54 protein-coding genes and 1 tRNA gene (1 of these 55 running past the window's edge) are annotated in these 57,206 nt (G+C 61.9%); 27 read left to right on the plus strand and 28 right to left on the minus strand.

Features of this window, described 5'->3' with window-relative positions; translation table 11 throughout:
- Positions 1-192 precede the first annotated feature (192 nt).
- Positions 193-1,680 carry a lipopolysaccharide biosynthesis protein gene (locus B7Y43_RS13910; protein ID WP_374132266.1) on the plus strand — a complete coding sequence of 496 codons (1,488 nt, stop codon included), beginning with the start codon at positions 193-195 and terminating at the stop codon, positions 1,678-1,680.
- Between the two features lie 11 nt (positions 1,681-1,691).
- Here B7Y43_RS13910 and B7Y43_RS13915 read toward each other — a convergent pair whose 3' ends face one another.
- Positions 1,692-2,120: a CBS domain-containing protein gene (locus B7Y43_RS13915; RefSeq protein ID WP_374132267.1), complete on the minus strand. Its 429-nt coding sequence runs from the start codon at positions 2,118-2,120 to the stop codon at positions 1,692-1,694.
- A gap of 83 nt (positions 2,121-2,203) precedes the next feature.
- Between B7Y43_RS13915 and B7Y43_RS13920 the strand changes: the two genes are divergently transcribed.
- Positions 2,204-2,482 (plus strand): hypothetical protein, encoded by a 279-nt coding sequence (locus B7Y43_RS13920; protein WP_374132268.1) that lies wholly within the window; start codon positions 2,204-2,206, stop codon positions 2,480-2,482.
- Between the two features lie 43 nt (positions 2,483-2,525).
- Here B7Y43_RS13920 and B7Y43_RS13925 read toward each other — a convergent pair whose 3' ends face one another.
- The 6 genes from B7Y43_RS13925 to hisS form a co-directional block, all read right to left on the minus strand.
- The gene (locus B7Y43_RS13925) at positions 2,526-4,046 is read right to left on the minus strand and encodes a DUF4139 domain-containing protein (RefSeq protein WP_374132269.1); all 1,521 of its coding nucleotides are present in this window, start codon (positions 4,044-4,046) and stop codon (positions 2,526-2,528) included.
- Positions 4,047-4,051: 5 nt separating this feature from the next.
- The gene (locus B7Y43_RS13930; RefSeq protein ID WP_374132270.1) at positions 4,052-5,518 is read right to left on the minus strand and encodes a DUF4139 domain-containing protein; all 1,467 of its coding nucleotides are present in this window, start codon (positions 5,516-5,518) and stop codon (positions 4,052-4,054) included.
- 109 nt (positions 5,519-5,627) lie between these two features.
- Positions 5,628-6,590: a DUF4167 domain-containing protein gene (locus B7Y43_RS13935; RefSeq protein WP_374132271.1), complete on the minus strand. Its 963-nt coding sequence runs from the start codon at positions 6,588-6,590 to the stop codon at positions 5,628-5,630.
- Positions 6,591-6,768: 178 nt separating this feature from the next.
- A complete protein-coding gene (prmC, locus tag B7Y43_RS13940) occupies positions 6,769-7,608 on the minus strand; it encodes a HemK/PrmC family methyltransferase (RefSeq protein WP_374132272.1) in 840 nt (279 codons plus the stop codon).
- A 228-nt stretch (positions 7,609-7,836) separates the two neighbouring features.
- A complete protein-coding gene (gene prfA / locus B7Y43_RS13945) occupies positions 7,837-8,916 on the minus strand; it encodes a peptide chain release factor 1 (RefSeq protein WP_374132273.1) in 1,080 nt (359 codons plus the stop codon).
- On the minus strand, positions 8,913-10,190 hold the full coding sequence (hisS, locus tag B7Y43_RS13950) for a histidine--tRNA ligase (protein WP_374132274.1): 1,278 nt from the start codon (positions 10,188-10,190) through the stop codon (positions 8,913-8,915). The genes prfA and hisS overlap by 4 nt, the downstream gene beginning before the upstream one ends.
- 217 nt (positions 10,191-10,407) lie before the next feature.
- Between hisS and B7Y43_RS13955 the strand changes: the two genes are divergently transcribed.
- The 3 genes from B7Y43_RS13955 (at position 10,408) to ppa (ending at position 13,591) form a co-directional block, all read left to right on the plus strand.
- Complete coding sequence (locus B7Y43_RS13955) at positions 10,408-11,052, plus strand: DUF1345 domain-containing protein (protein ID WP_374132275.1); 645 nt, start codon at positions 10,408-10,410, stop codon at positions 11,050-11,052.
- Positions 11,053-11,128: 76 nt separating this feature from the next.
- On the plus strand, positions 11,129-13,033 hold the full coding sequence (locus tag B7Y43_RS13960) for a M61 family metallopeptidase (protein ID WP_374132276.1): 1,905 nt from the start codon (positions 11,129-11,131) through the stop codon (positions 13,031-13,033).
- Between the two features lie 15 nt (positions 13,034-13,048).
- Positions 13,049-13,591: an inorganic diphosphatase gene (gene ppa / locus B7Y43_RS13965; RefSeq protein ID WP_374132277.1), complete on the plus strand. Its 543-nt coding sequence runs from the start codon at positions 13,049-13,051 to the stop codon at positions 13,589-13,591.
- On the opposite strand, the gene B7Y43_RS13970 is transcribed toward ppa, so the two are convergent.
- The 7 genes from B7Y43_RS13970 to B7Y43_RS14000 form a co-directional block, all read right to left on the minus strand.
- A complete protein-coding gene (locus tag B7Y43_RS13970; RefSeq protein WP_374132278.1) occupies positions 13,588-13,944 on the minus strand; it encodes a TfoX/Sxy family protein in 357 nt (118 codons plus the stop codon). The genes ppa and B7Y43_RS13970 overlap by 4 nt on opposite strands.
- Positions 13,944-14,423, minus strand: a complete 480-nt coding sequence (locus B7Y43_RS13975) for an N-acetyltransferase family protein (RefSeq protein ID WP_374132279.1) — start codon at positions 14,421-14,423, stop codon at positions 13,944-13,946. The genes B7Y43_RS13970 and B7Y43_RS13975 overlap by 1 nt, the downstream gene beginning before the upstream one ends.
- A 5-nt stretch (positions 14,424-14,428) precedes the next feature.
- Positions 14,429-14,911, minus strand: coding sequence for a GNAT family N-acetyltransferase (locus B7Y43_RS13980; RefSeq protein WP_374132280.1), 483 nt, complete (start codon positions 14,909-14,911; stop codon positions 14,429-14,431).
- Positions 14,908-15,798: a DMT family transporter gene (locus tag B7Y43_RS13985; RefSeq protein WP_374132281.1), complete on the minus strand. Its 891-nt coding sequence runs from the start codon at positions 15,796-15,798 to the stop codon at positions 14,908-14,910. The genes B7Y43_RS13980 and B7Y43_RS13985 overlap by 4 nt, the downstream gene beginning before the upstream one ends.
- A 208-nt stretch (positions 15,799-16,006) precedes the next feature.
- Complete coding sequence (typA, locus tag B7Y43_RS13990) at positions 16,007-17,842, minus strand: GTP-binding protein TypA (RefSeq protein ID WP_374132282.1); 1,836 nt, start codon at positions 17,840-17,842, stop codon at positions 16,007-16,009.
- Between the two features lie 88 nt (positions 17,843-17,930).
- Positions 17,931-19,949, minus strand: coding sequence for a putative bifunctional diguanylate cyclase/phosphodiesterase (locus B7Y43_RS13995; RefSeq protein ID WP_374132283.1), 2,019 nt, complete (start codon positions 19,947-19,949; stop codon positions 17,931-17,933).
- Positions 19,937-20,476, minus strand: a complete 540-nt coding sequence (locus B7Y43_RS14000; RefSeq protein WP_374132284.1) for a heme NO-binding domain-containing protein — start codon at positions 20,474-20,476, stop codon at positions 19,937-19,939. The genes B7Y43_RS13995 and B7Y43_RS14000 overlap by 13 nt, the downstream gene beginning before the upstream one ends.
- Before the next feature lie 155 nt (positions 20,477-20,631).
- Here B7Y43_RS14000 and B7Y43_RS14005 point away from each other — a divergent pair, with 155 nt between their 5' ends.
- From B7Y43_RS14005 to B7Y43_RS14020, 4 genes are all read left to right on the plus strand, one after another.
- Complete coding sequence (locus B7Y43_RS14005; protein WP_374132285.1) at positions 20,632-21,606, plus strand: bile acid:sodium symporter family protein; 975 nt, start codon at positions 20,632-20,634, stop codon at positions 21,604-21,606.
- Positions 21,607-21,672: 66 nt separating this feature from the next.
- Positions 21,673-22,878, plus strand: coding sequence for a toxic anion resistance protein (locus B7Y43_RS14010; RefSeq protein WP_374132286.1), 1,206 nt, complete (start codon positions 21,673-21,675; stop codon positions 22,876-22,878).
- Between the two features lies 1 nt (position 22,879).
- On the plus strand, positions 22,880-23,590 hold the full coding sequence (locus B7Y43_RS14015; protein WP_374132287.1) for a hypothetical protein: 711 nt from the start codon (positions 22,880-22,882) through the stop codon (positions 23,588-23,590).
- Positions 23,591-23,660: 70 nt separating this feature from the next.
- Entirely contained in the window at positions 23,661-24,074 is a 414-nt protein-coding gene (locus B7Y43_RS14020; protein WP_374132288.1) for a DUF1330 domain-containing protein, read from the plus strand.
- A 26-nt stretch (positions 24,075-24,100) separates the two neighbouring features.
- Here the strand turns inward: B7Y43_RS14020 and B7Y43_RS14025 are convergent, their stop codons facing one another.
- The 3 genes from B7Y43_RS14025 to B7Y43_RS14035 are packed head-to-tail and all read right to left on the minus strand — an operon-like array spanning position 24,101 to position 28,418.
- Entirely contained in the window at positions 24,101-24,343 is a 243-nt protein-coding gene (locus B7Y43_RS14025) for a hypothetical protein (RefSeq protein ID WP_374132289.1), read from the minus strand.
- A 59-nt stretch (positions 24,344-24,402) separates the two neighbouring features.
- Positions 24,403-26,823, minus strand: coding sequence for a YbcC family protein (locus tag B7Y43_RS14030; RefSeq protein WP_374132290.1), 2,421 nt, complete (start codon positions 26,821-26,823; stop codon positions 24,403-24,405).
- Between the two features lie 35 nt (positions 26,824-26,858).
- Positions 26,859-28,418 carry a proton-conducting transporter membrane subunit gene (locus B7Y43_RS14035; protein WP_374132291.1) on the minus strand — a complete coding sequence of 520 codons (1,560 nt, stop codon included), beginning with the start codon at positions 28,416-28,418 and terminating at the stop codon, positions 26,859-26,861.
- Positions 28,419-28,526: 108 nt separating this feature from the next.
- On the opposite strand from B7Y43_RS14035, the gene B7Y43_RS14040 reads away from it, so the two are divergent.
- Entirely contained in the window at positions 28,527-29,414 is an 888-nt protein-coding gene (locus B7Y43_RS14040) for a LysR family transcriptional regulator (protein WP_374132292.1), read from the plus strand.
- 93 nt (positions 29,415-29,507) lie between these two features.
- Complete coding sequence (locus B7Y43_RS14045) at positions 29,508-32,834, plus strand: amidohydrolase family protein (RefSeq protein WP_374132293.1); 3,327 nt, start codon at positions 29,508-29,510, stop codon at positions 32,832-32,834.
- A 44-nt stretch (positions 32,835-32,878) separates the two neighbouring features.
- On the opposite strand, the gene B7Y43_RS14050 is transcribed toward B7Y43_RS14045, so the two are convergent.
- From B7Y43_RS14050 to B7Y43_RS14085, 8 genes are all read right to left on the minus strand, one after another.
- A tRNA-Phe gene (locus B7Y43_RS14050) sits at positions 32,879-32,954 on the minus strand.
- Between the two features lie 11 nt (positions 32,955-32,965).
- Complete coding sequence (locus B7Y43_RS14055) at positions 32,966-33,127, minus strand: DNA gyrase inhibitor YacG (protein ID WP_374132294.1); 162 nt, start codon at positions 33,125-33,127, stop codon at positions 32,966-32,968.
- A 153-nt stretch (positions 33,128-33,280) separates the two neighbouring features.
- Positions 33,281-34,243, minus strand: coding sequence for a ribonuclease (locus tag B7Y43_RS14060; RefSeq protein ID WP_374132295.1), 963 nt, complete (start codon positions 34,241-34,243; stop codon positions 33,281-33,283).
- Positions 34,244-34,437: 194 nt separating this feature from the next.
- Positions 34,438-35,052 carry a nucleoside triphosphate pyrophosphatase gene (locus B7Y43_RS14065; RefSeq protein ID WP_374132296.1) on the minus strand — a complete coding sequence of 205 codons (615 nt, stop codon included), beginning with the start codon at positions 35,050-35,052 and terminating at the stop codon, positions 34,438-34,440.
- Position 35,053: 1 nt separating this feature from the next.
- On the minus strand, positions 35,054-35,272 hold the full coding sequence (gene infA, locus B7Y43_RS14070; protein WP_010162480.1) for a translation initiation factor IF-1: 219 nt from the start codon (positions 35,270-35,272) through the stop codon (positions 35,054-35,056).
- Between the two features lie 622 nt (positions 35,273-35,894).
- Positions 35,895-36,284, minus strand: a complete 390-nt coding sequence (locus B7Y43_RS14075) for a type II toxin-antitoxin system HicB family antitoxin (RefSeq protein WP_374132297.1) — start codon at positions 36,282-36,284, stop codon at positions 35,895-35,897.
- Positions 36,285-36,304: 20 nt separating this feature from the next.
- A complete protein-coding gene (locus tag B7Y43_RS14080) occupies positions 36,305-38,119 on the minus strand; it encodes a hypothetical protein (RefSeq protein WP_374132298.1) in 1,815 nt (604 codons plus the stop codon).
- Between the two features lie 161 nt (positions 38,120-38,280).
- Positions 38,281-39,240, minus strand: a complete 960-nt coding sequence (locus tag B7Y43_RS14085; protein WP_374132299.1) for a formylglycine-generating enzyme family protein — start codon at positions 39,238-39,240, stop codon at positions 38,281-38,283.
- 301 nt (positions 39,241-39,541) lie between these two features.
- Between B7Y43_RS14085 and B7Y43_RS14090 the strand changes: the two genes are divergently transcribed.
- Genes B7Y43_RS14090 through B7Y43_RS14120 form a run of 7 tightly spaced genes read left to right on the plus strand, consistent with a single transcriptional unit; the run spans position 39,542 to position 48,270 of the window.
- Positions 39,542-40,357: a DUF547 domain-containing protein gene (locus B7Y43_RS14090; protein ID WP_374132300.1), complete on the plus strand. Its 816-nt coding sequence runs from the start codon at positions 39,542-39,544 to the stop codon at positions 40,355-40,357.
- A gap of 29 nt (positions 40,358-40,386) precedes the next feature.
- Positions 40,387-41,085, plus strand: a complete 699-nt coding sequence (locus B7Y43_RS14095) for a TVP38/TMEM64 family protein (RefSeq protein WP_374132301.1) — start codon at positions 40,387-40,389, stop codon at positions 41,083-41,085.
- The gene (locus B7Y43_RS14100) at positions 41,082-42,491 is read left to right on the plus strand and encodes an NAD(P)/FAD-dependent oxidoreductase (RefSeq protein WP_374132302.1); all 1,410 of its coding nucleotides are present in this window, start codon (positions 41,082-41,084) and stop codon (positions 42,489-42,491) included. Before B7Y43_RS14095 ends, B7Y43_RS14100 begins: the two co-directional genes overlap by 4 nt.
- Before the next feature lie 38 nt (positions 42,492-42,529).
- Entirely contained in the window at positions 42,530-45,550 is a 3,021-nt protein-coding gene (locus B7Y43_RS14105; protein WP_374132303.1) for a TonB-dependent receptor, read from the plus strand.
- Between the two features lie 27 nt (positions 45,551-45,577).
- Positions 45,578-46,852, plus strand: a complete 1,275-nt coding sequence (locus tag B7Y43_RS14110) for a NupC/NupG family nucleoside CNT transporter (protein ID WP_374132304.1) — start codon at positions 45,578-45,580, stop codon at positions 46,850-46,852.
- 18 nt (positions 46,853-46,870) lie between these two features.
- On the plus strand, positions 46,871-47,482 hold the full coding sequence (locus B7Y43_RS14115; RefSeq protein WP_374132305.1) for a CDP-alcohol phosphatidyltransferase family protein: 612 nt from the start codon (positions 46,871-46,873) through the stop codon (positions 47,480-47,482).
- Positions 47,479-48,270: a sterol desaturase family protein gene (locus B7Y43_RS14120; RefSeq protein WP_374132306.1), complete on the plus strand. Its 792-nt coding sequence runs from the start codon at positions 47,479-47,481 to the stop codon at positions 48,268-48,270. The genes B7Y43_RS14115 and B7Y43_RS14120 overlap by 4 nt, the downstream gene beginning before the upstream one ends.
- A gap of 120 nt (positions 48,271-48,390) precedes the next feature.
- Here B7Y43_RS14120 and B7Y43_RS14125 read toward each other — a convergent pair whose 3' ends face one another.
- Positions 48,391-49,002, minus strand: a complete 612-nt coding sequence (locus B7Y43_RS14125; protein WP_374132307.1) for an aspartyl/asparaginyl beta-hydroxylase domain-containing protein — start codon at positions 49,000-49,002, stop codon at positions 48,391-48,393.
- Between the two features lie 62 nt (positions 49,003-49,064).
- Here B7Y43_RS14125 and B7Y43_RS14130 point away from each other — a divergent pair, with 62 nt between their 5' ends.
- From B7Y43_RS14130 to B7Y43_RS14150, 5 genes are read left to right on the plus strand one after another with little or no spacing between them, the layout of a single operon-like run.
- Positions 49,065-50,318, plus strand: coding sequence for a hypothetical protein (locus tag B7Y43_RS14130; RefSeq protein WP_374132308.1), 1,254 nt, complete (start codon positions 49,065-49,067; stop codon positions 50,316-50,318).
- Positions 50,308-51,267, plus strand: a complete 960-nt coding sequence (locus B7Y43_RS14135) for a hypothetical protein (protein WP_374132309.1) — start codon at positions 50,308-50,310, stop codon at positions 51,265-51,267. The genes B7Y43_RS14130 and B7Y43_RS14135 overlap by 11 nt, the downstream gene beginning before the upstream one ends.
- Complete coding sequence (locus tag B7Y43_RS14140; protein ID WP_374132310.1) at positions 51,264-52,178, plus strand: sulfotransferase domain-containing protein; 915 nt, start codon at positions 51,264-51,266, stop codon at positions 52,176-52,178. Before B7Y43_RS14135 ends, B7Y43_RS14140 begins: the two co-directional genes overlap by 4 nt.
- Positions 52,175-52,438 (plus strand): PqqD family peptide modification chaperone, encoded by a 264-nt coding sequence (locus B7Y43_RS14145; protein ID WP_374132311.1) that lies wholly within the window; start codon positions 52,175-52,177, stop codon positions 52,436-52,438. The genes B7Y43_RS14140 and B7Y43_RS14145 overlap by 4 nt, the downstream gene beginning before the upstream one ends.
- Positions 52,435-54,345: an asparagine synthase-related protein gene (locus B7Y43_RS14150; RefSeq protein WP_374132312.1), complete on the plus strand. Its 1,911-nt coding sequence runs from the start codon at positions 52,435-52,437 to the stop codon at positions 54,343-54,345. The genes B7Y43_RS14145 and B7Y43_RS14150 overlap by 4 nt, the downstream gene beginning before the upstream one ends.
- 20 nt (positions 54,346-54,365) lie before the next feature.
- On the opposite strand, the gene B7Y43_RS14155 is transcribed toward B7Y43_RS14150, so the two are convergent.
- The gene (locus B7Y43_RS14155) at positions 54,366-54,518 is read right to left on the minus strand and encodes a hypothetical protein (RefSeq protein ID WP_374132313.1); all 153 of its coding nucleotides are present in this window, start codon (positions 54,516-54,518) and stop codon (positions 54,366-54,368) included.
- Positions 54,519-54,905: 387 nt separating this feature from the next.
- Between B7Y43_RS14155 and B7Y43_RS14160 the strand changes: the two genes are divergently transcribed.
- The 4 genes from B7Y43_RS14160 to B7Y43_RS14175 are packed head-to-tail and all read left to right on the plus strand — an operon-like array spanning position 54,906 to position 57,126.
- Complete coding sequence (locus B7Y43_RS14160) at positions 54,906-55,412, plus strand: phage tail protein (RefSeq protein ID WP_374132314.1); 507 nt, start codon at positions 54,906-54,908, stop codon at positions 55,410-55,412.
- A 36-nt stretch (positions 55,413-55,448) separates the two neighbouring features.
- Positions 55,449-55,985, plus strand: a complete 537-nt coding sequence (locus tag B7Y43_RS14165) for a phage tail protein (RefSeq protein WP_374132315.1) — start codon at positions 55,449-55,451, stop codon at positions 55,983-55,985.
- Positions 55,986-56,002: 17 nt separating this feature from the next.
- On the plus strand, positions 56,003-56,536 hold the full coding sequence (locus B7Y43_RS14170; protein ID WP_374132316.1) for a phage tail protein: 534 nt from the start codon (positions 56,003-56,005) through the stop codon (positions 56,534-56,536).
- A gap of 5 nt (positions 56,537-56,541) precedes the next feature.
- Complete coding sequence (locus B7Y43_RS14175) at positions 56,542-57,126, plus strand: GNAT family N-acetyltransferase (protein WP_374132317.1); 585 nt, start codon at positions 56,542-56,544, stop codon at positions 57,124-57,126.
- On the opposite strand, the gene B7Y43_RS14180 is transcribed toward B7Y43_RS14175, so the two are convergent.
- Positions 57,119-57,206, minus strand: the end of a protein-coding gene (locus B7Y43_RS14180; RefSeq protein WP_374132318.1) for a hypothetical protein. The gene runs 215 nt beyond the window's last position; 88 of the gene's 303 nt are visible here — the last part of the coding sequence; its start codon lies beyond the right edge, outside the window; its stop codon occupies positions 57,119-57,121. The genes B7Y43_RS14175 and B7Y43_RS14180 overlap by 8 nt on opposite strands.

The raw sequence follows: 57,206 nt of genomic DNA on the forward strand, positions 1-57,206 counted from the left end.
GCGGGCTAGCGCCGAAGATTTGGTGACTGCAGAAGCGAACCGTGTGGTTCGTCGCTGCGGTGGAGTGGCTTATATGGGGGGCTCCAACAGCCGTCAACGGGTTTTTGCAATTTTCTTACAAACAGGGCTGTAGCCCGCAGAAATGCTGGAGTTTACCGGTCCGAAAGGTCCTTGGGTGCATAGCCTGCAACCATGGAATCGCTGCATTTGACCGAGAATCGCGAGTCGGACTCGCTCGCCGATCAGGTGCGAAACGCCATTATCTGGCGTTCGGGCAGCCAGATCATCGCGCAGCTGGTGCAATGGGGCGCGACTTTCCTGGTGATTCGCATCCTCGCCCCCGCTGATTACGGCTTGTTCGCCATGACGCAGGTGGTGATTCTGTTTCTCAACATGCTCAACGGCTATGGGCTGGCGAGCGGATTGATCCAGCAGAGCGACGTGACCGAACGCCAGATTCGCCAGCTGTTCGGCATGATGCTGATCGTCAACGCCGTGCTCGCCACGGTGCAGCTGCTGCTCGCCCCCGTAGCGGCGGACTATTATCGTCAGCCAATTGTCGGGCAGATGTTGCAGGTCCAGGCGCTGCTCTATCTGACCACGCCGTTCATGGCGCTCGCTTATGCGCTGCTCTCGCGCTCCATGGATTTCCGGGCGCAGGCCAAGGTCAACATCTATGCGTCGATCGCCAGTGCGAGTGCGGCGCTGGGCGGCGCGCTCGCGGGCATGGGGGTGTGGACCTTGGTGGTCGCCCCGCTGGTGATGTTCATGGTGCGCGCCATCGGGATGACGGTGGTGGCACGATCGTTTATCTGGCCAGTGTTCGATTTTCGCGGCGCAGGGCATCTTGCGCGCTATGGCGGGCTGATGGCGATCGGCCAGCTCTTCTGGTTCGTCGAAAGCCAGGCCGACGTGTTCATCGCTGGCCGCAGCCTCGACCCGCATTGGCTGGGCATCTACACCACCAGCCTGTTCCTCACCCAGATCTTCGTGTCGAAAGTGGTGCCCCCGCTGAATGAGGTCGCCTTTTCAGCCTATGCCCGGCTCCAGCATGACAGCGAAGCCGTCGCTAATGCGTTTGCGCGCAGTATCCGCGTTATCATGACGGCGGCGCTGCCCTTTTATGTCGGGCTCGCCGTGACGGCCGAACCGCTGGTGCTGACAATGCTTGGTGCCAAATGGGCAGAAGCAGTACCGATCGTTCGCCTGCTTGCCTGCGCGATGCCGCTGCTGACATTGCAAGTGCTGCTCCCCCCCGCCTGCGATGCCAAAGGAAGACCGGGGATCAGCGTGCAAAATGGCGCAACCGGCGCGGTGTTGCTCACCATCGCCTATCTGGTCGGCATCAACTGGGGCGTGATTGGCCTCGCCACGTCATGGCTGGTCGCCTATCCCGTCTATCTCAGCATCAGCCTATGGCGGTCGCTGCCAGTGATCGGCGTGTCGGCCCGCGCGCTGCTGGGTTCGATCATGCCGCCGATGATGGCCGCGCTCGGCATGGGGCTGGTTGTCGCGATGATCGCCGCTGCCCTGCCACCGCTACCGGTTGCCTTGCGGCTGATCATTTTGGTGGCAACCGGGTCGATCGTCTATGTCGGCTGGCTCGGCGTGTTTGCCAAAGGGCTGATCGGAGAGATCGTGACGATCGTCCGCCGACAGCCCCTCCCCGCCGCCGTCTAAACGCCAATTACTCAGGCAGTCTGAATGTAATCGCGCATGGCGGCCGCATCAGCCTCGATTCTGTCGATTCGGTATTTGACGAGATCACCGATCGAAACGACGCCGATGATTCGCCCGGCCTCGATCACCGGCAAATGCCGGATGCGCCGCCGCGTCATCAGCGACAGCGCGCCCATCACCGAATCGCCGGAGCTAACGGTGATGGCAGGTGCGGTCATCACATCGCCGACCTTGCGCGTCAGCGCGTCCGCGCCGTGGCTTTCGAGCGCGTGGATCACGTCGCGCTCCGAAAAGATGCCGACAACGCTGGGCCCGTCCATCACCGGCACGGCACCGACTCGGCGTTGCGCCAGCAGACTTGCTGCCTCCATCACGCTTTGATGCGCGGTGACCGAAATGACTTCACGGCCCTTGTTTCCCAGAATCGCTGCAATCGTCATGTCTGTGTCCTCTCTACCGAGCGCTCGCTTGGGCGAGTCTGTCTGGGGTTGAGACTCCCACGTTTTCAGGCCAATTGAAAGCGATGCAACATTTACCCCCCGGACTCGACGATCCCGATTATGCCGCCTTTGCTTGGGCGCGCTACCGAATGATCATGCGCTGGATGGCGCTCGCCACCGTCGTCATCGTGGGCGGCGCGGTTTTGCTGCTCGATTTCGTCTATGGGCCCTTGTCCTGGGTGGCGATTGCCGCCGCGATTGGGGGCTTTGGCGGCACGGTGATGCTGGCGGCCGCCCTGATGGGGCTGGTGTTCCTCAGCTCGGGCAGCGGGCATGACGAACGCGTCAAGGATATCGACTAAGTCTTTATCGGTTTGATCTGAGGCCAGCTTTCCGAACCGCGCTCTAGCGGTTCTGGCGGATGGTGTAATCGAGTGTCGCAGTGCCATTGGCCGGCACGCTGACCGCCCAGAGCGCCTTGCCATCCCGCCTGCCGAGTGTGGCCGATGCGGTCATCCGCCCGTCGGTGGGGGCGAACTTCGCCTCATAGGCGATCGGCCAGGGATTGGCGTTGGTGACGGTCAGCCGGTAACCCACTCTGCGTCCCTTGCGGATTACCTCGTCGGTATCGGCGGTTACACTCGGGCTTTGTCCCAGCTTGAACTCGATATCCTCGCCAATCGCCTTGTCATCGGTGGCGCTTTCGCCAACCAGGATGGGGCGCCCGCCCACCGCCTCGAACACCGCCGCGCGGCCGGCGGGAAGTGGCAGGCCGAGCCCAGCCTCGCGCCGATTCTTCGCGCGAATCGTCATGATGGGGTCATCGACATCATAGGCATCGACATCGCTTGCATAGACGATCGCGACTTGCACGGACTCCTTCGAGAGCAGGCCGACCTGCTTTTGCGCCCTCGATGCGACGGTGACGGGGTCAGCGATACGATAGAGCTTGAAGTCGCCCAGCTCCTCCTGCGCGACCTTGCGCGTGCCCGACACAATGATGTCTTCGCTAGCGCGCTCTGCCATCGCCATCATGGCGGGAGCGGGCGGCGGCGGTGGCGGCGGTGGGGCGAACGCATAACGCACCCGGCGCGCGCCCGCGGTCGGCCAGCATTTCAAGCTGAGCGACCCCGACCCGAAATCACCAAAGCTAGGCGTCGATTCGCGGTTCGGTTTGCCCGCGATCACTTGGGTGCCCGCCTGTGCAAAGCTCGTCACGTCGCTTGATGCCAGCGTCACCCAGGCGAAGATATCGGCGCGCGCGCCGCCCGGCGCCAGGCGGATGACATAATCGGCCTGCCAGTCAAATCCGCCAGCGAGATACGACAACGTGATCGTCGATGTGCTCGCCACAACGCTGTCGACTTCGATCGATAGCGTCGGCTTGGCCGACAGCCCTTCGGGCACGCCCTCGTAAAGGATCGTTTCTGGCAGCCCACTGCAGCGCAGCGCCTCCACCCCGCCACCCGTCTGTACAACCGCCGCGCCGCCCACACCCGAGCGAATCGTCGCCTGTTCTTCGCTAACCTTGCCGCTCACCTTGTTGGTGCGGCGGATGATGACGCGGCGACCAAGCGCACGATCGTACAGACTGCGCGCCGACAGCAGATCGGCATCGAGATTTTTCTCGCGCACACCCTGTGCCAGCCCGGCGATGATCGCGCTCTCGGGAAAGATATTGCCCGCGACGCCCTCGAACCGGATCGTCGTCCGCCCGGCCGGCAGCGTCACCGTGCGCGTTTCAGTGATCAGCGCATAGCCATCGGGACTGCTGCGATCGATCGCCTCATCCGCATCGCGATAAGGCGCGCGATACACGGTCACCGACACTTTCTCGGGCCCGGCCGACGTCACGAGCTGTTGCGCGGCGGCGGGCACCGTCCCCGCCGACACGATCAAGGCAGCGAGGGCCAACAGCCCGCGCATGCCAGTCAATACCGGGTGTCGATGGAAACGGTCAGCACCGTCTCGCCATTGGCGGGCACCGGCACATGCCACACCCGCTCATCAAGCGAGCGCTGTTCGCCGGGCAGGCTCTCCACAGGCACGCGCGTATCGTGCCAATAGCTATCGAGCCCCGCCTGCGTCACATCCACCGTCACCGCCTCAGGCCGGGCATTGGTGACGCGGTAGCTCATCGTCGTGCGGTAATAAGTCACGCTGCGCTCGATCTCGATCACGCGCGGCGTGCCGCCATCGCGGGTGATGCGGTATTTGCCGGTGCGCTCCCATTCGTCGCTCAGGATCTTCTCGCGCTTTTCGACCGTCGGCTTGACCTTGACGTCAAACGCCTCGCCGGTCTTGATCGCCAGCGTCGATCCCATCGGCGTGTGGCCGATGCTGTTCTCGCCGATGAACTGCGGCTGGCCCTTGGCATCGCGGACATAGACCCGCACCGTGCCCGCCGGCAGCGCATCGCCCAACCCGCCCGATTTTGCACTTGAGAAGCTCAGCACGGTATCGACGCTCTGCGGGTCGTTCTGCCCCTGCTGCCAATCATTGCGGTAAGCATAGATTTTGCGCGCCGGCACCGCGTTGACGCTCAGAAAGCTGACCTGCTTTTGCTGGTTCGCCGCAAGCGTGGTCCGCGCGCCAAGTGGATAGAGATAGAAATCCCCCAGCCGCGCGCGGTCCGCCGTTTCGGTGCCGGCGCGGGTGCCCGGCGCATAGCTGCTCCGCCCGCGATTATCGCTGCCGGGGTTGCCCGCCACCAGCACGGTATCGGCATTGGTAAAGCGCGTGCCGCCATTATTCTGCAGCGTCACCCAGCCCTGCACATCGATGACGCTCTTCGCCTCATCAAACAGCGCAACATAATCCGCGCTCCAGTTAAAGCCGCCGGTCAAATAGCTGATCGTTACCGGGCGCGTCCCCGCCGCCTGCGTATCGAGCGTCACCGACAGCGTTGGCCGCGCGCGCAGATTGGGCGGCAGCGAATCGAACACCACCCGCACCGGCAGGCCATCATCGCGCAATATCTCGATCCGGTTGCCGATCTGCAGCACGACGCCACCATTGGACGCAAGCACCCTGGCCTGCTCGCGCGTCTCCGCCCCCGTCGCCGGATTGGTGCGGACGATCGTTATCACCTGCCCGACCGCCTTTTCCATCAAGGCCGACGGGCTCAGCAGATCATAATCGTAATTTTGTTCGACGATCGTCGTGCCCGCCGCACTCAGCCGCACGGTCGCGGGGCGGATTTGCGTCGACACATCGGCAAAGTCCTGGCGCGATACGCCCGCGGGCAAGTTCAGCTGGCGCGTATCCTGCACCAGCGCCACGTCATTGCTGTAAATGGTGACCGCGACATCGCCCTGCGCCGATTTCTCGGGCGCGGTCTGGGCGCTACTCGCAACCGGAAGCAGCGTTAGCGTCGTCAAGACCAACCACCGCATCATCCGTCTCCCGTCCTTTTCAGACAAAAGACATGCTAGGCGCGTGAGTCCTGCGGTCAACCACCTATATCGCCCCGGCGGCGCGGTTTTGCGCCGCCGGAGATGTCGGTGATTATTCGGCGGCGCTGGTCTCGCTGGTTGCAACGCGGCGACGACGACGCGGCTTTTCCTCGGCGGCAGGCGCATCATCATCGGCGATCACCGCCGATACACTCAGCGACGGCGGCAGACGATCAGCATCGAAGCCGCCTTCATCGCTACCACGTGGGGCGGCATCAGCGGCAACCGGCGTGCGGCGCGGCCGACCCCGACGCGGACGATCGGCTTCAGCTTCAACCGGTGCGGCCGCCGCCTGATCAATCTGCGGTACAGGCTCGGCGACGATATCGGCCTGATAGCGGCGCGGCTGACGCTCGGCACCATTATCGCGGGGCGTGCTATCGCGGGGATTAGGATCGCGGGGGCTATTGTCGCGCCGGGCATAGCCCTCCCGCGGACCAGCATCCCGGTTCTGATCGCGATTCTGATCCCGGCCATTGGCGCGGTTGCCCGCATCACGGTTGCCGTTCTCGCGATTACCGCCCTCACGATTACCGCCCTCACGACCAACGGCGTCGCGATTGCCCGCTTCCCGATTGCCGTTACGATCGCCATCACGGTTGCCGTTGCGATCGCCGCGATCCCCACGATCATTACCGCGATCGGCCTGATAGGGATCGACCCGATCATCGGCCATGCTGTCGCTATTGCCGTCGAAATCCTCATCATCGCCATCATCGAACTGGTCGTTCGCGTTGCGGCGTGGCTGGCTTTCTTCAAAGCGGGAGCGGGTTTCGGCGAGTACGCGGAAATAATGATCAGCAAATTGCAGATAATATTCGGTGTTGACGCGGTCGCCCTGCATTTGGGCATCGCGCGCCAGCGTCTTGTATTTTTCAAGCAACTGCGCCGCATTACCGCGCGCGCGATTGTCGATGCGATTGCCACTTTCGGGCCCGCGCCCCGGATTGCCACCACCTTGTGAGCGTTGCCCACCGCGACCGCGACGGCGGCCGGCTTGACGATTGTTGATCAAGTCCTGTTGTCCTCGTGCCTTAAATTCAAAACCGGCGTCGCTCCGTAGATGCGGATGCATGGGAACCGGGCAACTGCCCGTTTTCAACAAGTTAGGTTGAAAACGCGTGCCCCTGCTCTGTCAATAGCGGGAGAAGTTGCTTTCTCCAAGCAGAATTATGTGACGTTTCCTTTGCTGATCAGGAAAGAATGATGGCGCGCGGCCGCCCGCCAAGGTCATACGCCACCCGCGCGGCCAGCCCTACCGCCCCGGCCAGCGCCGTCACGGCATCGGCTTGGGTGTGGCCAATCTCGATGACGGCGATTCCGCCTGGCTCTAGCAACCGCGGCAAGGCGGGGATGATCACCCGGTAAGCGTCCAGTCCATCGGCCCCAGCGAATAGCGCCCCGGCCGGTTCATGCGCCTGCACCTCGGGCGGCAGCAGCTCACCCGTGCCGATATAGGGCGGGTTGGCCAGCACCAGATCGAACCGCTGGTTGATCGCCGCCACCCAGTCACCAGACTGGAACCAGTCGCCCGGCTGCAAAACCGCGCGGTCCGCCAGGCCTAGGCGGCGCGCATTGTCGGCTGCCATTGTCAGCGCCTCCGCCGAACAATCCACACCCAGCCCTGTCGCGCCCGGCCATTGATCAAGCGCCGCCAGCAACAGCGTGCCCGGCCCCGTGCCAAGATCAAGGATCGTCGCCGGGCCAGTGGCCCCAAAATGCTCAAGTGCCGCCTCGATCAGCGTTTCGCTGTCCGCACGCGGCACCAGCGCGCCAGGCCCCACGACCAGATCGATCGTCCAGAAAGCGCGGGTGCCGGTGATATAGGCAACCGGCTCATGGGTAAGGCGCCGGGCGAGCAGGGCTTGGAATGCCGGCGGTGCGGGATCGTCGAGGCGGCGGAGCAGCAGGTCTTCGCGGGTGGTGCCCAGGGCGTGCGCCATCAAGAGTTCGGCGTCGAGCCGCGGCGTTTCACTGACGGTGGCGAAGTCGGCGGTAGCCGACGCAAGGGCTTGGCGCGTGGATTTCATCATTGATTCACGCAAAAGCGCATCGGCGCAGAGAAAGGGAAGTAGGTTGGTTTGCGCGGAGGCGCGGAGATGCAGCGAATGCGGTGACGTTCAGGAGACATAGCCAATGTATGATGAAGCGCTACCGCGCTTGTTCTTATCTTCTCCGCGTCTCCGCGTCTCCGCGCGAACAAATCTTTTTTCTTCGTCGCCTCGCACCTTCGCGTAAGCATCGCCTTTCCCTTGACCGCCCTACGCATCCAGCGTCGCTAGCCGCTCCGCTTCATCCTCGGCGATCAGCGCGCCGATCAAATCGTCCATGTCGCCCTGCAGGATTTCCGGCAGGCGGTGCAGCGTCAGGTTGATCCGGTGATCGGTCACCCGCCCTTGCGGGTAATTATAAGTGCGGATGCGTTCCGATCGATCGCCCGAACCAACCATGGATTTGCGCGCGCCCGCCCGCTCAGCATGCAGCCGCTCGCGCTCAGCCTCATACAGCCGGGTGCGCAGCACCTTCATCGCCTTGGCCTTGTTCTTGTGCTGCGATTTTTCGTCCTGCTGGATCACAGTCAGCCCGGTCGGGATATGGACGATCCGCACCGCGCTATCGGTGGTGTTGACGGATTGCCCGCCCGGCCCCGACGAGCGGTAGATGTCGATCCGCAGATCCTTGTCGTCGATCTTGACGTCGACCTCCTCCGCCTCGGGCAAAACCGCAACCGTCGCGGCAGAGGTGTGGATGCGCCCGCCCGCCTCAGTCGCTGGCACACGCTGGACCCGGTGGACGCCGCTTTCGAACTTCATCCGCGCAAACACGCCCTGTCCGTTCACGCTGGCGATCACTTCCTTATAGCCGCCAAGCTCAGCCGGGCTGGCTGAGATCAGCTCCACGCGCCAGCCATGCGTGTCGGCATAACGCTGATACATGCGAAACAGATCGCCCGCGAACAACGCTGCCTCATCGCCGCCCGTGCCCGCACGAATTTCCAGCATCGCCGCGCGCTCATCGGCCGCATCGCGCGGCAACAGCGCCAGCGCCAGATGCCGTTCGGCTTCGGGCAGGCGTGCTTTGATGTCGGCGATTTCGTCGCGTGCCATTTCGCGAATATCGCCGTCACTATCGGGCGCTTCGGCAAGCCCGGCCAGCACCTCCAGCTCAGCCCGCAACCGCCGCACCTCGCACGCCGCTTTCACGACAGGCTCAAGTTCGGCATATTCCTTCGACACCGCAACGAAGCGGTCGGACGGCAAATCACCCGTCGCCATCAACGCCTGGAGCTCATCCCGGCGCGCGGCAATCTGCGCAATGCGTTCGGGGGAGATGATGGTCATCGCGTCGTGCCGCGATAAAAGCCATCAACGCCAAGAGCCTGACTGACGGCGTAAGCTGTAGACCAAAGACCAGCGTCGTCCTGTCCGAAATAGGTCAGGTGGATATCGGCTCCGGTTAGGACTTTCGGCGATCGAACGTACAAAATACCAGAAGCGCCGCTCTTCCTAGCTAACTCGGAGCCTCGCTTAGCGTTGCCACGATAAGCCATTGTTGTGGCGATCCCGTGCCTCCGTAGGCGAGCCGCAATTGACCAAGCTTCGGCTACAAACTCAGGCTTGTCGGCCACGATTGCCAGCGGTGCTTCCACAGTCGGCTCATCCACCAACATCGCAAGCCGCTCAATCCCCGCCGCCCAGCCAACGCCTGCCGTCGGGTTTCCGCCCAAACTCTCGATCAGCCCGTCATAGCGGCCACCGCCAAGCACGGTCCCTTGAGCGCCCAACCGGTCAGTGACGAATTCGAACGCGGTGTGGCGGTAATAGTCCAGCCCGCGCACTAGCGTGTCGTTGCGCGTCCAAGCGACACCAGCCGCGTCGAGCCCCTTGGTCACGCTCTCAAAAAACGCGCCCGCCTCGCTCGTCAGATACGCATCGATCCCCGGCGCGCTGTCGGCGATCGGGCGGTCGCGCGGGTCCTTCGAATCCAAAATCCGCATCGGGTTTTTGTCGAGCCGCGCCAGGCTGTCCTCTGAAAGGTCGCCGCGATGTGCCTCGAAATGGGCGATCAGCGCCGCGCGCCACGCCTCGCGCGTTTCGGTATCGCCCAGCGTGTTGAGCTGCAGCGTCACCCCGTCCGATATCCCCAGCTCACGGATCAGCTGATCGGCGAACACCAGCAATTCGACATCGGCGGCAGGCTCATCCGCGCCGATGATCTCCGCATCAATCTGGTGGAATTGCCGATACCGCCCCTTTTGCGGGCGCTCGTACCGGAACAATGGCCCGTGGGTAACGATCTTCAGCGGCGTATATTGCTGCCAGCCCTCGGTCAGGAAAGCGCGCGCGATGCCGGCGGTGAATTCGGGGCGCAGCGTGATCGAATCACCACCGCGATCCTCAAAGGTGTACATCTCTTTTGAGACGACATCGGTCGTTTCGCCCAGCGAGCGCGCAAACACGCCGGTGGCCTCAAACACCGGCAGTTCGACCCGCTGAAAACAATAGAGTTTTCGAACGCGCTCAAAGGCTTCGACCACATGCGCAAAGCGCCGTTGGTCGTCGCCGAAGATGTCCTGAGTGCCGCGAATGCGGTTGGGCGTTGCTGTCTTGGCCATTAATCGGCGGTGTCTAAGCGAGCGGAACGCCAAATGCCAGCGGCTGCGCGACGAAATTGGTAATTCAACCAAACTGTGCGCGGCACCCAGCGCAACATATGATCAGCCCTGGGCCAAATACTGTAGGTAAGCACCAGACTGTCATCAATCCGGGCATCGATTTGGGCATCAATCTGGGGGGATGTATCCTGTGTCGCGCTTGGGCTAGCACCAAGCGATGAATGATCAGCCCGAAACCATCCACCGTCAGCGCATTGTGCCGCCCCGGTTTCTGCTGTTCTGCGCGGCGCTGGCGATCGGGTTGGCGGCCCTAATCCCAATACTGGGGCCGGCGCTGGGCATGATGACGGCGTTTGATATCGCCGCTGGATTGTTCCTGGTCGTGGTCGTGCCGCTGCTCGACAGCAAAGCGAGCGAGATGCGCATCCACGCCCGGAACAATGATGCCAATCGCGCCGTATTGTTGGCGATCAGCCTGGTCGTGATGCTTGTCATTCTGGCATCGGTTGCCAGCGAAATGCCGTCGATGAAGAGCACGATCACGGTCGCTTTGGTGGTGGCTACGCTGGTGCTGTCCTGGCTGTTCTCGAACACGATCTGGGCGCTGCATTATGCCAATCTTTTCTACACCCACGACGACAAGGGCAACGACAAGGGCGGGCTGCGCTTTCCCGGCTGTGCGGAGCCCAATTACTGGGACTTCGCCTATTTCAGCTTCACGCTCGGCATGACCTTCCAAACATCGGACGTGGAAATCACACGAACGTCGATGCGCGGCCATGTCACAGCGCATTGCCTGGCTGCCTTTATCTTCAACATCGGCGTGCTCGCCTTTTCGATCAACGTATTGGGCGGCGGTTGAGGGGGTGGACGCTGGCGACAGGCGCTGCTTTAACGTCGGCCCGCCTGTGATTTCCATCCGCACCAAGGTTTCACTGATGATCCGCTTGCTTTCCCTTACCGCGATGTTGCTTGCCTCCACCGCAGCGCTTGCCGAAAATTCCAAGCCGCAGCCGGTGCCGATCGTCGACACGATCCCGGCGGCGCGCGACATTCCCTATCCGGGGACGATTACGCTGGCGATCGACGCGACCGATACCAAGCAAGGGGTTTTTCGCGTCAAGCAGCACATTCCGGTCGACAAGGCCGGGCCGATGGTGCTGCTGTTTCCCCAGTGGCTGCCGGGCAATCACCGGCCATCTGGCCAGCTAGAAAAGCTCGCCGGGCTGAAGATCAATGCAGGCGGCCAGCCGGTCGCCTGGACGCGCGACCCGGTCGATATGTTTGCCTTTCATGTCGATGTGCCGGCCGGAGCGGACGCGCTCGACATTGATCTGCAATTTCTGTCGGCGACCGCTGGCAATCAGGGCCGTGTGGTGATGACGCCCAATCTGATCAGCCTGCAATGGAATTCGATGTCGCTTTATCCGGCGGGCTATTTCACCCGCCAGATCCCGGTTGAGGCAAATGTCACCTATCCAGCGGGCTGGACGGCTGCTTCAGCGCTGAAAGCGACCGTCGCGGGGTCGGTCTATCGCTATGAAAAGACCAATTATGAAGTGCTGGTCGATTCACCCGTTGTGGCCGGGCGCTATTACAAGAAATTCGATCTGTCACCGCGCGTCGTGATCGATGCCTTTGCCGATGCGCCAGCGCAACTCGTCGCCAGTGAAGCGCAGGTTCAGGCGCACCGGAACATGGTCGATCAGGCGGTGAAGGTCTTTGGGGCGCAACATTATGATAGCTATCATTTCCTGTTCACGATCTCCGACGAACTCGGCGGAATCGGGCTCGAACATCACCGTTCCTCCGAAGATGGCGTGAAGTTGGGCTATTTTACCGACTGGGAAAACAGCACGCCCTCCCGCGATCTGCTCCCCCATGAATTTGCCCATAGCTGGAACGGCAAATTCCGTCGCGGCGCGGATTTGTGGACGCCTGATTTTCGCATGCCGATGCGCGGCAGCCTGTTGTGGGTGTATGAAGGCCAGACGCAATTCTGGGGCCATGTGCTGCAAGCGCGGGCCGGTCTGGTCAGCAAGCAGGATACGCTTGATAGCTATGCGCTGATTCTGGCTGGGCTCGATACCGCGCCTGCGCGGCAATGGCGGCCCCTGGTCGATACCACCAACGATCCGACCATCGCGGCGCGACGCCCCAAGGGCTGGACCAGCTGGCAACGCGCCGAGGATTATTACAATGAAGGGCTGCTGATCTGGATGGAAGTCGATTCCATGCTCCGTCAGCAGACGCGGGGCAAAAAATCGATCGACGATTTCGCGCGCGCTTTTTTTGGCATTAATGACGGCGATTGGGGCGAAGTGACCTACACGCTCGACGATGTCGTCGCCACGCTGAACGCCATTTCCCCCTATGACTGGAAGGGGTTCCTCACCCGCCGGACCACCGAGACCGGCGCACCGGCACCGACCGCCGGATTTGCGGCCAATGGCTATAAGCTGATCTATACCGAATCCCCGACCGGCTATTTCAAGGCCAATGAAAAGGATCGCAAGAACACCGATCTCAGCTATTCGCTTGGTCTGGTGATTGGCAAGGATGGGCAGATCACCAGCGTTATCTGGGACAGTATGGCCTTCAAGGCGGGGCTAAGCGTCAGCGATTCGATCACCGCTGTAAACGGCCTGACCTATTCGCCTGAAAAACTGAAGGAAGCGATCACCGCCGCCAAAACGAGTGACGCGCCGATTATCCTGCTGACCAAAAATGGCGATCGCATCAGTGAAACGCCAATCGACTATCATGGTGGTTTGCGATACCCGCGGCTCGAGAAAATCGGCACCGGAGAGGGTGGCCTCGATCGGCTTTTGGCAGCCAAGTAGGAAGAGTTAGACGTTATGCGAATCGACATGATCCCGGTCGGCGATGATCCGCCCAACAGCCTCAACGTCATTATTGAGGTGCCGGTCGGCGGCGAACCGGTGAAATATGAATTCGACAAGAAATCAGGCGCACTCTTTGTCGATCGCATCCTGCACACGCCAATGCGCTATCCGGCCAATTATGGATTCATTCCGCACACGCTGTCCCCCGATGGCGATCCGCTCGACGCGCTGGTCGTGGCGCGCTCGCCCTTCATTCCGGGCTGCGTGGTCCGCGTGCGGCCAATCGCGGTGCTGTTCCTAGAAGACGAAGCCGGCGGCGACGAAAAGCTGCTGACGGTGCCCGTGGACGCGACCTTTCCTTATTATGCCAATGTCGATGAACATCATGATCTGCCCGAGATTGTGATGCAGCAAATCGAACATTTTTTCACCCATTACAAAGATTTGGAGCCCAAGAAATGGGTTCGGGTCGGCAAATGGGGCGGCGCCGACGAGGCGCGACAGATCGTAATTGAAGCGATTGAGCGCGCCGCGGCCGAAAAAGCGTCAGGCTAACCTTTGCGGCGGGGTTTGCGGGCCGGTGCCCGCTGCCCCGCAGCAATGCCGAGCGCGGCCCATTCCCGCATCGAATCGGGATCGTCATAGACATCGTCGGGCGCACGGCGATAATTCATCGACCCTTCGCGCCCCTCCCCCATGCTAAAGGTGAAGCGCGGGCAACCCGCCGCATCCCAAACCGCATCGCTTTCCGCATCTGCCTTGAACCAGAGCTGATCGTCGGCAACGATCGCAAAAATGATGCCATCCAGATAGAGCGTCGCGCCGCCCATCATCGCGCGCTTGCTGAGCTGGCCAATGGGGGCAAGCGCCTCGTCGATCCACTCAATCAGGCCAGCATCAACCGCCATCAGCCGCGCTCGGCCAATGCCCGCAGTTGATCACCTTCCATCCGCCACAAATCAAAGTCGGCATTGTGGGTGCCGCCATGTCGCGCATAAAAGCGCTTGGTGGCGTCGTTGTCGGTTTGCACGATCCAGTCCATCCACGCACAGCCGCGATCAAGCGCTTCTGCGGCAAGCGCGCGCAGCAATGCTTCGCCAGCGCCGCTGCCGCGCGCTGGTTCGTCGACGTAAAGATCCTCCAGGAACAGCACTGGCTCGGTCAGCCAGAAATTGAAGGTCAAAAACCAAAGCGCCATCCCGACAACCTCGCCGTCCAGCTCAGCGATATGAGCGAAGCCTCGATGATCCGGCCCGAACAACGCCGTGTCGAGCGCCGCCTGCGATCCAGAAACCCACTCCTCACGCTGCCAATGCCGCCCAAAGGCCAAGAGGAGGCGACGAATTTCGGGTACATCATCTCGCGTCGCGCGGCGGATCACGAGCATCTCGATCAATCCTTCGCGGCTAACCGAGTCAGCGCCTCGCCCGATACACGGCAGGTGCGCCATTCCTCCATCAATTCAGCACCCATTGCCTGGTAGAAATCAATCGCCGGGGTGTTCCAGGTCAGCACCTGCCATTCAAACCGCGTGCAGCCTCGCTCTACAGCGAGTGCAGCCAGGTGCTTGAGCAACGCTTTGCCGACCCCGTGGCCACGTGCGGCGGGTGTGACGTACAAATCTTCCAGATAAAGGCCGCGCCACCCCGTCCAGGTCGAAAAATTGTGGAAAAACAGTGCCAATCCCACAGGACTGCCGTCATTTTCGGCAATCAGCGCTTCCGCGGCTGGGGTCGCGGAAAACATCGCTTCGTGAAGCAAAGTCTCCGTCGCCACGACCTTTTCGATCGCGTTCTCATAGTCGGCCAGTTCCCGAACGAAGTGGAGGACGGTTGGCACATCCTTGGGCTCGGCTGGGCGGATCATTAGCGTCATGCGGCAGCTTCCGTTTGGGGGGCGGCTGCAGCTGGTCCACGAATAGCGACCAGGCAACCGGCAATGATCAACACTGTCCCGGCAACAGTAAACAGCGAGACCTGTTCGCCAAAACACACAAAACCAAGGATCGCCGCCCAGATAAAGGCGGTATATTCGACAGGCGCAAGCACCTGCGCCTCCGCTCGGCCATAGGCCCAGGCGAGCGCCATTGCCGAAACAGAGCCCAAAACCGCCGCCATACCAATTGCCGGCAGTTGCTCAATCGCAGGCATCGTGGCGAACCAAGGGGCACCGATCAGCAATAAGCCGCTCAGCACAACGCTGGTGAACAGCGCGACCTCAAGCGGATCGGCGACTTGCGCCTGCTGACGCAAGAGAATTAGGCTATAGGCATAAAAGATCGAGGCGGCGAAGATCGCGACAGAGCCCAGAACATGCTCAGTCGATGCCTGGGCCTGCACTTCTCCGGCGGCAATTGCGAGCACGCCAAAGCTGGCGACGATTGATCCCAAAATCGCAGTGCGCCGGATCGTCTCTCCGAGCAGTGCCGCTGCAAAATACAGCGCGATCAACGGCGCGAGGAATGTCAGCGCGACGCCTTGCGCCATCGGCACGCGCACCAACCCCCAAAAAAACAGCAAAACCGAAATACCGGCCGTGCCGCCGCGCATCGCGTGGAGTTTGAAGGCTGCTAGGCTAGGCCAGGGCCGCCGCCGCGCGACGAAGATCACCCCCAGTAACATCACCCCCACCAGTGATCGCCACAAGACCGCGCTATAGGCCCCGCTCGTGATGCTAAGTCCCTTCATCAACGCATCCATCACCGAATAGGTGAAGATTCCGCCCGAAGCGACAGCAAAGGCAAGGGCATCTTTGTTGATCATCGCCTGACGCGATAGCCCGGTCCGGGGCGCGCGTCACCCGTCCTTAGGTCGCGTGGCACGGCATCATTGTGCCAAGCCACCGAATGGCTGGAGCTGCCATCGACAATGTGAATTGCCCAGGGCGAACGGCGTTGGTCTTAAAAAATCATGCGCCAATGCCAAAGCCCCTCCCCCTTAGGGAGAGGGGCATGGCCAGGATTGCAGTTCGTTAAGCGGCCTTCGCCCGGCTCGCGCGCTTGCGCTCATTGGGGTCGAGATAGCGCTTGCGCAGGCGGATCGATTTTGGCGTGACTTCAACGAGTTCGTCGTCATCGATATAGGCGATCGCCTGTTCGAGCGTCAGCCGCCAGGGCGGCGTCAGGCGGATCGCGTCGTCCTTGCCGCCCGAAGCGCGGAAGTTGGTCAGCGCCTTGGCCTTCATCGGATTGACCTCAAGGTCGTCCGTCTTGGCATTCTCGCCGATGATCATGCCTTCATATAGCGCCTCGCCGGGCGCGACCATCATGACGCCGCGCTCTTCCAAGGGGCCGAGCGCATAGGCATTGGCCTCGCCCGAACCGTTGGAGATCAGCACGCCGTTCTTGCGGCCTTCAATCTTGCCCTTGTGAGGGCCGTATTTCTCAAACAGCCGGTTCATGATTCCGGTGCCGCGCGTATCGGACAGGAATTCGCCATGATAGCCGATCATCCCGCGCGACGGTGCACTGAAGGTGATGCGCGTCTTGCCACCGCCCGAGGGGCGCATGTCGGTCAGCTCGGCTTTGCGGATGTTCATCTTCTCGACGACCGTGCCCGAATATTCTTCGTCCACGTCGATGATGACCGTCTCGTACGGCTCAGTCTTCTGGCCGTTCTCGTCTTCCTGGAACAGCACGCGCGGGCGGCTGATGCCGAGTTCGAAACCCTCACGGCGCATCGTTTCGATGAGCACGCCGAGCTGCAATTCGCCGCGGCCTGCCACTTCGTAGCTATCGCGGTCATCGCTCTCGGTGACCTTGATCGCGACGTTCGATTCGGCTTCGCGGAACAGGCGGTCACGGATCATGCGGCTGGTGACCTTGGTGCCTTCGCGGCCCGCCATCGGCGAATCGTTAACGGCAAAGCGCATCGACAGCGTCGGCGGATCGATCGCTTGCGCGTGCAGTGGCTCGGAGACCGATGGGTCGCAGATGGTGTTGGCGACGGTCGCGATGGTCAGGCCGGCGAGGCTGATGATGTCGCCCGCATTGGCCTCATCAACTGGCAACCGCTCAAGCCCGCGAAACGCCATGATCTTCGACGCGCGGCCGGTCTCGACGATCTTGCCGTCGGGGTCGAGCGCGTGGATCGGCATGTTGGTCTTGACCGAGCCCGAAAACACCAGGCCGGTCAGGATGCGGCCAAGGAAGTTATCGCGGTCGAGCAGGGTGACGAGGAACTTGAACGGGCCATCCGGGTCAGCCGACGGGGCGGGGACATGCTCGACGATCTTGTTGAACAGCGGATCGAGCGTGCCTTCGCGCACATCAGGATTGTCGCCCGCATAACCGTTGCGGCCGCTCGCAAACAGCACAGGGAAATCGAGCTGATCGTCGTTCGCCTCAAGGCTGACGAACAGGTCAAACACTTCGTCCAGCACTTCCTGCGCGCGCGCATCGCTGCGATCGATCTTGTTGACGACGACGATCGGGCGGAGCCCCAAAGCCAGTGCCTTGCCCGTCACGAACTTGGTCTGCGGCATCGCGCCTTCAGCCGCGTCGACCAGCAGGATCACGCCATCGACCATCGACAGGATGCGCTCGACTTCGCCGCCGAAATCGGCGTGGCCTGGGGTATCGACGATGTTAATACGGGTCTTGTGACCGTGGTGATCGTCCCACTCGATCGAGGTGCACTTGGCGAGAATCGTGATCCCGCGCTCCTTTTCCAGGTCGTTGGAATCCATCGCACGCTCTTCGACGCGCTGGTTGTCACGGAAGGTGCCCGACTGGCGGAAAAGTTGATCGACCAGCGTTGTCTTGCCGTGATCGACGTGGGCGATGATCGCCACGTTGCGGAGGCTCATAAGGTGTCCTGATATATCTATGGGGTAAAGGATCGCCGGGCGCATAGCGTAAATGTTGCGGCGCGGGAAGAGCGCACCCGCAAACGCGCTACCGCGTGTTGACGAGGAGCAATTCGGCGGATTCGGCGTTGACCGGCTTTGAATAGAAATAGCCCTGGCCAAATTCGCACCCCATGCCGCGCAGATGGCGGCGCTGGCGGTTGGTTTCCAGCCCTTCGGCGATCACCGACAGGTTCATGGTTGACGCCAGATCGAGCACCGCCTGAACGATCCCGGTGCCGATGCGATCGCTGCCGTCGCCCAGCCCCAAGACGAAACTGCGATCAAGCTTCAATGTGTTGAAAGGATAACGATGAAGGTGGCCGAGCGAGGAATAGCCCGTACCGAAATCATCAAGGCTCATTTTCACGCCCAGCTCGCGCAATTCAGTCATGATACGAACGGCGCGGTCGGGGTTGGCGATGGCGATCCCCTCGGTGATCTCAAGCGAAATCGTGGCAGGATTAATCCCCGTCTCCCGAATCGTCGCTGCAACAAATGCCGTGAAGCCGGGCTGGAGGAACTGGCGCGGGGACACGTTGATGCTCATCGTTACTGGTTTACGGTGCGCGAAGCGGCGGTGCCAACGGGCAGTCGCCTCACAGGCTTCGCGCAGCACCCAGCTGCCGATGGTGACGATAAGCCCGGTTTCCTCGGCAATATCGATGAAATGGCCGGGGGCGACAAGCTCATCGGGTCGGCGCTGCCAGCGCAGCAAGGCCTCGAAGCCCGATATCGCCCCGGTCTTCAGCTCGACGATGGGCTGGTAGTAAAGCTGAAATTCATCGCGCCGCAGCGCGCCGCGCAGATCATTCTCGGTTTGCAACCTGACCAGCGCGCGCTGTCGCAACACCTTGTCGAACACCGCAACCTGGCCGCGCCCCCGCGCCTTGGCCTCGTACATCGCCGTATCGGCTTTGCGCAGGAGATCCTGCGCGGTCGCGTTCAGCCGGTGCGCAAAGGCCAGCCCGATGCTGCCTCCGCTGTGAATTTCATTGCCGCCCACCAGATGAGGCTCCGCCAGCGCGCCGAGCATCGCATTGGCAATCGCATGCGGGATCGCCTCATCGGCGAAATCCTCGACCACGACCGTGAATTCATCACCGCCAAGCCGCGCGAGCGTGACCATTGGCCAATCGGTGTGTTCCCTGATTTTTGCCGCCGCCTGCGCCTCTAACACATCAGACAGACGCCGCCCGGTGGCCACCAGCACCTCGTCGCCAATCTGGTGACCAAGGCTGTCGTTGATGAACTTGAAGCCATCAAGATCGAGGAACAGCACGGCGACGCCGTAATCGGGACGTCGTTGGCGCCGCTCAAGCGCGATCGAGACACGTTCAGCAAACAACGCGCGATTGGGAAGACCGGTCAAGGAATCATGCAGCGCATCGAAATAGAGCTTGGCGGTCAATCGCTCGCGTTCGATCACGCGGCCCAGCTGGACACCGATCTGCGCCATCAGCTCGAGAAACTCGGCATCTTCTGCCAAATTCTCGCGCGCGAAAAATTCCATCACGGCGACGACTTCGTCCTGCACGCAGACCGGAAAGGCAAAGGCGGAATGCAGGCCGCAGTGCCGGGCAACGTCACGGCGCAAAAAATTGTCGGCATTACCAAGATCGACCAACCATTCCGGCATCCGCGTATCAAGCACGCGCCCTGGCAGCCCGACACCGCGCGCGAAGCTGCGTTCGAGCGTCTCGGTGATGAAGGGCATAAGCGGTTCGGGACGTTCGGCAAACCAGATTTGCGGGGCGACAAGCATGTCACGATTTGCGGTATCGGCTAAATACACATGGCCAAAGGCCCAGCCGGTATGCGTGCAAATCTCTGCAATCGCATAGGATAAGGCTTCCCGCGTATCGGCAGCCGCATTGGCCTTTGCCGCAATGCGGTGGAGCAGCTCGATACGTTGTTGCGACAGATACAGCGCACGCAGACCGCGTTCGGCAATGCCCTCTGCCGTCGTCCGCGCGGTGCGTTCACGGGCGAGGCGACGGCGGAGCCGAACGATCTCTTCGTCGACACCCGTTGAATTGACAAAGTCGCTGGGGTTCAGGACGCCCATTCGACCACCAGGGAGCATTCGGCGCTGCCATCATGCATGCAGCCACGATGCGCAACCGTCACCTTTTCCCCGAAATGATCAGCTGCCCCGTCAATAAAGCCTTCGGCCAGGGCGCACATCTTTCGTGGTGAGGAATAGCCTAAGATCAATTCACCCGTCCCCATTTCCTGGAACTGGAAATGCGGGCACCCCGCCCCCGAATAGAGCTTGCGCACTTCGGGATGGATGATCGTATTCACGCTCAACAAGAAATTACGGACATTGCCGGGCGATGTAAAAAAGTCAGGATAATGAATTGCCAGCGACGGTATAGCGCTTTTGCCGAACCAGCGCAGGATCGCTGCCGGTGACAGCGCCAGCTTTTCCGAAGCGGCAGCCACCAGCGCCATGATTTCGCTATCGGGGTAGCTGCCCAGCGAGGTGTAGGCCCCTTCGAGCTCGGCGGCATCGAGCAGATCATCCCAGGTGGCATCGCCGAACTGATCGACGACAGCCTCTTCGAGAAGATTGAAAATCACACCCTTCATTGTCGCCTCCGCCATCCCGTCACGACATGGCAGAGAAATAATGAAAGCAACGTAAATGGTTATCGGCGACACGACATCACCCCCCCATTTCGGGTATAGTTGACCATAGGACAAGTTTTTTTGCCGGCCGAACCGTCATCGACTAGGGCCAAGGCATGACCCTGCTTCGCCGCCTAATTCCTGATCGCTTCATCATGATCCTGATGGCGACATTGATCTTTGCCACGCTGCTGCCTGCGAGCGGCACCGCGCTGACGGTGGTTGGCTGGGTATCCAATGCCGCCATCTTTTTGCTGTTCTTTCTGCACGGTGCACGGCTTAGCCCCCAGGCGGTGATAGACGGGGCGAAACGCTGGCGGCTGCAGGCAGCGATCCTGGCCTTTGGCTATCTCGCCCTGCCCGCCGCCACGCTGGCGATCAGCCACGCGCTGGCCGGCTGGATGTCGCCTGAATTGCTGATGGGGCTCATCTTTCTGGGCGTATTGCCGACAACGGTGCAATCATCGATCGCCTATGCATCCATCGCGCGGGGCAATATTGCCGCCGCCGTGATCGCAGCAGCGGCATCAAATCTGATCGGGGTAGTGCTGACACCGTTGCTGTTCGCAGCAATCGCCAGCACGGCCTTTGGCGCGGTATCGCTATCGGGTGTCGGCAGAATCGCGCTGCTGCTGTTGCTCCCCTTCGCGCTTGGCCAGTTGCTGCGCACCCGCGTGCTGCCCACCGTGCAGCGCCACGTCAAAATCGCTGGGATGATGGATAAGCTGACAATCGTGCTCGCCGTGTATGTCGCCTTTTCCGATGCCGCCACCCAGGGGCTGTGGCAGCGGGTAAGCGCGGCGGAACTCGGCGCGCTCGCGCTGGTTGTCCTGGCGTTGCTGCTGCTTGCCTTTGCGGCGGCCTGGTGGCTGGGCGCAGCGATGCGGCTGGACCCTGCCGACCGCGCGACGATGCTGTTTTCGGGCGCACATAAAAGCTTGGCGACCGGCGCGCCGATGGCGCGGATTCTTTTCCCGCCCGCCGTCGCGGGGGCAGTCATCCTGCCCTTAATGCTCTATCATCAATTGCAGCTCATGCTGAGCGCGGTGATCGCCGCTCGACTTGCGGATGATAATGAGCGTATTACATGAATGCTACACTTGAACGCGGCGGCGATCAGCGGCATTTATGCTGAGCCCCGCGCGCTGGAGGAATGAATGGCGACCACGACCGAAACCGCGACCAATACCCTGGTGCTGACTCCGCCTGATCCGGTGCCCGTGGTGGCACCCGAACGCGCCGTCGGGCTCGTGCCTGTGGATGATGAAAAGCGCACCCAGCTTCAGGCCAAGGTCGACAGTTTTGTCGACGATCTGGTCGCGCAGGATGTCAATTCGCCCGAATTCGGCAAGCGCGTCGATGCGATCAGCGCAATGGGGCAGAAGGAAATCCGCGATGCCGCGGGGCAATCAAACCGCTTCCTCGACCGGCCCGTCAAGGCAATGGACCAGGAATCGGGTGTCGGCGCCGATCTGGCCGAACTGCGCCGCACGATCGAGGATCTCGATCCCGGCAAAAAGGGCAGCCTTTTGGCGCCCAAGAAGATTTTCGGCATCATTCCGTTCGGCAACAAGATGCGCGATTATTTCGACGGCTATAAATCATCGCAGGGCCATATCTCCTCGATCCTGAAGTCGCTCGGCTCGGGCAAAGACGAGCTGCTGATGGACAATGCCGCGATCGATGTGGAGCGCGCCAATCTGTGGACGTCGATGGGTCGGCTCGAACAGATGATCGTGCTTGCCCAGACGATGGACACCCGGCTTGAAGACAAGGCCAACGAACTCGACCACACCGATCCCGCCAAGGCCAAGGCGATCCGCGAGACCGCGTTGTTCTATGTCCGTCAACGCACCCAGGACCTACTGACGCAAATGGCGGTGACGGTGCAGGGCTATCTTGCGCTTGATCTGGTCAAGAAAAACAATGTCGAGCTGGTCAAGGGCGTCGATCGCGCCAGCACCACCACGGTGGCCGCGCTGCGCACCGCAGTAACGGTGGCGCAGGCGCTGACCAACCAGCGGCTGGTGCTCGAACAGATCACTTCGCTCAACAGCACCACCGCCAACATCATCGATTCAACCGGCAAGCTGCTCAAAAGCCAAACCGCGACGATCCATGAACAAGCGGCGGCCTCGACGATCCCGCTGGAAACGCTGCAGCGCGCCTTCCAGAATATTTATGACACAATGGACGCGATCGACAGCTTCAAGCTGAAGGCGCTCGACAGCATGAAAACGACGGTGACGTCGCTCGGCGTCGAGGTCGAAAAATCAAAGGGCTATATCGCCCGCGCCGAGGGCCAGGCCCAGGCTTCGCTGAGCGGCCCGGCGACCGACGCGTTCAAGCTGGAGTCGGTGTGAAATGACCGATATCGACCGTCAGATCGCGCGATCGGCGGAATTGATCAACCGCGTCGATGCGCGTTCCCGGCGAAGCGAACGGCGGCGCCATGGTCCCAACGATATCGGCACGCGCGTCGCTCGTATTGCGATCGCTGACGGGGCAATCCTGCTGGCGACGATCATCTTTGCGCTGGCGATCGGCCCGATCGGGCTGCTTGGCGCGGTGGCGGTGATGGGGCTGATGATGGCCACGACGGTTGCGCTTGCGGTTTTCCCTGCCACCCCGCTGCCAACGCCTGAAAAACTGCGCGAGGTGTCGCTTAAAGCACTGCCCCAACAAACCGAACGGTGGCTGGATACCCAGCGGCCTGCATTGCCGGCCCCCGCCATCACGCTGATCGATCAGATCGGGCTTCGGCTGGACACGCTGGGCCCACAACTCGCCATGCTTGGCGAGGACGAACCCGCCGCCGCCGAGGTCCGCAAACTGGTCGGCGAGCAGCTGCCGGAGTTCATCAAGGGCTATACGCGAGTCCCACCCGAGCTGCGTCGCGTCGAACGCAATGGCAAGACGCCCGATGCCCAGCTGCTCGACGGGCTTCGGCTGATCGAAAATGAAATCGGCGAAATGACAACGCAATTGGCGGAAGGTGACCTTGATCACCTCGCCACGCGCGGGCGGTTCCTGGAGATCAAATATCGCGGTGATGGCGCCGATCCCGTTGGCTGAAGGATCGGATTGACGATTTAGGCATATAATGGCACTTTAACTGCCAATAGAGGCAGCCAAGGAGCCATCCATGCAGGTCATCAACGCCGTCATCCCCTCACCCGAGCAGGCCGCTGCGTTCTTCGGTGCGGCGGAAAATGGCCCGTTCACGATGATCAACCTGCTGAAGTTCAAGCCAAAGGCCGATTATGCTGACGGCCGTGACGCGCATCTCAGCGGTTTTGAGGCCTATATGCGCTATGGCATGGCCGTGCGGGCCCATATCGAAGCGGTTGGTGGTGTGCCGGGTTATGCGGGGCGGGTGACTGGGCTGATGCTGGGCGACGTTGAGGAGCTATGGGATATGGTCGCGCTCGCCGAATATCCCTCGCTCGCCGCTTTTCAGCAAATGGTGGCTAATCCGGAATATCAGGCGATCTCTGTACACCGCGAGGCCGGCCTTGCGGGTCAGTTGAACATCAAGACGCAGGGCCCGCGCGCGTAGCGGGCAAACAGCCGCAACGGCGGGGATTAGCCTATCGATGCCGCCGCAACCTGAATCTCGATCTGCGCGGCGACGCGCGGCATGATCAGATGCCGCAACATATCCAAATCATTCTGCAGCGCGATCGGATCGCACCCTGCGGTCGATCGCAGGACCGTCTTCAGCCAGCCGCTCATATGCGGGTGATCCAGAATCCAGGCGATGCGCGCTTCGGCCGCTGCCAGCGCGATCTCGGGTTCCTGGCGCGCGACCACTTCCCGCGCTGTCACGGGTTGCACCAATCGCAACAGGCCAGGTCGGCAGCGACGGCTGAATCGGCTCCCATCGGTCAGGCGGCGAGGTCGACGGCCATATCTGACCCGCTGACGGTACTGACCGATTCCCAGCCACGATCCCCGCTATAGCGCCAGGCCATCCGCCCTTCGTCATCAAGCGCAAAAAGGTGCAGCCAGCGATTGTCAAACAGCGCACGCACGCCAGGGTGACGGTCGAGGATATCGGCCATCGCCTCGCGCGGCGCTTCAATGCACACGCTTAGCCGCAGGGGTTCATGCATCAGCCTTTCGCCGTTATGCACCGATTGCCAGGGCAGGCCAGCCCGCAACGCCCCGCCATTGCCTTCGACAACGCCAATGCCGCCAATGACATTATGCAACAGTTTGTTACCGCCGCCGAACAGATCAGGCGCAACCGCCGATCCATAATATTGCAGGCTGATCCAGCTCGCGACAACGACCGGTGCGGCCATGATCAGTTCGAGCACGCCAAAGCCCTTGTCCTGCCGCCAGTCATAATCATGCAGGAAGGCGCGGCCCCCGAGGCTTTTGCCCAAAGTGCGTTGGCGCGGCGCGGCGATGAACGTCTTGCACCCGGCCAGCGCCCATTCAGGGCGGGTTTCGGCCCAATCGCGGCTGCGCTGCGCGATACTCGCTTCACCGCTTGCCCGTGGCAGCCGCAGCGCCCGTTCGGTGCGGGCAATCACCCCGGCAGCTGACAGCCAGACTTCCGCGCGCGTCAGATCGACGTTATGCTTCAGTGATGGATGATCCTGACTATACAGGAACACAGTATCGGTGGTCGTGTCGTGCAGCGCACCGACGAACATGGTCTCCGTCGGGATGGCGATCCCCGCTTGCGCCAAGCCGTCACGAACTTCTGGCGCGTTGAGCAAGGCTGCAAGCAACCGGGCGTTGACCTCGCCCGAATACCCCCCACAGGCGCCACAATGCAGCCCGCTGGCGTGCGGATTATTGACGACATTGGCCCCGTGACCGACCAGCAGCACCAGCGGCGCAAAATTGTCGGTCAGCGACATCGCTCGCAGGATCGAATTGGCCATGCCGATCCGCGTTGGCAGATCGATGGCGGGATCTGGAAAGGGGGCCGGATCATTGGGCACGTCATTGCTATGCCAGCCCAGCGCATCGCGCACGAGCTTGGCGATATAGACAGGCCCGGTCGCTTCAACAAACGCGAAGGACGATACCGCCGCCAGCTTGAACCGGCCCCAGGCCCGCGTCGCGCGCTGGCGGTAGCGCAGCGTGAGATCAGCCGACTCATCAGCATGATCGCCTGAACGCGAGCTCAGCCCAGGATTGAGCAGTACCGGAAGCCGGTGTTCTGCAACATCCGAACCAAAGCGCCGGTGCGACGCCGTCAAGCCAAAGAAACCGGCAAAGCCAAGCGTTTGAATACGCGGATCGATCGATTCCAGCGCGCGGCGATAGACTTCTGACCGGACATCAATGCAAAAAGCGGCCTGCAGCACCGGCGCTCGGGTGCCAGCACTGGCCTGCACCCTGGCGAGCGTCTGCGCGAGATCGCGCTGCGCCGCTCGCTCGCAGGCTTCCTGCAGGATCGCATCGATAATCTGCGCCTCGCTTGGGTCGATGGGCCGCGCATGCGCCGCGATCGTCTCTGCCCAAGCTGCGCCGATCTGCGCCGCATACTGCCCGAACAGCGCCTCCTCCCAAAGCAGGCGGATCGCCAGCAGATCCGTGATCGTGTCGTCGCCGCGCCCGGCAAGTTCAGCCTGCCAGAGCTGGAACCGCGCATAGTGCGCCCAGCCCCCCAGGCTGATCAGCAAGCGGTGGAAATAGGTTTGCAGTGCTGCCGGTGTCAGGCCCAGCCGCGTCACTGACCGCGCGATTGCCACCGCAGCGCTTTCCGGCGCATCAGCGACGAACGCTGCAAAGCCGCGCAGACCGACAATCTCTGGCGTCAGATCATGCGTTGCTACCGCCTGCCACGCGGCAAAGGCACTTTTGCCATGGGGTGCCGCCCATAACGCCTGACCTTCGTCAAAAAAGCCGCCGCACCATGCCCCGAAGCGCTCGGCAATCACCCCCGCCCAATCGATTCCTGAAGCCTCGGCAGCCAAATCGGCGACGGTCGGCAATGCGACGGGCTCGTCCGCCGACTGAAGCGCAGCGGACTTCAGAATCGCGGCTGAAGCTGGCCGGCGCGACGGGCTTGCCGCCTTCCAGGCAGCATCCAGATCCGCATCCGTCACGGTGCCATTGGCGATGCGCTCCCGATACCAATCGCGCGGCATCGTCACGGCTGCCCCCGATACCCGCGCCAGCAGCGCGGCGGTATCGGCAAGGCCAAGCTCGGCCTGGCCGAGATAGGGGTTCACCGCAACGCTGGAGGCCAAGGGCCAGACCGGCGGGATCGCCAGCGCTGCAGATTTGGCAGCCGCGATCAGCGATTGCGCCGCAAGCACGGCGTCGTCAGGCTTTACAGACATGATAATGCTCTCCGAAAAGGACGTTGCCGGTTTGATCAGCGCTGTCGCCGCAGTGCCCAGCCGCCAAGCAAGCGATCAAACAGGGCGTTGGCATAAAGGCCATTGGCGAGGTGGACGCGGAGCCCCGCTGCTGCCGGGTGATAAGCCCAGAGCGGAAACATCGCCTGGGCAATGGCGACGCCCCCGAAGCTCAGCACCGCCAGGATGATCAGCGCCCATTCCAGCGGGCCCGGCGCAGGCGTGGCCGGCAGCGTGCCTGCAGTCAGCCAGGTCGCCAGGGCGTGAAGCGTGAAATAGCCAAACGAAGCCGCTAGCGCATAGACCGCCATGCGCTGAGTCAGGGCGCGTGGGGCAGCGTCCGCCAGCCCCTGCGCCAGCAAATAGGCAACACCGAAAATCAGGATGGCGCCGAGCGCGGTCGATTGCGGCGAGCGGGCCCCGTCATCAAACGCCAACCCGATCACGGCATAGGTCGCCAGCGCGGCGAGAAAGGCGCGGCCGACCGCCTTGGCACTGGGGATTGCCACCGGCCCCGGCCTGCGAAACGCGGCGATCCGATCAACCGCACCGCCCGACGCCAGAAACGAATGCGCCTTGTACAGCGAGTGCGCGACGATGTGGAGCAAGGCCAGCGGGAACAGCGCAAGCCCGCATTGCATGATCATGAAGCCCATTTGTGCGACGGTCGACCATGCCAGCGACGTCTTCACCGCCGGTTGGGTCAGCATCACCAGCCCAGCGAACAACGCAGTAAACCCGCCGATCATCACCAGCACGGCGAGCACGCCCGGTGCCAGCAGCATCACATCGGCAAAGCGGATCAACACGAAACCACCGGCGTTGATGACGCCGGCATGCAGCAACGCAGAGACGGGGGTTGGGGCCTCCATCACTTCGGTGAGCCAGCCGTGCAGCGGGAATTGCGCTGATTTGAGCAAGGCCGCGACAGCGAGCAGCCCCGCCGCCACAACCGGCCCGGTGCCGCCATCGCCAGCGCGCGCGGCATTCAGGATGGCGGCAATATCGGTGGTGCCATAGCTGATCGCGAGCAGCGTCGCTGCCCCCACCAGCGCGACATCGCCCAGCCGCGCCGTCACGAATTTCTTGCGCGCGGCGCGCTGTGCCGCCACGCGTTCGGGATAGAAAAGCAGCAAGCGGTGCAGGCACAGGCTGGTGGCAACCCAGGCAAGAAGGAGCTGCGCAAGGCTGCCAGCCGTCACCAGCAGCATCACCATTGCCAGCGTGGCGCTGAGCCAGGCCATGAAGGCCCCATGCCGCGCCTCGCCGTCCAGATAGACGGCGGCATAGCGCACCACGATCCAGCCAATGAAGGACACGAGAAGCAGCATCACCATGCTGACAATGTCGATCCGCGCCGACAGGCCGATATCCGGCGTGCCGACGAGCAACGCCGTCGCCGGACCGCTCATCACCAGCAAACCTGCCGAGAGCAGCGCGATGACAACCGCCAGGATCGACAGCGCTTCGATGAGCATCAACTGGCCGGAAGCAGGCCGCTTGGGCCCCACAAAGCCGACAAGAGCAGCCACCAGCACCGCACATGGCGCTGCAAAAACGATCAAGTTGAGTGACACAGTCTTTCCCCGTTGGTTCGCCCTAAGGCGTCACAACGTCGCTAGCGAAAGCGGATGCCTGCGAAAAATTCATTGTTTGTGCCATATCGTTCGCTTTAAAGGAACGATATGGCCGACTTCAATTACAACCATTTGCGCTATTTTTGGGCGGTTGCGCAGGACGGCAACCTCACGCGCACCGCTGAACGGTTAAACGTCTCGCAATCCGCGCTATCGGTACAAATTCGCAAATTGGAGGATCGGCTCGGCCATCCATTGTTCGAACGGCGAGGCCGTCAGCTGCATTTGACCGAGGCAGGGCGAATCGCGCTTGATCATGCCGACGCGATCTTTGCGACAGGGGACGAGCTGATCGGCACGCTGCGCGAAACCGGTGCCGCGCGCCAGGCCGTGCGGATCGGCGCGCTGGCCACGCTGTCGCGCAACTTCCAGATCGGCTTTCTCAAACCCTTGCTGGGCCGCCATGATATCGAAGTCATCCTGCGGTCCGGCAGCCCCGCCGAATTGCTCCTCGGTCTGCAATCGCTCGCGCTGGATGTCGTGCTGACCAATCAGCCACCCCCCACCGACGCTTTAACGCAGTACATTGCTCACAGCCTTTCCGAACAACCGGTCAGCCTGATCGGCACGCCGCAATTGGTAGGAAAGACGCGATCGGTAGCTGCCTTGCTTGACCGGCACCCGGTTATCCTGCCGACATTGGGCAGCACCCTGCGGACCAGCTTCAACGCCTTGGTTGATCGTCTTGATATCCGGCCACAGATTGCGGCTGAGGTCGATGATATAGCGATGATGCGCTTGCTGGTCCGCGAAGGCTTTGCCCTGGCCGTCCTGCCACCCATTGCGGTGCGCGATGAATTGGCCTCGGGCATGCTCGTGGAGGCCGATGCGCTGCCCGGCATAACCGAGACATTCTTCGCGATCACCACCGACCGGCGCTTCCCCAATCCCATCATCCGCATGCTCATCAGCAATATGGGCAGTGATTCTACCTGAGCACCGCGATTGCGCTACCGCCTGCTAGATTCTCCGGTGACCTGCGGCCTATTCCTGCTTAGACCACCGGGAGAAGATACGGTGGAGAGACGAATGACATATCGGTTCGGGGCGGTTTCTGGCGCAATTATCGCCACGCTATTGGTGCCCATGCTGGCCCAGGCGCAGGCGCAAACCCCCGCAGCGGCAACCCCAGCGGCTGGTGACAAGAAAGCCGATGCCAAGCCCGCCAAATGGGATGTCAACGCCCCCACCGGATTGAAAACCCGCCAAGTGCCCATCGCGGTCGACAATGGCAGCTGGATGAATGTCGACGTGTCACGCGACGGCAAGATGATCGCCTTCGACCTGCTCGGTGACATCTACACCATGCCGATCAGCGGCGGGACGCCGACGCGGATTGCCGAGGGGCTGACATTCGAACACCAGCCGCGTTTCTCCCCCGATGGCAAGCGGATCGCTTTCACCTCGGATCGGGGCGGCGGCGACAATATCTGGATCATGAATGTCGATGGCAGCGACAAGCGCCAGTTGACCAAGGAAGATTTCCGCCTGCTCAACCAGCCGAGCTGGAGCCCAGACGGTCGCTTCATCATCGCGAAAAAGCACTTCACCACCCAGCGTTCGCTCGGCACCGGCGAAGTCTGGATCTACCACGTCTCGGGCGGCGGCGGTGTCCAGCTCGTCAAGCGCGCCAGCGAGCAGCTGCAAAAGGAACTGGGCGAACCAATCTACGCCCCCGACGGCAAGAGCCTTTACTACACCCGCAACGTCACGCCCGGCCCGATCTTCATTTATGCGCAGGATTCGAACACTGACCTGTTCGACATCGAACGCTATGATTTTGATACCGGCGAAGTGACGACGGTTGTCTCGGGCGTCGGCGGATCGGTGCGGCCAACGCCATCGCCCGACGGCAAGAAGATCGCCTTTGTCCGCCGCGAGCGGACCAAGTCGAAGCTCTATGTCAAGGACCTGGCCTCAGGCGAGGAGCGCAAAATCTATGACGCGCTCGACCAGGATGTGCAGGAAACCTGGGCGGTCACCGGCGTCTATCCCAACATGGCATGGACCCCCGACAGCGCCAGCCTGGTGTTCTGGGCGGGCGGCAAGATCAAGCGCGTTGATGCAGCGGGCGGCGCGGCGGCAGACATCCCCTTCAAAATCGACGACACCCGCGTCGTGATCGACGCGGTCCATCCGCAGATTGAAGTCGCCCCTGCCACCGTCACGACGACGATGCCCCGCTGGGCGAGCGTTTCGCCCGATGGCAATCAGGTCGTGTTTGAAACACTCGGCAAACTGTGGATCAAGCCAGCATCGGGCGGCACCGCGCGTCGGCTGGTCAAGAGCGATGAAGCCGGGATGGAGCTGTGGCCAAGCTGGTCGCGCGATGGCCGATCGATCGTCTTTGTCGGCTGGACTGATGCCGGGCTCGGCCATGTCCGCACCGCCGCGGCCACGGGTGGGGCGACAAAAACGGTCACGGCTGATCCGGGCCATTACCTCAACCCGCGCTTTTCGCCTGACGGCAAGATGATCGTCTTTGAACGCGGCCAGGGCGGCGAGCTGACTTCGTCACGCTGGTCCGAAAATCCGGGCGTGTACCGCATTGCCAGCAGCGGTGGAAAGCAGACCCGCATCTCGACCGACGGGTCCGAACCGCAATTCGGCAGCGACAATGACCGTGTCTTCATGATTGGGTCGGACAAGGGCAAGCGCCAGCTGATCAGCACCGACCTGAACGGCCAGGCAAAGCGAGTCCATGGCACCGGCGATCTGGTCAATGACTATCAGGTCTCGCCCGATGGCCGCTTTGTTGCCTTCCGACAGAATTTCGAAGCCTTTGTGATGCCGCTGCTGCCGGGGACGCAGGATGTGTCGATCGATCAGAAAGGCGGTCCGCTGCCGGTGACTCGCGTCAGCGGCGGCGGCGCTGATTTCATCAACTGGTCAAAGGACGGTGCAGCGCTGCATTGGAGCCTGGGGCCGACGCTGTTTACGGCACAGACAGACGCGCTGTTCGCCACCGCGCCCGCTGACAAGGATGCGCCCAAATTTGCCGCGCCCAAGACCGGGCTGTCGCTGTCCATGACGGTGCCTGCCGACAAGCCGACCGGCACGGTGGCGCTCACCGGCGCGCGGATCGTGACGATGGCCGATGCCAAAGGGGGGATCATTGATGACGGCGTGATTCTCATCACTGGCGACCGGATCGTCGCGATCGGCCCGCGCGCGTCGGTGTCGATACCGGCAGGCGCCAAGACGGTCGATCTGGCTGGCAAGACGATCATCCCCGGGCTGGTCGATGCCCATGCGCATGGACCGCAAAGCGAAGACAGCCTGATCCCACAGCAAAACTGGTCGGCGATGGCCAACCTGGCCTTTGGCACCACGACGATTCATGATCCCTCGGCACGGCCACAGCAGATCTTTGTCGCAGCGGAAATGCAGCGGACCGGGCTGATTATCGCCCCGCGCACCTTTTCCACCGGCGAGATCATCTACGGCGCCAAGCAGGCCGATGTTTATGCTGAAATCAACAGTTATGAAGACGCGCTCGCCCATGTCCGGCGGCTGAAGGCGCAGGGCGCGCATTCGGTTAAAAACTATAATCAACCGCGTCGCGAGCAGCGCCAGATGGTCGTTGCGGCGGGGCAAGCCGAGCAAATGGAGGTGGTGCCAGAGGGCGGATCGCTGTTCACAATGGACATGTCGTTGATCCAGGACGGCAACGCGACCGTCGAACATAATGTCCCGCTCGATCGCTTCTATGACGATGTCGTCAGCCTGTGGTCGCAGACCAAGACCAACTACACGCCCACCTTGGTCGTCACTTATGGCGGGCCGGCCGGCGATCCCTATTGGCGCGCGCATACCGATGTGTGGAAGCACCCCTTGCTGACCAAATACGCCCCGCCCGCGCTGCTCGCCGCGCAAAATGTCCGCCGCTCGATCGCGCCCGACGAGGATTATGTCGATGGGGCGTCGGCACGCGAAGCCAAGAAGCTCGCTGACAAGGGCGTGCAGGTATCGATCGGCGCACATGGCCAGCAATCGGGGCTTGGATCGCATTGGGAGCTATGGTCATTTGTGCGCGGCGGCTGGAGCCCGGTGGAGGCATTGCGCGCTGGCACGATCATGCCGGCAACCTCGCTTGGCATGCAAAAGGACATTGGATCGCTGGAGGTGGGCAAGCTCGCCGATCTGGTGGTGCTGGATGCCGACCCCACTATCGATATCCGCAACAGCGAAAAGATATCCAAGGTGATGCTCGGCGGGCGGCTTTATGATTCGGCGACGCTCAACGAGCAGGTCACGGGCAACCGCACCCGCGCGCCATTCTGGTGGGAGGCCAAGGGCGGCGGCACCGCGGGGGTATCGTTGCCGTCAGTCGACAGCATTACCGGCGGGGACTAAGCGCGCGCCGGGCCCGGGAGGCGGTGGGGGGACGAGGTGGGAAATGGTGCCCGGGGACGGGATCGAACCGCCGACACTGCGATTTTCAGTCGCATGCTCTACCAACTGAGCTACCCGGGCCGGGAACCCGATCAACACCGGGAAGGCGGCCTCTTAGTCATTCCGGCGGGGAGCCGATACCCCTCCCCCAGCCATTGCAGCAGATCGCGATCGACACAGCCACGGCTGCAAAAGGGCTTGTGCGCAAGCATCGTTGGCTTGCCGCAAATCGGGCAGGTGCCGGCCTTGGCCATTTAGAGTCTGATGACTTTGGATTGGACCAACACAAACCCCGTTCGCCCTGAGCGAAGTCGAAGGGCATGTGTAGCGCGTGGGCTTCGACTTCCCCCGGACCTGATCCGGGGCCGAACGGGTATAATTTTGAAGCGACCTAACGTCATCAGGCTCTAATCCTCCAACATAACGGTGCCACCGACGCGGCGGCTAAGCTCGGCGCCCCAATCGGGCCGCGACTCGATCCGCGCGCGCACAGCAGGCGGCAATCGGTGCGCGCGGGTCCCGCCCGGTGGACTGCGTTCGATCTGGCGCAGCGCGGCGCGAGCGGCAGCGCCAACCGGATCGGCACGAAGCAACTCCGGTAACGACGCGCGCGGCCGCGGGCGGACGAGCTGCAGAAAACCAAAGCCGTTGAGCGCGGTACGTTCAAACGGGCCGGCCAGTGCAGGCGGCAGCGCGGCATCAATCGCGGCGGCCACCGCCTGGCGTGCGGCCTTGCCCTGGACGCTGGGGAAATCGACGCCAATCGAGCCGCCAATGCCGAGGCGAATCACCGCCTGTCCCACGGCGGTGGCAGCGGCGACGGCAAGGCTGTCCAGCGGCCCGCTGCCATCGACATCGAACAAGGTCATCGCGGGTGTCGGGCTCATCCGCAGCACGCCGCCGGGAAAGGCGATTTCGCCCTGCACGGCTTCCTCCAGCACTTCGGACCAGCCCGCTTCCTCCAGCGCATCGCCCTCATGCGCGCGGCAGTGGCGCACCGCGATGCCGGTTTCGCCGAGCCGTTCGAGCAGATCAGGACCAATCGCCGCCACCGCGCCCTCAACCGCCACCACCGCGCGCGCCAATTTGGCGCGGCCGGGTTCGGGAATGACTTCGCGCACCAGCGTCACCAGCAAGGTCCGCCCGACGCTTACCCCCGGCGGCACCGCGCCCAGCAAGGCTTCACCGCTGCCGTCGATCAGCGCCACGCGCCCCTGCCGCCCGGGCAATTGCTCCACCAGCCGCGCCTCGGCCACCGTGCCGACCCGCAACGTACCGTCGAGCGCAATCCGTGCCTTGATGATCCGCCCGCCATCGACCAACGCGGCGCGCGCCTCGCCAATCCCGGCTTCGTAGAGCCATTCAGCCATTGCCGCGCCTTGCCATACAAGCCGTCACCCACCCCGTTCGGGCTGAGCCCTTCGACTGCCTGCAAGGCAGGCGCTCAGGATAAACTTCGGCCAATATGGCCGAAGTCGAAGCCTGGCCTGAGCGCAGTCGAAGGGCCCAAGCGTTGCGCGTGCCCTTCGACTGCGCTCAGGGTGAACGGAACGGGGGGGCGTGATCACGGGACAGGGAAGGCCAACACCCCGGCACCTTCCAACAGCGCGCGGGTTTCGAACAAGGGCAAGCCAACCACGCCCGAATAGCTGCCCGACAGGAAGCGCACAAACCCCTCCGCGCCGCCCTGAATCGCATAGCCACCGGCCTTGCCCATCCCCTCGCCACTGGCGACATACCAATCGATTTCGGCGGCGCTCAGCCGTTTGAAGGTGACGATCGTGTCGGACACGCGGGTGCGCGGTTTGCCGTCATCGCTGACGACGCACACCGCGGAAAAACAATGATGCCGTCGCCCGGAGAGCAGCCCAAGCATCCGCCGCAAATCAGCCTCGTCAACGGGCTTGGCGAGGATCCGCCGGCCGACCGCGACGGTGGTGTCCCCCGCCAGCACAACCTCCCCCGCTGCGCGCGGCACCGCCAGCGCCTTTTCGGTGGCGATACGCAGCACATAGGGGCGCGGCAGCTCAGCGGGGCGCTCGCCCTCATCGATATCGGGCACGGCGATGCGGTGCGGCACAATGCCGATCTGCGCGAGCAGCGACAGGCGGCGCGGGCTCGACGAGGCCAGAACGAGGGCTGGCCGGGAAGCTGGCCCGGAAGCAGAAATACCCGTCACGTCACTTAAAGCGGTAAGTGATCCGCCCCTTGGTCAGGTCATAAGGGGTCAGCTCGACCAGCACCTCATCCCCCACCAGCACGCGGATGCGGTTCTTGCGCATCTTGCCGGCGGTGTGGCCAAGGATTTCGTGATCATTTTCAAGCTTCACGCGGAACATGGCGTTGGGCAAAAGCTCCACCACCTGGCCGCGCATTTCGAGCAGTTCTTCTTTTGCCAAACAAACCTCTGGGAAAACGGATACGGATTTCGTGAAGCGCGGCGCATAGCCGAAGGTGGGTGAAAAGGGAAGCGGGGCGGATCAAGGCATTGGTGACCCCGCAATTGGGGCCATGCTATGGCTTTACAGCGGGGCGGCTGATTTGGCTGGCGTCGAATTGGGGTCGCGCGGAGGCGCAGAGACGCGGAGGGGGTGCGCCTGGGGGGCGGTCATGCGTCAGCACAAGGGTTGATCGATTTTGCCAGCCAAAGACTCGGGTCGGCTTCGCCGGGTGACCGGGCAACGCGCGCAACCCCTCTGCGTCTCTGCGCCTCTGCGCGAACCCAGTCTTCGCCTTTGAAAATATCGAGGGTTGAGGGGCATCGGGTCAAGCGGTCCGCTTGGGGCTGGCGTCGATTTGGGGTCGCGCGGAGGCGCGGAGACGCGGAGAGGGTGCGCCTGGGGGGACGGTCATGCGTCAGCACAAGGGTTGATCGATTTTGCCGGCCAAAGACTCGGGTTGGCTTCACCAGGTGACCGGGCAACGCACGCGCCTTCTCCGCGTCTCCGCGTGAACCCATTTTCGAAAGATTACGGATCAGGCGGCCTTGAGCCCTTCCGCGAGAGGGGCGTTCGAATTGGGTTATCCGTTGCGCGCGGCCAAGGCGGTGCGCGCCGCGTCGGCGAGAAAGCCCGATCGATTCTTCGCCACCTTGTCGATCCGGGCGAGCAGCCCTTCATCGATCGACACCTGCACCCGCACCGACCGACCGGGCCGCTCCCCGCGCACCAGCAGCCGGGCAGCTTCATCGACATCGGGATCGACCACAATCGCGTCGATCTCGGAGGGTTCGGGGAAAGGTTCGCCATCGTCGACCAGCCCGGTCAAGTGCATGTCCAGCGCTTCCTCGGCCTGTTGGGCCGCGTCCTGAATCGTCGTGCCTCCGGAGGTGCAACCGGGCAGATCGGGAAAAAAGACACCGAAGCCATCAGTCCCACGCTCGATGATTGCCGGATAATAGATGGTTGCCATATCAGTTCCTTAGCGAAGTTTCAGGCCACTTTGCCGTTCGATGTTCTTGAGCGTCCCGATCGGAACGTCAGCCTTGGGAAGAAATGAGCTATCGCCCCGTCCGACCAGTGTTGATTGCGAACGCCGGTCGTTTTCGTCAGCGGCGTGACGGCATTGGTGAGCGGGACTGCCTCTACCCGGTTCTTGCGCGAACGCGGCAGCCATTCGGCCATCAACCTGTCGTTCGGATAGTTGAAGAAGCTCTTTTCGCCGACCTGATCCCCTGCCTTGTTGAGGGCGATCGTGTGGATGACCTCGGTGGGCCGATGCTGCGCCAAATCCCAAATCAGAAACCCCACTGGAAAGTTGCCTTTCAGGTCGTCAAATGCCTTGCTGTGAACGATGAAGCCATCGAGATACCGAGCGTCCCAACGCCTCCGAAATTCCTCGAAGTTTGGCGCATTGACGTATTTCAGGGTGCTAAACATCGCTAGCTTTGCGTTGGGTAGCTCGATGAGAATACGGTGCAGGAACTGCACGAATTTTTCCCGCGCCGCGTAGCCGAGGTCGCTCATGCCATGGCTAATGCGGGTCGTGGCGATGCCGGTCTTGCCAGCGTTGCCGATTGAATTGCCTGCCTCGCCGTAAGGCGGATTGATCAGCACCAGGATCGGCTTCGCGCCCTCCACTCCCGCCTTGCCATCGGCAATCGCCTGTCGGAGCGCCATTGGCACCTTGTTCGACAGGCTGTAATCGATCTCGCCGAAATCGGTGACGTCGTCGTTGAGGTAATCGTACGGAAAAATCTCCGCGCCGGGAAACAGCCCGCGCGCGCGAATGTTGTCGATGTCGGGCTGGTCGAGCGTCGACATGTACAGGTTGCGCGGGTTGCTGTGCGACAGTTCTAGATTGCCGACACCGCAGCACATATCCCAGATGATGTAGTTTTCCTGCCACCCTTCGCCGAGCGTCGCGGTCAACAGGTCATATGCCTTATCGACGATATGCGGTGGGGTGTAATATGCGCCCTTGAACTTCTGTTCGTCGATCGGCAGCAGCATGTCGCGCCGTTCGAGTAGATAGTCCCGGTCCTTCTTTGCCGGAGGACGATCGTAAATACGCCAGAAATTGCGGTAGCCTTGCAGGCTTGCCGGTTGAAAGCGTTCATAGGCCTTGCCACGCTTTAGGTAGAAAACGGGTGTTCCCCCCTCGCGCCCCAGCCGCGCGGACAAACCGTTTATGGCGGTCTCGTCGCTCACCTCGTCGTGCATGATGTCGGCGAAGAACAGCTCGGCATAGTCGCCTTCCTGTCCTGCGGGCACGCCGAGTTCGCGCCCGACCAGTTCCTCCCATTTGTTGAATGCCTGACGCAGATTATCGCGCGTGATTGGCGTGCGGACGATGCGGCCCTCGCTGATCGCGGCTTTGACGGCGGCGACGAACTCCTTTTCGTCCGTCGCGATATCATAGGGCGTAAAGTGCCCGTCGATATGGGCGGCGACCTGCGCGATGCACGCTCTGCCGACGGCAGAGGCGGATGCGGGCCACATAATGGCGGGGTCGTTGAGTACGGGCCGCGCAAGCTCGGTTTCGAGGATCGCGGCCTTTTCCCGGTCTACCACCGCGAGGAAGGCGGGGATCGGCTGGCCCACCGAATGGGCCTGCCGCACGTAAAAGAGCAGTTGTGCGAACATGGCCGCGGCCGATTTGGGAACGTATTTGGCTTCGAACCATATGCTATCGGTCTGGATGTCGACTTGGCCTTTCGACACATTCTTCAGGCCGAGCGCCCTTACGTAGGCGTCCTTGACGTCCTCTTCGGTCTTCGTCCGCGCGAGTGCGACAGCCAAACTCATGCAAGCGCTCCCGCTTGGCATGATCGCTCGATCATGCAGACGGCGGTCGCCCGCAACCGATCAAGCTCGGCGCGATATTCGTTGATGAGTGCCTTGCTGATGTTTCTGCTCCCCGTCGCCGCCACGTTGCGCAAGGCTTTGGCGGCAAGCAAGAAAAATCCCTATCCCCCCGCCCCAACCTTGCTCACCAGCCGCACGCCGACATGGTTTGCGCCCAGCCCGCCTTCCTGGAATTGCCGGGCAGCGGGGCGATAGCGCGCGCAGTAATTGCCAGCGCACAGATAGGAACCGCCCTTGATGACATGGCTTCCCCCGCTGCGATCGGCCCCTGCACCGGCGGGCTCGCTGGTCCATTCCCAGACATTGCCGATCATGTCGTACAGCCCGAACTTATTGGGTTTGAAGCACCCCACCGGCGCGCGGGCAGTGAAGCCGTCTATCCCCAGGTCGCGGCGCGGGAACACGCCCTGATAATAATTGGCCTGAGGGGTGCCGCCGCTGTCGATCGGTTCGGCCAGGGCAGATTGCGCTGGCTGGCCGGCGCGGGCGGCATATTCCCATTGCGCTTCGCTCGGCAGTGCCTTGCCCGCCCAGCGCGCATAGGCCTGCGCGTCTTCATAGGCGATCTGCACGACGGGATCGCGGTCCCGCCCCGTGATCGAGTCCGCTGGGCCAGCGGGGTGCCGCCACTGCGCGCCGGGCACCCAGCGCCACCAGCGCGGATCATCCGCATCGGGCACGGTGAACACCGCTGATCCGGGCTGGGCCATCTCCGCCGGGGCACCGGCCAGCGGCGGCGGCGTGCGCTCTGCGATGGTGCGATAGCCGGTTGCCGCCACGAAGCGGGCAAAGTCAGCATTGGTCAGTTCATGCGTATCGATGCGAAAAGCATCGACATGCACGCGGCGCGGCGGGCCTTCTTCAGGATATTGGGGATCAGCGCCCATGATGAAATCACCGCCGGGCAGCGTGACCATCGCCGGGCCGCTCAGCGCTGGGCAGGCGCGGGCGGGCGGCTGATCAGGGCTGGCGGAGCAGGCAGCGAGCAACAGGGTGGTGAGCAGCACGCCGGAGGCGTGGCGGCATGGGGATGGCGGCATGATCGGCTTATTCGCTGGCATCTGGATCACTCACCCGGCAGGACGTCTTTCGTCTAGATCGGGCTTGGCCGTAACGCATCACGCCCCTGGCGCGAATAGGGGTCACGACTATGAGCGCATGGGGCACAGCAAAGCGCCCACAAGCTGCCGACTCTGGGGTATCTGAAGATCGTGAGTCAGCGCGTTATACCCCAAAAACGCTCCAAATGCCCAAGCACCGGTAAATCCAAAGTGCATCGATCCCCGTTCCTGCCCCCAGTTTCCGGCCCCCAGTTTCCAGCCGCCAGTCTCTGGCCCACACCATTGCAAAGGATGAACCCGCATGAAGACGATCAAACTGGCGCTTACCGGCTTTGCCGCGATGATGCTGGCGGCGGCACCCGCTGCTGATGCGGCGCCCAAGCCGCAACTGATCGCGCGCTGGCAAAAAAGCGGCGCGGGGCAAGCGGTGGATTATCGCGGCTGGGGTGCTTTTTTGAAAACCTATGGCGGGCGGCTGGCCAGCGGGCGGACGGTGGTTGCCTATGGCCGCGTCTCCGCAGCGGACAAGGCGTCGCTGTCGGCAACGGTCAACGCGTTTGAAGCGGTCGATGTCGATCGGCTGTCGCGCGTGCAGCAACATGCCTATTGGATCAACCTGTACAATGCCGCGACGGTTGAGGTGGTGCTGGGTTCCTATCCGACCAAATCGATCCTGAACATCAAGGATGGCCTGTTCCCGACTGGCCCCTGGGACCGCAAGGTCGTCACGGTAAAGGGCATGAAGCTGAGCCTGAACGAGATTGAACACGGCATTTTGCGGCCGATCTTCAAGGACCCGCGCACCCATTTCGCGATCAACTGTGCCTCGGTCGGCTGCCCCAATCTGGTGCTCCACCCCTATGAAGCCGCCAGTCTTGACGCCGAACTGGATGCAGCGGCGCGCAGCTATATCAATGATCCGCGCGGCTTTCGGCTGACGGGAACGCGGCTGATCGCGTCGCAGATCTTTGATTGGTATGGCGTCGATTTTGGTGGGCCAAAGGGCGTGCTTGCCTTTGCGCGCCGCTTCGCCGATCCGCAGACTGGTAAGTTGTTGGCCGGCCGCACGACGATCGACGGCTATGACTATGACTGGGCGATCAACGAAGCTCGATAAGGGCGGCACTGCACAAAGGAAGCATTGATATGCTAAAGCGATTTGGGCCGTTGATCATCCTGGTGGTGATTGCCGTCGCCTTTTTTGCAGCCGGCGGGCAGCATTATGTCACGCTCGACGCGCTGCGCGATAACCGGCAATTCCTGGTCGATTTCGTGGCGCGCAATCCGATTGGGTCGGCGCTGGCGCTGGTCGGCATCTATGCCGCTTTGGTCGCGATCTCGTTCCCCGGTGCAAGCTTGCTGACGATTGCGGCGGGGCTGTTTTTCGGCACCGTGGTCGGCGGCAGCCTGGTGGTGATCGGCGCGACATTGGGGGCGACGATTGTGTTCCTGATCGCACGCAATGCCTCGGGCGACGCGCTGCGCAAGCGGATCGGCAATTGGGGCGAGAAGCTCGCCGACGGGTTTGAGAAAAATGCGTTCAGCTATCTGATGTTGCTGCGGCTGTTGCCCGTTGCGCCGTTCTGGCTGGTCAATATCGTGCCCGCCCTGTTCGGGGTGAAGCTGCGTGATTATGTGCTGGCGACCGCGATTGGCATCATTCCCGGTACCTTTGTCTATGCCTCAATCGGCGCGGGCGCGGGCGCGGTGCTGGCGGCAGGGCAGGAACTGAACCTGAAGGGCGCACTGCTCAAGCCCGAAGTGATCGGGCCGATCCTGGGGCTCGCCGCGCTGTCGCTGATCCCCATAATCTACAAAAAATTCCGTAAGGAGCCGGTCGCATGATCGAGAAATTCGACCTGTGCATTTTGGGCGCGGGCTCTGGTGGTCTCTCGGTCGCGGCGGGCGCGGCGCAATTGGGCATGAAAGTCGCGCTGCTCGAACCGCACGAAATGGGCGGCGATTGCCTCAACAGCGGCTGCGTGCCGTCAAAGGCGCTGCTGGCGGCGGGCAAGGCCGCGCATGCGGGCGCGGCGGCGGCGAAGTTCGGCGTTGCGTATGATCCGCCCCGCGTCGATTTCGGCGCGGTGAAGGATCATGTCGCGGGCGTCATTGCCACGATCGCCCCAGTCGATAGCCAGGAACGGTTTGAAGGGCTGGGCTGCACCGTCATCCGCGCAGGCGGCAAATTCATCGATCGCAAGACGGTTGAGGCGGGTGGCCGCCGCATCCGCGCGCGCCGCTTCGTGATTGCGACCGGCAGCCGGGCGGGCGTGCCGCCGATTTCGGGCCTGGCGGACGGGCCATATCTGACCAACGAAACAATCTTTCCCCTACGCGATCAGCCAGAACATCTGATCATCATCGGCGGCGGCGCGATTGGCTGTGAGATGGCGCAGGCGCATCGGCGGCTTGGCTCTGCGGTGACGATTGTCGATCGCGGATCGATATTGCCCCGCGACGATGCCGAACTGGTTGAGATCGTCCGGCAAACACTGACGAATGAAGGCATCGCCATCATCGAACAGGCCTCGATCAACGCTGTCGCGCACGACGGCGGCAAGGTCCGGCTCATGCTCGGCGACGGGCAGGTGATCGCAGGATCGCATCTGCTGGTCGCTGCCGGCCGCACGCCGACGGTTGAGGGGCTTGGCCTGGACAAAGCGGGCGTCACCTATTCCAACAAGGGCATCGTCGTCGATCCGCGTCGGCGGACGAGCAATAAGCGCATCTTCGCGATCGGCGATTGCCGCGAAGGCCCGCAATTCACGCACACTGCCGGTTATGAAGCCGGAATCGTCATCCAAAACGCGCTGTTCCGCATCCCCGCCAAGGTTGATTATGCGGCCTTGCCCTGGGTGACCTTTACCGATCCCGAACTCGCGCAGGTCGGGCTGACTGAGGCAGCGGCGCGGGCAGCGCATGGCGATGACGTCCGCGTTCTGCACTGGCGCTTCGATGAGAATGACCGGGCACAGGCTGAAAAGCGCACCGAAGGCATGGCCAAGGTTGTGCTGGTCAAGGGCAAGGTGGCTGGCGCGTCGATCGTCGGGCCAAATGCGGGCGAGCTGATCCAGACCTGGACGCTGATGATTACCGCCAAGCTGGGGCTGCGCCAGTTGACCGGCATCATCGCGCCCTACCCAAGCTATGCCGAAATCAACAAAAGGCTGGCGAGTTCGGCCTATACCGCCAGCCTGTTCAGCGACCGAACGCGGACGCTGGTGCGCTTTTTGCGCTGGTTCGGTTAGGGTAACAACGACCATAGTTGACGTAATGGGGGTAAGTGATGAAGCGATATCGGGGGTTTTTGGCGGGCGCGGCAATGGTCGCGGCTGTCGTGGTGGCAAGCCCGGCAATGGCGCAGCTGGCCGGGCTGAAAGTCACCGTGGTGGACGAGGCAACCGGTGCGCCTGCCGCCAATGCCGAAGTGGTCGTCACGAACCCGGCAATCGGCTTCGAGCGGACGCTGAAAACCGATGCGCAGGGCCAGTTGCTGCTGGACGGTTTGTCGACGGTCGGCAGCTATAGCGTCAGGCTGACCGATGCCGATCCCGCAACGGGGTCGGTGCCCTTGTCGCTGCGGTCGAACTTCACCCAATCCGTGACCTTGCGCCGCGCCGACACCCAGGACGCCATCGTCGTCACCGGTGCGCGCGCGACCTCCGGGGTCAACACCGTCAATGCCGAAGTCTCCGGCACATTGTCGGCCCGCGAATTGCGCGACTTGCCGATTGAGGGGCGCGATGTCGTCTCCGCGCTGATCCGGCTGCCCAATGTCGTACCATCAACTGGCTTCTTCAACGAGGCGCCAACGGTCTCGATTAACGGCGCCAATGGCCTGTTTACCAACTATCTCATCGACGGCCTCGACAATAATGAGAATTTCCTGGGCGGACAAAAATTCCCAACACCGCTCAGCGCAGCGGCTGACGTGACTGTACTCAGCAACAATTTCTCGGCCGAATTCGGGCGTACCGCCAATGGCATTGTCAACATCACCTCTAGAGGTGGCGGCAATGAATTAAAGGGCGAGGGCTATGTGCTTTATCGCCCCGGTCGCCCGGTTGACAGCGCCTCCCCCTTTCCCCGCCGCGACCTGTCAGGCAATCCGGTTGGCGACAGTTTCAGCCGCATTCAGGGCGGCGGTTCGATCAGCGGCCCCATCGCCAAGGACCGCACCTTTTTTGCGGCGTCGCTGGAATATACCCGTGACGTCAACGACAATGTCGTCGATTCCCCGGCGCTGGGAATCATCGGCGCGGTGCGCGGCACCAACCAATTTTATCTCGGGTCGATCCGGATCGACCACCAGCTGACCGATGACTGGTCGCTCAGCGCGCGCTTCAATTACGGCGATGTCGCTGTCGAGCGGCCCGGTGGCAGCCTGGGCGGCGGTAGCGTCAGCTTCCCCTCGGCGGGATCGGTCGAGGAGCGCAAATCGACGCTCGCCGCGCTCACTGCGGTTTATAACGGCGACCGGCTGACCTATCAGGGCAGCTTCCAGTTCAGCCGCTTCAATTGGGATTTCGCGCGCGCCCGCGCGGGCGGGCCGCAGGTCGCCGCACTCGGGCCGACCGGCCTGACCGTCGCGGTCGTCGGCGACCCGGGCTTTGTCTTTGTAGAGACCGAGAATACATACCAGACCCAACATAAATTCACCCTCGATCTCGGCGATCACCGGCTCAAGATCGGCGGCGAGTTCCTGCACAGCGATTTCGCGCTGGCAGGCGGCGGCAATCCGGATGGCAATTTCACCGTGCAGCTGACCCAGGCGCAGCTCAATGCGCTGCGCCCGCGCGGGCTTGCCCTGGGCGCGCAGGATATCCTGTCGCTCAACCCGGTTGTCGCCAATTACGGCGTCGAAATCCGCCCCGCGACCTTTGGCACCGGGCAGAGCCAGGTGAACGCTTATGTCGAGGATGAATGGCAGCTTCGGCCCAATCTGACCGCGACGCTCGGGCTGCGCTGGGATTATGATTCGCTGTCGGCACAGGGCGGCAATGGCGGTGATTTCAACAATGTCGCGCCGCGCTTCGCCGTGAACTATCAGCCTGATGCCAAATCGGCGATCCGCTTCGGCGTGGGGCTCTATTACGATAAGATCCCCTATGCGATCATCTCCGACGCGCTACAGCGTTCGACAACGAGCCCGGCTTTTGTCGGGCAACTCAATCGGCTGGTGACGCTCGGCATCCTGCCCGCCAACACCAATATCGCCGCGGCGACTTTTGACGGCAATCTGACCGTCAACCCGGCCTGCACCACCGTGGCTGCCTGCCCGCCCGCCGCGAGCGTCGCGGGCTTGCGCGCGACGACATCCAGCGACGAAATCCGCATCCGCAACCCCAATGGCTATGACAATCCCTACAGCCTGCAATTGTCGGTCGGCTATCAGCGCGAAGTGGCAACAAACCTCACCGCCAAGATCGATCTGATCTACAACCGGTCCTATAATCTCGTCCGGTTGCGCGACCTGAATGCTCCTGCGCCCTTCACCCCCAATGCCGCCGCGCTGACTCCCGCCAATATCGCTGCGCTCAGGGCGGCGCCGACCAATGCCGCACGGATCGCGCTTGCCCAAAGTCTGGGACTGGTGCGATCGCAGGCCGCCGCCGATGCGACCCGCCCGGTCTTGCCGGTTGCGGGTGGGGCGCGGCAGATCACCGTGTCCGAAACCGGCGGCACGTCCGAATATCAGGCGCTGAATGTCCAGCTGATCAAGGAAAAGGGCAGCGACTGGTTCGCGGGGCGAGTCAGCTACACGCTGTCACGGCTGAGGAACGACACCGACGACATCAACTTCCGTGCCTCCAACGGCAATGATTTCGCCGCCGAATATGGTCCCTCGGTCAATGATCGCAGCCATGTGATCTCGGCGACTGCCTATCTCTATCCGCTTAAAGGCCTTACCTTTACCGCGACGGGCTTGTTTCAATCGGGCCAGCCGGTCAATCTGGTCCCTGACGCGAGCATTTTCGGGACGCAGGATTTGAATGGCAGCGGTTTCTCCTTCGGCCAGCAATATGTCGGCAACGCCAATCGCCAGCCTGGCGAAGGCCGCAATTCAGGTCGGCTCGGCTGGTCGCGCACGGTCGATCTGGGGCTTCGCTATCAGGTGCCGCTGCTGAACAAGGGGCTGACGCTGTCGGCGGATATCTTCAACGTCTTCAACGCCAATAATCTGTCGGGCTTCGCCAACGCGGCGACCACCTCCAACCAGGTCCAGTTCGGCGGCGGCGTGCCCTTTGTCCAGCGCAATGCCGGGCCGCCGCGCCAATTCCAGTTCGGCGCGAGCTGGTCATTTTGATGGCCGTTCGATGATGGAGCCCCGTTGATGGATTGGGGATTACTGCCCAATCTGCGCAGCCTGATCGGTCTGATCGCCATCATCGCCTTATGTGCGGCGGTCAGCGAGCGGCGCGGGGCGTTGCCCGGCTGGCGCTGGATCGCGGGCGCGGTGGCGTTGCAGTTTGCGCTGGGGCTAGTGCTGGTCAAGGCCCCGCCAGTCTGGGCGGCGCTGGCGGCGGCGAATGAGGGCCTGTCGGTGTTGCAGACCGCGACCGACAAGGGATCGCGCTATATGTTCGGCTATCTCGCCGGGGGTGACCTGCCCTTTGCGGTCAAGCCGGGCGCGCCACCACCGCTGATCATCGCGTTCCAGATTTTGCCACTGGTGATCGTCACATCGGCGCTGGCGGCACTTTTTTGGCATTGGGGTATCTTGAAGCGGGTCGCTCAAGGGCTGGGCTGGATGCTTGAACGCACGCTGGGGATTGGCGGCGCGGTTGCGCTCAACGCGGGCGGCAATGTCTTCCTGGGTGTGGTCGAAGCACCGCTGATCGTGCGGGCGTACCTGATTCATATGAGCCGTGCAGAGATTTTCGCGGTGATGGCGATGGGGATGTCGACCGTATCGGGGGTGGTGCTGGTCCTTTATGCCCAGACGCTGAAGCTCGTTGTCGATAATGCGTTCGGCCATATCATCACTGCATCTCTGATTTCGCTGCCGGCGACGCTGCTGGTTGCGCGGTTGCTGATCCCCGGCGACGAAGCCACCCCCGCCGACCGATCGGACGAGGATTTGAAATACGACAACAGCGTCGATGCGCTGGTGCGGGGCACGCTCGATGGGTTGCAGCTGTTCCTGTCCATCATTGCGGTGCTGATCGTTGTCTTCGCGCTGGTTGCATTGACCGACAATATCCTTGACCTCGCGCCCGATCTCTGGGGCGCGCCGTTGACGCTGCAGCGCCTGTTTGGATGGATTTTTGCGCCGCTGATGTGGCTGCTCGGTGTGCCCTGGGCCGATGCGCAGACGGCGGGATCGCTGATGGGGACCAAGGCGATCCTCAACGAATATGTCGCCTATCAGCAAATGGCGGCACTCGGCGCGGACGCGTTCAGCCCGCGTGGCAAGCTGATCACCGTCTATGCCCTGTGCGGTTTTGCCAATCTGGCGAGCATTGGGCTGGGGGTATCGACGCTGTCGACGCTTTGCCCGGCGCGACGGGGCGAATTCGCGGCACTGGGCTTCAAAAGCTGGTTCGCGGGCAATCTGGCCACGATGATGGTGGGGGCCGTGATCGGCGTGCTCACGCTCACCGGTTGAGCGCGCTATAGCGACACAATGTTCGACGCCCGCCTCCGCCCGCTGATCGATCCGCCGCTCAACCGCGTGGCCGCGCTGTTGGCGCGGGCCGGGGTGACGCCCAATGCGCTGAGCATCATGGGCGCGGTCGCCGGGATTGCGGCGGGGGTTGCGATCGCCTTTGGCCAGTTCGGGCTGGGCTTCGCGCTGATTGTGGTCAGCCGGATCAGCGACGGGCTTGATGGCCCGGTTGCGCGCCAGACGCGCAGCACCGATCTGGGCGGGTATCTCGACGTCGTGTGCGACTATGCCTTTTACACCGCCGTGCCGCTTGGCTTTGGCTTTGCGCAGGCCGATTGGGCGCTGCCCGCCGCCTGCCTGCTCGGCGGTTTCTTGATGGCGGCGACGAGTTTTCTAGGGTTCGCAACACTCGCCGCCAAACGTGGGCTGGAGACGAGCGCGCAGGGCAAGAAGAGCTTCTTTTATCTCGGCGGGCTGGCGGAGGGCGCGGAGACGATTGCCGTGCTGGCGCTATCGGCGCTGGTCCCTGCCTGGTTTCCGGTTCTGGCTTATGGCTATGCGCTGGTCTGCGCGGCGACGGTGGTGGGCCGGGTGGCGATTGCCGCCCGCATGCTGAGCGATGCGGAATGAGCCAGATCGGCCTGATTCGTTTCGCCATTTTCGTGCTGGTCTTTGCAGGTTTCGCGCTGCTCGAACGCCGCTACCCGGCGCGGCGCTGGCGCACGGCGATGCAGTCGCGCTGGTTGAGCCACGCAACGCTGGGCGGACTGAGCCTGATCATCCCGACGATCATCTTGCGGCTGGTGCCGATCCTCGCGGCGGCCGGCGCAGCGCGCTGGGCAGAAGGCGCGCAGTTCGGGCTGCTCCACTGGCTCAGCCTGCCGTCCCTGATCGCGATTCCATTGGCGATTCTGCTGCTTGACCTTGCCATTTATGGGCAACACCGCGCGATGCATCGCTGGCCGCTGCTCTGGCGCTTCCACGCGGTCCACCATCATGACCATGATCTGGACGTCACGACGGCGCTGCGTTTCCACCCCGGCGAAATCCTGCTGTCGACATTTTACAAGGCAGGCGCCGCCGCGCTGCTGGGTGCGCCGCTGATCGCGGTGGTGATCCACGAGACGTTGTTGTCGACGATGGCGATCTTCAACCACGCCAATATCGCGCTGCCGCCGCGCGCGGAGCGGCTCATCCTGCCGATCCTTGTCACCCCGACCATGCATGTCCGCCACCACAGCATCGTGCGCGGCGAGCATGATGCCAATTACGGCAATATGCTGAGCATCTGGGATCGGCTGCTGGGCAGCTATTGCCCCGAGCCCGCCTTTGCAGGCCCCTTCGCGATCGGCCTGGCCGAAACCCAGACGCGCAACGTCACTGGGCTGCGCTGGCTGATCGAGCGACCCTTTCGGTAAAACGCCGCTTCCGCAAAAGAAAATGGCGGCGGATTGATCGATATCCGCTGTTATCATTGGCTATTCTACAGACGCGCTTCGCCTTGCAAGCCTTGCTGCCCGATCGGCGGGCGGCGTGGCCTAGGCGCCCTGCCCTGCCGCCTGTTCGAGCAGTGCCATCAGCCAAGCATTGACGGTGCAATCGATCACGAGATGGATGCGGTCGCTGGTGCCGCGATTGGCCACGCTGTGCGGATCGGCCAGGCGGAGATACCAGGCACTGCCCGGTGCCATCACCACCGGCACCCGATTGACCAGGAATTCGACCTGATCGTTGGTGGTGATCGGCACATGGATCCGCGCTGATCCCCATTCAGCCGCAAGATCATGATCACAATGTTCCTTGATGATCGATCCCGGCGCCAGCCGCATCAGCCTTACGCATTGCAGTGGACAATCGAACGCGGCCAGCACGGACCGGACATAAGGCATTCGCGCCAGGAGCGGCGTATCTTCAAAAACGGTTGCCGTCGGATCAGCAAAGATCTGCATCACGGGATGCGTCGCCCCGGCGCGATGTCTGAGCGGCAAGACCGTCCAGCTGCCCTGATAATTCTGCGCGACCAGATGATCGATCCATCCAAAATCATCAGTCACGGTGAGATCGGCCTGGAGTTGTGCGTGATCAAACGCCAACGGGAGCAACAATCGATCCGGCAGCAAGAATGACGATTGTTGCGATAGCGGGATCACGATAACACCCCTGAAGTAAAAGTGCGCAAAGCTTGATTTACGTCGATCAATTAAGGTCAATAATGTTTGATATGCCATTATCACGCACGATTGATAGCGCCAATCAGGATGATCTCAGCGCCCGCCTCCAACAGTGGCGGCAAGCCATCCTCGCCGATCCAGCGTTGCAGCATCGATTGGTGATGATTGAGGATCCTGATCAGTTTATCGCTGCCAACCAGGCCGAAGCGCTGCATCTTGATATTGCCTTGCCCGCGACGATGATCGCCAATACCCTCCAGCCTGATCCGCTTGGGCTCGACCGGTTCGATCAGCACTTAGCCAATGCTTCGGCTTGGCCGGGCCCTGGCTGGCGACCGATTGGGCTCGTCCCCGCGCAGGGCGACTGGGCAGTCGACTGGGCACATTTCGCCGGACAAGCGCTGACCCAGCCCTTTTATGAAGATGCCCTGCGGAAGGCCCGACAGCGACCGTTGAACCGGCTGATGCGCGTCCGCACCTCCCTGACGACGCTGACCGAAACCGCCCCGGCGCAGATGGCCGTGCCGAATGGGCTGATCTTCCATCTGTCGCGCTGCGGATCGACATTGGTGACCCAGATGCTGGCGGCGATTCCAGGGGCGACCATCGTGTCGGAGCCGCCACCGCTCGATGGCGTTATCCAGCTGATTCAGGCCAATCCCGATTTGCCGATGAACTCTGCGGTCGCGCTGGTGCGGGCCATGGCTAGCGCGCTTGGCCGACCCGATCGCGACGGCGCAACGGGCCCATTCGTGATCAAGCTCGATAGCTGGCACAGCCGGGCGCTGCCGCTGCTGCGCCTTGCCTTTCCGGATACCCCGTGGATTTTCCTATACCGCGAGCCGATCGACATTCTTGTCTCGCATCACCGGATACGCGGGATGCAGGCGGTGCCTGGGATGCTGCCCGATACCATATTCGACATCCCCGATTCAGACACGCTGTCGCTTGATGAATATGCCGCGCGGGTGCTTGCCACCATCTGCCAGGCGGTTCTTGATCAGCCGGCCATGGCCGGGGGGATGCTGGTCAACTACAGCGAACTGCCCGATGCGGTGGTGCGCCGCATCCTGCCGCATTTCGGCATCCTGCCCGATCCCGCCAGCCAGGCGGCCATCACTGCGGCATCGACGCGCAACGCCAAGGCGCCCCATGAGCGTTTCACCCCTGATACCGCCGAGAAGCGCCACAGCGCGAGCCCATCGATCATCGCCGCCGCTGCACTGGTCGCTGACGCCTATCGCGCGCTTGAAGAACAGCGACACGCCGCCCTGCGGGACGGCGATGCCCGCTAAGCCCACCCTATCGAACGGCTTGGCGCAGCACTTCTATCTCAGCGCCGGGCTGGTCGTGGCGAGCGACCTGCTGCTGCCGGGGCACACGCCCGCGCCGCCCGGTGCGGTGCCAGACCTGGTCATTGCGCAGGGCCCGGTGCCCGACCGGATCGACGGCGCCCATGGGGGCGGCCCGACCTGGCAGTATAATGACCAGCAAATTGTACTGGAAATCCCCACCGTCGCCCGGTTCCTGATCAGCACTGGCACGACGATTCATTATGCCCCAGATCCCACCGCCACACCGGCCGACATCGCCGCTTTTGCGGGGGGTGGCGTCCTGGGCATGCTGTTGCACCAACGCGGCATGGTGGTGCTCCACGCCAGCGCGATCGCGTTGGGCGGTCGCGCGATCTTGTTTACCGGCGCGTCAGGGGCGGGCAAATCAACGCTCACGGCAGCACTGGGCAAGCGCGGCTATTGCCAATTTGCCGATGACCACTGCGCGCTGTCCGTTGATCCGGCTGGGCGGCCCTGGATCGCCAGCGATGGTGCGGCACCCAGGCTATGGGCCGACACAATCGACATGCTCGCGCTGGGCGCACAACAAGGTGCAGCGCTGCGACCATCAATCGAAAAATTTCACCTGACAGCGCCGCACGCCCCCCGGCCGCCGCTGCCCTTTGGGGCATTATACATACTGGCGGAGGACCGACCACCGCATCGTGCCGGGATTGCGCAGCTTAGCTTGCCCGATACCGCAAAATATCTGTTTGCTGAGGCCTATCGCCCGGAATTGGCGATCGCGCTTGATCAGCAGGTCGCCTATTTTCGTGCCAGTGCCGCGATCGCTCAGGCTGGCCGCCATGTGTATACACTTACACGCCCGCGCCGGTTCGATGCCCTGCCAAAGGTTATCGATTGGCTTGAAGCGCATTGGCGCGACATCGCTCTGGCGGGGCCGCCATGAAACGCACCTTTTGGCTGGCGTCCTATCCCAAATCCGGAAACACCTGGTTTCGGATCCTCCTCGCCAATCTGGCGCATGGTGGCGAAACGCCGATCGACATCAACGCGATTGACAGCACGGATGGCATCGCCAGCGCCAGGCGATCGTTTGATGATCATCTGCTGATCAGCAGCGCGCTGCTGGGGCACGACGCCGTCGATCTACTCCGCCCCGCGCTTTATGCCCACCTCGCCGAACGGGCGACAGAGCGCGACGATCAGCAACACATGCCCGTCCGTTTCGTGAAAACGCATGATGGCTATGCGCGGAATAGTCGCGGGGAGCCAATCATGGGTGGCGCGCACGCGGCCGCCGGCGCGCTGCTGTTCGTCCGCGATCCCCGCGATGTGGCCTGTTCATTTGCCCATCATTTCCATGTGTCACTGGATCACGCGATCGCCACGATGGGTCAGGCCGATCATTGTTTTTTCGGGACGCCATCGACGCAATGGCCGCAGCTGCGGCACCGAACCTTTGGCTGGAGCAGTTTTGCCGCGAGCTGGATCGATCAACTCGACATTCCAGTTCATGTGATCCGCTACGAAGACCTGACGGCAGCCCCCCATGAGACGGTCGCCGCCGCGCTTGGCTTTGTCGGATGGCAGGCGAGCTCGGCCGCGATTGATCGGGCGATTGATGCCGCCGCCATCGACAAGCTGCAGCACCAAGAGGCCGAACATGGCTTTGCCGAAAGCAGCCAGCGCGCCCGACGCTTTTTCAGAAAAGGCATTGCCGGCGGCTGGCGTGACGAGCTGAGCACCGCACAAATCGCCAAAATCGAACAAGATCATTGGCCGATGATGCAAAGATTCACGTATATGCTAAACAGACCGACAACAGTGGCAGATTCACGGGGATTGAACGGCCAATGATTCACCGAAAGCAAGACTGGATTTCGGCCAAGGTCGGCGATGAGATTGTGATGATGAGCGTATCAAATGGCCGCTATCTTGGGCTAAATACCGTCGGCGCCTGTATTTGGGAGATGCTTGAAACGCCGATGACAATGGAAGAAATAAAAGAGCAGCTATTAGAACAATTCAATGTGTCCGCAGAAGTTTGCGGCACTGAAGTTACCGCGTTTATCGAAAAACTCGCAGAACAAGAAGCCATCACCATCGATCCACAATGAGCGCAATCTATGGCATTTGGCGGTTCAACGGCGCGCCTGTTGATCCACATGATATAGACAATATGGGCGCGACCATGGCGCACCGCACCAGCGATGGCCGGGAATGCTTTATCGATGGGTCGATTGGCCTTGGCCATGGGCTGCTGCGCGAAACACGCGAGGACGCAGCGGACGCGCAGCCCCTTTATGACCGAGACGCCGCCCTGGTGCTGGTCGCCGATGCGCGGATCGACAATCGCGACTCGCTGGCCGATCAGCTGGCGATCGATCCGGATACGCTGGCCACCCTGCCCGATAGCGCGCTGATCCTGCGAGCGTACCGGCAATGGGGCGAGGCGTGCGCTGCGCATCTGCTTGGCGATTTCGCCTTTGCACTCTGGGACGTCCGCGCCCGCAAGCTGGTGCTTGGTCGCGATCATATGGGCCAGCGTTATGTCCATTATCACCAGGGCGACGGTTTTTTCGCCTTTGCCACTGAACCCAAGGCATTGCTGAGCCTGGCCGATATCCCCCGCAAGCTAGATGACAGCATGATCGCACGGATGCTGTGGATGGATCTGGCGCCCGGCAATGGGGAGACATTTTTTGACGGTATCCGCGGCATTGCCGGCGGGACGACGCTGACAATCGCTGCCGATGGCAGCGCGACGCCCCGGCGATTTTGGTCAATTGCGCCCGACCCGGTGCATCTCGGCCGAACCCCTGAATATTATGTCCAAACCTATCGGCGGCTGCTCGCCGAGGCTGTGGCGTGCCGCGTCCGCCGCGCGATTGCGCCACCGGGGCTGATGCTAAGCGGCGGGTTTGACAGCAGCGCCATTGCTGGGTTGAGCCGAGACGCACTGCCCGTAGGCATGAAACTCGTTACCGTCAGCTCCGCCCTCGCGCCGGGTAGCGACCATCGCTTTGACGCACGGCCAAAGGCACAGGCTTGCCAGGATGCCATGCCGCATCTTGACCATTACTGGTTCGTGCGGACGACCGAGACGCCATTTGACGATTTTGAAAGCCAGTGCTTGGCCAATGATCGTCCACCAATTGCTTCCTGCCACGTCCTTCAGGGGTTGAGCCGCCGCCTTGCGGCGCAGGGCTGCCGAGTGGCGATGGACGGATTTGGCGGCGACCAGACAATCAACCCAAGACGCAATCGCGCATTGGCTGCAGTGCTGGCGCGGGGCCGCCTGGTGCCTTTCTTTAAGGGGGCTTTTGGCGCTGCCCGGCATCGACAGCAATCGGTGTGGACACAATTCGCCCGCGTTCGGCGGCAAATCGTCCCGCGCCCGGTGCGCGCGCTGTGGCGACATTTGCGATATCAGCCTGCGCCATGGCGGCGCTTTGCCTATGCGGCGCCGACACTCACAGAAAGAATGGTCAGAACGGGGAAGCTAACAGAGCCCAACCCGCTAAAGGCCGATGAACGTCAGAATGAACCGGCCAAGGACAAGATGCTGCTCGACATCATCCAATGCTGGGCTCGCCCCAATCTCGCGATCGAAATGGCGGCAGCTGGGCTGGTGCTCACTCGGCCGATGCTGGACAAACGGATTGTTGAATTCGGCCTGGCGATTCCCGAGCATCTTCATTTCAGCGATGGACGGGCGCGCCATCTTGCGCGGCTGGCGTTGAGCGATGTGCTGCCCGCGACGCTGTGCGCGGCGCCGCCGGGCCAGGAATATTTTGATCCGAGCTTCAACGATACCGTGAACGGTATGATCGGGGAGATTGCGGAGGCGCTGGACGGCCTTGGCGATCATCGCACGGTGCGTGATTATGTCGAGTTGGCGGACCTGAAGCAGGACCTATCGCTGGAGCGACTGCAGGACAGCCAATTAGAGCGCCCCGCGCGCGGTATCTATGCGCTGCAGATAGCCAAATATATTAGGTGGTTTGAGCAACAAAATCACTAGACGACCAAGTCATCAGGGCGTCAGCTGCCCCCATTGAGTTGAGTGATGGGATCGAAAAAATTCTCTGTATTGCTAACCGACGTACCCGCGAGAGTGCCCGTTTCGATTTCGGAGACAATCACGAGCGGCGTTTGCCACTCCCGCTTCAACGTTCCTTCGAGCTGAGCAATCATGATATGTTCCTCCATCAACAGAATTGTCCGTCTTCAAGCCAATGATACCGCATTTCAGCGCCCATTTACAACATATGACACGCTGACAAATTTTTATCGACCACATCGCCCGCTACCAAGCAACAAGATGGCATCGTGATCCACTTTTTTGTTTTGGGCATTGATCCTGCTATCCGGTCGGCGTGTTCAGTAAACCGTTCGTTACAATTATGTAACTTTGTACATGCTTCATGCCAATGCCTGCTGCCAATCAACGTGAGGACCTGCAGCCTGACAACCGTGATAAGGATATTGCAAGCTATCCCAATTCTTTTATGGTGATTGAAAGGAGCGTGACACGTCGAGTCGTGATTATTTGTGTAAAACGATAATTTGAGGGGAATGCAAATGGATCCGTTCATAGGCGAAATAAAATTGCTTCCCTGGGATTGGGCACCAAAAGGTTGGGCGTTGTGTTTTGGTCAACAAATGCAGATTGCACAGTATCAAGCATTGTTCTCACTGCTCGGTACACAATTTGGGGGTAACGGTGTCCAGACATTTAACTTACCAGACATGCGTGGGAGAACCCCATTAGCAAGCCCCACGCCGACATTAGGAGCAGCTATCGGCACCGAAGTCGTTTCGTTGACTGTAACGACGATGCCTGGCCATAATCATGGTTTCACGGCGACATCGGCCCCTGCTTCAAGTAATCCGGCATCGGGCAATATCGTTGGCACCGACGCTCAAGGTGCAATTGATTTCCTGGCCGCTGGGCCCGCTACGCCATTTCCGATTAATGCAGGGACTATCGCGCCAAATATAGGTGGCACGGCCCATAATAATATGCAGCCGTATCTCGTAATGAATTACTGCATTGCTTTAGTGGGTATTTATCCATCGCGAAATTAATCGATCGCCGCTGCAACAGGATAAGGGAGGGGCGTAATGTCTGATCCATTTTTAGGCGAAGTTCGCATGTTTGGCGGGAATTTCGCGCCAAGAGATTGGGCCATGTGCAATGGCCAACTCATCTCAATTGCACAGAATTCCGCGCTTTTTTCGCTCATTGGCACGGTCTATGGTGGCGACGGGCAGGTAACATTTGGGTTGCCTGATATGCGCGGTCGCCTGCCAATCTCGCAGGGTCAAGGGCCATCATTGTCGCCGCGCACGATGGGCGAGAGAGCCGGATCGGAGACGGTGACGTTGCTGCCGAACAATCTTCCGGCGCATTCGCATTCGTTCAACGTCTACAATGTCCCAGCAACCACGTCGACGCCTGGGCCAACAGTGTTGCCGGGCGTTGGAACGGGGGGAGGCAGAATGTACGTCGTGCCTGCTGGTGCAGCGACGACACCGGTCCAACTCGCGCCCGCAGCCGTTCTGCCTGCCGGATCTAGCCAGCCGCACAATAATCTCATGCCGGCCTTGTGCGTCAGCTTCATCATTGCCCTGCAGGGCGTTTTTCCCAGCCGCAACTAGCACGCAGGAGCAAGATTATGTCATCGCCATTCATCGGTGAGATCCGCATCTTCGGCTTCAACTTTGCCCCCCGGGGTTGGGTTTTCTGTAAGGGGCAACTCCTGCCGATCAGCCAGTATTCCGCCGTTTTTGCGGTGCTGGGCACAAGCTATGGGGGTAACGGGACGACCAATTTTGGGATTCCCAATTTCCAGTCCAATGCGCCAATGGGATGGGGGAATGGCCCCGGCCTGACGCCACGCGCGATCGGCGAGCAATCCGGCACGCCGTCGGTTACCTTGTCGCCGTTGGAAATGCCGGCGCATAATCATCTGGTCAACGGCCAAGCCCCAACAAACGCCGCGACGCAGGTCGTGAATACCCCAACCAGCACCGCCAATATCGGCTTTTCAGCCGGCGCTAGATTATACGCGGCTCCGCCCGCCACGACGACGCTGGCACCGCAAGCGATTGGCCCAACCGGCGGATCGGGCGCGCATGACAATCAGCAACCGTCACTGGCATTGAACTTCTGCCTTGCCATTGAGGGCGTTTTCCCGGTGCGCAACTAAACAATATGGGGAATGGCGATCATCGCGCGCCGTCGGCATTTACCCTGCCGGCGGCGCTACGCGTTCGGGGCTATGGTTTGCGGCCAGAGGGCGATGCTGATCTCCCTTTTCTCTTCGCGCTCTATGCGTCGACCCGGGCAGAGGAAATCGCGCAGGCGCAAAGCTGGTCAGATGACCACAAGCACGCCTTTCTGGCCCAGCAATTCGATGCGCAATATCGGCATTATCGGCAGCATTTTCCCGATAGCGCCTTTGATATCATCGAACATCACGGCGAGCCGATCGGTCGGCTCTATCTGGAACGCCGTGACACCCGGCTGCACATCATTGATATCGCGCTGATGCCGGGGCAGCGCGGCAATGGGATCGGCACCGCCATTCTCACCGCGCTGATCGATACAGCAGCGCAATCCGGCCTTGGCGTCGGCATTTTCGTGGAAAAATTCAATCCGGCGTTACGCCTGTATCAGCGGCTTGGTTTTGTCGACGTCAGCGACACCGGCGTCTATCTGGAAATGGAGCGCATGGCGGAGAACGCCACCGTCACAGATCAACGACAGGCTCAATCCAATTGCGATCGCCTCAATTGAAACTTGCCGCATATTGCACGCCTTCGTCGTTGCAATTGAAGGGCCCAAAGAAAATCTCCACCTCGCCCATCGCCGCGTGC

Source organism: Sphingomonas sp. 28-62-20, assembly GCF_002281505.1.

Excerpts from the sequence above, each read along its gene's own strand:
- B7Y43_RS14130 (WP_374132308.1), top strand. The coding sequence starts at position 49,065 with ATGTTTGATATGCCATTATCACGCACGATTGATAGCGCCAATCAGGAT.
- B7Y43_RS14175 (WP_374132317.1), top strand. The coding sequence starts at position 56,542 with ATGGGGAATGGCGATCATCGCGCGCCGTCGGCATTTACCCTGCCGGCG.
- B7Y43_RS13960 (WP_374132276.1), top strand. The coding sequence starts at position 11,129 with ATGATCCGCTTGCTTTCCCTTACCGCGATGTTGCTTGCCTCCACCGCA.
- B7Y43_RS13910 (WP_374132266.1), top strand. The coding sequence starts at position 193 with ATGGAATCGCTGCATTTGACCGAGAATCGCGAGTCGGACTCGCTCGCC.
- B7Y43_RS14120 (WP_374132306.1), top strand. The coding sequence starts at position 47,479 with ATGAGCCAGATCGGCCTGATTCGTTTCGCCATTTTCGTGCTGGTCTTT.
- B7Y43_RS14045 (WP_374132293.1), top strand. The coding sequence starts at position 29,508 with ATGACATATCGGTTCGGGGCGGTTTCTGGCGCAATTATCGCCACGCTA.
- B7Y43_RS14145 (WP_374132311.1), top strand. The coding sequence starts at position 52,175 with ATGATTCACCGAAAGCAAGACTGGATTTCGGCCAAGGTCGGCGATGAG.
- B7Y43_RS14085 (WP_374132299.1), bottom strand. The coding sequence starts at position 39,240 with ATGCCAGCGAATAAGCCGATCATGCCGCCATCCCCATGCCGCCACGCC.
- B7Y43_RS14005 (WP_374132285.1), top strand. The coding sequence starts at position 20,632 with ATGACCCTGCTTCGCCGCCTAATTCCTGATCGCTTCATCATGATCCTG.
- B7Y43_RS14080 (WP_374132298.1), bottom strand. The coding sequence starts at position 38,119 with ATGAGTTTGGCTGTCGCACTCGCGCGGACGAAGACCGAAGAGGACGTC.
- B7Y43_RS13975 (WP_374132279.1), bottom strand. The coding sequence starts at position 14,423 with ATGCTCGTGATCCGCCGCGCGACGCGAGATGATGTACCCGAAATTCGT.
- B7Y43_RS14000 (WP_374132284.1), bottom strand. The coding sequence starts at position 20,476 with ATGAAGGGTGTGATTTTCAATCTTCTCGAAGAGGCTGTCGTCGATCAG.
- B7Y43_RS14115 (WP_374132305.1), top strand. The coding sequence starts at position 46,871 with ATGTTCGACGCCCGCCTCCGCCCGCTGATCGATCCGCCGCTCAACCGC.
- typA (WP_374132282.1), bottom strand. The coding sequence starts at position 17,842 with ATGAGCCTCCGCAACGTGGCGATCATCGCCCACGTCGATCACGGCAAG.
- B7Y43_RS14100 (WP_374132302.1), top strand. The coding sequence starts at position 41,082 with ATGATCGAGAAATTCGACCTGTGCATTTTGGGCGCGGGCTCTGGTGGT.
- B7Y43_RS13925 (WP_374132269.1), bottom strand. The coding sequence starts at position 4,046 with ATGCGCGGGCTGTTGGCCCTCGCTGCCTTGATCGTGTCGGCGGGGACG.
- B7Y43_RS13920 (WP_374132268.1), top strand. The coding sequence starts at position 2,204 with ATGCAACATTTACCCCCCGGACTCGACGATCCCGATTATGCCGCCTTT.
- B7Y43_RS14135 (WP_374132309.1), top strand. The coding sequence starts at position 50,308 with ATGCCCGCTAAGCCCACCCTATCGAACGGCTTGGCGCAGCACTTCTAT.
- B7Y43_RS14140 (WP_374132310.1), top strand. The coding sequence starts at position 51,264 with ATGAAACGCACCTTTTGGCTGGCGTCCTATCCCAAATCCGGAAACACC.
- B7Y43_RS14110 (WP_374132304.1), top strand. The coding sequence starts at position 45,578 with ATGGATTGGGGATTACTGCCCAATCTGCGCAGCCTGATCGGTCTGATC.
- B7Y43_RS14090 (WP_374132300.1), top strand. The coding sequence starts at position 39,542 with ATGAAGACGATCAAACTGGCGCTTACCGGCTTTGCCGCGATGATGCTG.
- B7Y43_RS13980 (WP_374132280.1), bottom strand. The coding sequence starts at position 14,911 with ATGACGCTAATGATCCGCCCAGCCGAGCCCAAGGATGTGCCAACCGTC.
- B7Y43_RS14105 (WP_374132303.1), top strand. The coding sequence starts at position 42,530 with ATGAAGCGATATCGGGGGTTTTTGGCGGGCGCGGCAATGGTCGCGGCT.
- B7Y43_RS14055 (WP_374132294.1), bottom strand. The coding sequence starts at position 33,127 with ATGGCCAAGGCCGGCACCTGCCCGATTTGCGGCAAGCCAACGATGCTT.
- B7Y43_RS13985 (WP_374132281.1), bottom strand. The coding sequence starts at position 15,798 with ATGATCAACAAAGATGCCCTTGCCTTTGCTGTCGCTTCGGGCGGAATC.
- B7Y43_RS14040 (WP_374132292.1), top strand. The coding sequence starts at position 28,527 with ATGGCCGACTTCAATTACAACCATTTGCGCTATTTTTGGGCGGTTGCG.
- B7Y43_RS14020 (WP_374132288.1), top strand. The coding sequence starts at position 23,661 with ATGCAGGTCATCAACGCCGTCATCCCCTCACCCGAGCAGGCCGCTGCG.
- B7Y43_RS14015 (WP_374132287.1), top strand. The coding sequence starts at position 22,880 with ATGACCGATATCGACCGTCAGATCGCGCGATCGGCGGAATTGATCAAC.
- B7Y43_RS14095 (WP_374132301.1), top strand. The coding sequence starts at position 40,387 with ATGCTAAAGCGATTTGGGCCGTTGATCATCCTGGTGGTGATTGCCGTC.
- B7Y43_RS14155 (WP_374132313.1), bottom strand. The coding sequence starts at position 54,518 with ATGATTGCTCAGCTCGAAGGAACGTTGAAGCGGGAGTGGCAAACGCCG.
- B7Y43_RS14030 (WP_374132290.1), bottom strand. The coding sequence starts at position 26,823 with ATGTCTGTAAAGCCTGACGACGCCGTGCTTGCGGCGCAATCGCTGATC.
- B7Y43_RS13930 (WP_374132270.1), bottom strand. The coding sequence starts at position 5,518 with ATGATGCGGTGGTTGGTCTTGACGACGCTAACGCTGCTTCCGGTTGCG.
- ppa (WP_374132277.1), top strand. The coding sequence starts at position 13,049 with ATGCGAATCGACATGATCCCGGTCGGCGATGATCCGCCCAACAGCCTC.
- B7Y43_RS13970 (WP_374132278.1), bottom strand. The coding sequence starts at position 13,944 with ATGGCGGTTGATGCTGGCCTGATTGAGTGGATCGACGAGGCGCTTGCC.
- B7Y43_RS14150 (WP_374132312.1), top strand. The coding sequence starts at position 52,435 with ATGAGCGCAATCTATGGCATTTGGCGGTTCAACGGCGCGCCTGTTGAT.
- prfA (WP_374132273.1), bottom strand. The coding sequence starts at position 8,916 with ATGACCATCATCTCCCCCGAACGCATTGCGCAGATTGCCGCGCGCCGG.
- B7Y43_RS14160 (WP_374132314.1), top strand. The coding sequence starts at position 54,906 with ATGGATCCGTTCATAGGCGAAATAAAATTGCTTCCCTGGGATTGGGCA.
- B7Y43_RS14010 (WP_374132286.1), top strand. The coding sequence starts at position 21,673 with ATGGCGACCACGACCGAAACCGCGACCAATACCCTGGTGCTGACTCCG.
- B7Y43_RS14170 (WP_374132316.1), top strand. The coding sequence starts at position 56,003 with ATGTCATCGCCATTCATCGGTGAGATCCGCATCTTCGGCTTCAACTTT.
- hisS (WP_374132274.1), bottom strand. The coding sequence starts at position 10,190 with ATGGCCAAGACAGCAACGCCCAACCGCATTCGCGGCACTCAGGACATC.
- B7Y43_RS14075 (WP_374132297.1), bottom strand. The coding sequence starts at position 36,284 with ATGGCAACCATCTATTATCCGGCAATCATCGAGCGTGGGACTGATGGC.
- B7Y43_RS14060 (WP_374132295.1), bottom strand. The coding sequence starts at position 34,243 with ATGGCTGAATGGCTCTACGAAGCCGGGATTGGCGAGGCGCGCGCCGCG.
- B7Y43_RS14165 (WP_374132315.1), top strand. The coding sequence starts at position 55,449 with ATGTCTGATCCATTTTTAGGCGAAGTTCGCATGTTTGGCGGGAATTTC.
- B7Y43_RS13995 (WP_374132283.1), bottom strand. The coding sequence starts at position 19,949 with ATGGGCGTCCTGAACCCCAGCGACTTTGTCAATTCAACGGGTGTCGAC.
- B7Y43_RS13955 (WP_374132275.1), top strand. The coding sequence starts at position 10,408 with ATGAATGATCAGCCCGAAACCATCCACCGTCAGCGCATTGTGCCGCCC.
- prmC (WP_374132272.1), bottom strand. The coding sequence starts at position 7,608 with ATGATGAAATCCACGCGCCAAGCCCTTGCGTCGGCTACCGCCGACTTC.
- B7Y43_RS13915 (WP_374132267.1), bottom strand. The coding sequence starts at position 2,120 with ATGACGATTGCAGCGATTCTGGGAAACAAGGGCCGTGAAGTCATTTCG.